The organism is Paraburkholderia sp. (assembly GCF_036488795.1).
Lineage (GTDB): Bacteria > Pseudomonadota > Gammaproteobacteria > Burkholderiales > Burkholderiaceae > Paraburkholderia.
Window position 1 is genome coordinate 1 of sequence record NZ_DASXHA010000063.1, and the last position, 57,671, is coordinate 57,671.

At 61.7% G+C, this 57,671-nt stretch carries 51 protein-coding genes (1 of these 51 running past the window's edge); 16 read left to right on the forward strand and 35 right to left on the reverse strand.

Annotated features, from left to right (window positions below; translation table 11 throughout):
• Positions 1–257 precede the first annotated feature (257 nt).
• Positions 258–683 carry a hypothetical protein gene (locus VGH41_RS08540; protein WP_331596941.1) on the reverse strand — a complete coding sequence of 142 codons (426 nt, stop codon included), beginning with the start codon at positions 681–683 and terminating at the stop codon, positions 258–260.
• 303 nt (positions 684–986) lie between these two features.
• Positions 987–1,436, reverse strand: a complete 450-nt coding sequence (locus VGH41_RS08545; RefSeq protein ID WP_331596942.1) for an ester cyclase — start codon at positions 1,434–1,436, stop codon at positions 987–989.
• A gap of 805 nt (positions 1,437–2,241) precedes the next feature.
• Here VGH41_RS08545 and VGH41_RS08550 point away from each other — a divergent pair.
• Positions 2,242–2,910, forward strand: coding sequence for a c-type cytochrome (locus VGH41_RS08550; protein WP_331596943.1), 669 nt, complete (start codon positions 2,242–2,244; stop codon positions 2,908–2,910).
• Positions 2,911–3,045: 135 nt separating this feature from the next.
• Here the strand turns inward: VGH41_RS08550 and VGH41_RS08555 are convergent, their stop codons facing one another.
• Positions 3,046–4,242, reverse strand: a complete 1,197-nt coding sequence (locus tag VGH41_RS08555; protein WP_331596944.1) for a cytochrome P450 — start codon at positions 4,240–4,242, stop codon at positions 3,046–3,048.
• Between the two features lie 267 nt (positions 4,243–4,509).
• Between VGH41_RS08555 and VGH41_RS08560 the strand changes: the two genes are divergently transcribed.
• Positions 4,510–6,183: an FAD-dependent oxidoreductase gene (locus tag VGH41_RS08560; protein ID WP_331596945.1), complete on the forward strand. Its 1,674-nt coding sequence runs from the start codon at positions 4,510–4,512 to the stop codon at positions 6,181–6,183.
• A 188-nt stretch (positions 6,184–6,371) separates the two neighbouring features.
• Entirely contained in the window at positions 6,372–6,632 is a 261-nt protein-coding gene (locus VGH41_RS08565) for a hypothetical protein (protein WP_331596946.1), read from the forward strand.
• Positions 6,633–6,938: 306 nt separating this feature from the next.
• Here the strand turns inward: VGH41_RS08565 and VGH41_RS08570 are convergent, their stop codons facing one another.
• Both VGH41_RS08570 and VGH41_RS08575 read right to left on the reverse strand, forming a co-directional pair.
• A complete protein-coding gene (locus VGH41_RS08570; protein ID WP_331596947.1) occupies positions 6,939–8,249 on the reverse strand; it encodes an MFS transporter in 1,311 nt (436 codons plus the stop codon).
• A 329-nt stretch (positions 8,250–8,578) separates the two neighbouring features.
• Positions 8,579–9,673, reverse strand: a complete 1,095-nt coding sequence (locus VGH41_RS08575) for a tartrate dehydrogenase (RefSeq protein ID WP_331596948.1) — start codon at positions 9,671–9,673, stop codon at positions 8,579–8,581.
• Positions 9,674–9,781: 108 nt separating this feature from the next.
• Here VGH41_RS08575 and VGH41_RS08580 point away from each other — a divergent pair, with 108 nt between their 5' ends.
• Positions 9,782–10,708, forward strand: a complete 927-nt coding sequence (locus VGH41_RS08580; RefSeq protein WP_331596949.1) for a LysR family transcriptional regulator — start codon at positions 9,782–9,784, stop codon at positions 10,706–10,708.
• Positions 10,709–11,064: 356 nt separating this feature from the next.
• Entirely contained in the window at positions 11,065–11,880 is an 816-nt protein-coding gene (locus VGH41_RS08585) for an alpha/beta hydrolase (protein WP_331596950.1), read from the forward strand.
• A 38-nt stretch (positions 11,881–11,918) separates the two neighbouring features.
• Here VGH41_RS08585 and VGH41_RS26600 read toward each other — a convergent pair whose 3' ends face one another.
• Both VGH41_RS26600 and copM read right to left on the reverse strand, forming a co-directional pair.
• Complete coding sequence (locus VGH41_RS26600) at positions 11,919–12,074, reverse strand: hypothetical protein (protein ID WP_414696625.1); 156 nt, start codon at positions 12,072–12,074, stop codon at positions 11,919–11,921.
• Positions 12,046–12,486: a CopM family metallochaperone gene (gene copM / locus VGH41_RS08590; RefSeq protein ID WP_331596951.1), complete on the reverse strand. Its 441-nt coding sequence runs from the start codon at positions 12,484–12,486 to the stop codon at positions 12,046–12,048. Before copM ends, VGH41_RS26600 begins: the two co-directional genes overlap by 29 nt.
• Before the next feature lie 272 nt (positions 12,487–12,758).
• Here copM and VGH41_RS08595 point away from each other — a divergent pair, with 272 nt between their 5' ends.
• Positions 12,759–14,069 (forward strand): MFS transporter, encoded by a 1,311-nt coding sequence (locus VGH41_RS08595; protein WP_331596952.1) that lies wholly within the window; start codon positions 12,759–12,761, stop codon positions 14,067–14,069.
• Here VGH41_RS08595 and VGH41_RS08600 read toward each other — a convergent pair whose 3' ends face one another.
• The gene (locus tag VGH41_RS08600) at positions 14,070–15,047 is read right to left on the reverse strand and encodes a helix-turn-helix domain-containing protein (RefSeq protein ID WP_331596953.1); all 978 of its coding nucleotides are present in this window, start codon (positions 15,045–15,047) and stop codon (positions 14,070–14,072) included.
• A gap of 347 nt (positions 15,048–15,394) precedes the next feature.
• Here VGH41_RS08600 and VGH41_RS08605 point away from each other — a divergent pair, with 347 nt between their 5' ends.
• Positions 15,395–15,688, forward strand: coding sequence for a hypothetical protein (locus VGH41_RS08605; protein WP_331596954.1), 294 nt, complete (start codon positions 15,395–15,397; stop codon positions 15,686–15,688).
• Between the two features lie 175 nt (positions 15,689–15,863).
• Here the strand turns inward: VGH41_RS08605 and VGH41_RS08610 are convergent, their stop codons facing one another.
• The 8 genes from VGH41_RS08610 to VGH41_RS08645 form a co-directional block, all read right to left on the reverse strand.
• The gene (locus tag VGH41_RS08610) at positions 15,864–16,997 is read right to left on the reverse strand and encodes a histidine kinase (protein WP_331596955.1); all 1,134 of its coding nucleotides are present in this window, start codon (positions 16,995–16,997) and stop codon (positions 15,864–15,866) included.
• A gap of 291 nt (positions 16,998–17,288) precedes the next feature.
• The gene (locus tag VGH41_RS08615) at positions 17,289–18,248 is read right to left on the reverse strand and encodes an ABC transporter permease (protein ID WP_331596956.1); all 960 of its coding nucleotides are present in this window, start codon (positions 18,246–18,248) and stop codon (positions 17,289–17,291) included.
• Positions 18,245–19,252, reverse strand: coding sequence for an ABC transporter permease (locus tag VGH41_RS08620; RefSeq protein ID WP_331596957.1), 1,008 nt, complete (start codon positions 19,250–19,252; stop codon positions 18,245–18,247). The genes VGH41_RS08615 and VGH41_RS08620 overlap by 4 nt, the downstream gene beginning before the upstream one ends.
• The gene (locus tag VGH41_RS08625) at positions 19,249–20,805 is read right to left on the reverse strand and encodes a sugar ABC transporter ATP-binding protein (protein WP_331596958.1); all 1,557 of its coding nucleotides are present in this window, start codon (positions 20,803–20,805) and stop codon (positions 19,249–19,251) included. Before VGH41_RS08625 ends, VGH41_RS08620 begins: the two co-directional genes overlap by 4 nt.
• A 10-nt stretch (positions 20,806–20,815) precedes the next feature.
• Positions 20,816–21,835, reverse strand: coding sequence for an ABC transporter substrate-binding protein (locus VGH41_RS08630; RefSeq protein ID WP_331596959.1), 1,020 nt, complete (start codon positions 21,833–21,835; stop codon positions 20,816–20,818).
• Positions 21,836–21,931: 96 nt separating this feature from the next.
• Positions 21,932–23,269, reverse strand: a complete 1,338-nt coding sequence (locus VGH41_RS08635; protein ID WP_331596960.1) for an amidohydrolase family protein — start codon at positions 23,267–23,269, stop codon at positions 21,932–21,934.
• Positions 23,270–23,380: 111 nt separating this feature from the next.
• Complete coding sequence (locus tag VGH41_RS08640) at positions 23,381–24,166, reverse strand: alpha/beta fold hydrolase (RefSeq protein ID WP_331596961.1); 786 nt, start codon at positions 24,164–24,166, stop codon at positions 23,381–23,383.
• Positions 24,167–25,045 (reverse strand): fumarylacetoacetate hydrolase family protein, encoded by an 879-nt coding sequence (locus VGH41_RS08645; RefSeq protein ID WP_331596962.1) that lies wholly within the window; start codon positions 25,043–25,045, stop codon positions 24,167–24,169. It abuts the gene before it with no gap.
• A gap of 137 nt (positions 25,046–25,182) precedes the next feature.
• On the opposite strand from VGH41_RS08645, the gene VGH41_RS08650 reads away from it, so the two are divergent.
• Positions 25,183–25,896, forward strand: a complete 714-nt coding sequence (locus VGH41_RS08650; RefSeq protein ID WP_331596963.1) for a FadR/GntR family transcriptional regulator — start codon at positions 25,183–25,185, stop codon at positions 25,894–25,896.
• A 68-nt stretch (positions 25,897–25,964) separates the two neighbouring features.
• Here VGH41_RS08650 and VGH41_RS08655 read toward each other — a convergent pair whose 3' ends face one another.
• From VGH41_RS08655 to VGH41_RS08710, 12 genes are all read right to left on the reverse strand, one after another.
• On the reverse strand, positions 25,965–26,252 hold the full coding sequence (locus VGH41_RS08655; protein ID WP_331596964.1) for a hypothetical protein: 288 nt from the start codon (positions 26,250–26,252) through the stop codon (positions 25,965–25,967).
• A gap of 70 nt (positions 26,253–26,322) precedes the next feature.
• A complete protein-coding gene (locus VGH41_RS08660) occupies positions 26,323–27,570 on the reverse strand; it encodes an MFS transporter (RefSeq protein WP_331596994.1) in 1,248 nt (415 codons plus the stop codon).
• A 167-nt stretch (positions 27,571–27,737) separates the two neighbouring features.
• Positions 27,738–28,664: a LysR family transcriptional regulator gene (locus VGH41_RS08665; RefSeq protein WP_331596966.1), complete on the reverse strand. Its 927-nt coding sequence runs from the start codon at positions 28,662–28,664 to the stop codon at positions 27,738–27,740.
• 6 nt (positions 28,665–28,670) lie between these two features.
• Complete coding sequence (locus tag VGH41_RS08670) at positions 28,671–29,651, reverse strand: LysR family transcriptional regulator (RefSeq protein WP_331596967.1); 981 nt, start codon at positions 29,649–29,651, stop codon at positions 28,671–28,673.
• A gap of 129 nt (positions 29,652–29,780) precedes the next feature.
• A complete protein-coding gene (locus tag VGH41_RS08675; protein WP_331596968.1) occupies positions 29,781–30,131 on the reverse strand; it encodes a response regulator in 351 nt (116 codons plus the stop codon).
• A 6-nt stretch (positions 30,132–30,137) separates the two neighbouring features.
• The gene (locus VGH41_RS08680) at positions 30,138–31,613 is read right to left on the reverse strand and encodes an ATPase domain-containing protein (protein WP_331596970.1); all 1,476 of its coding nucleotides are present in this window, start codon (positions 31,611–31,613) and stop codon (positions 30,138–30,140) included.
• A gap of 177 nt (positions 31,614–31,790) precedes the next feature.
• A complete protein-coding gene (locus tag VGH41_RS08685; protein ID WP_331596971.1) occupies positions 31,791–33,134 on the reverse strand; it encodes a TAXI family TRAP transporter solute-binding subunit in 1,344 nt (447 codons plus the stop codon).
• Positions 33,135–33,229: 95 nt separating this feature from the next.
• Positions 33,230–34,231, reverse strand: coding sequence for a transketolase family protein (locus VGH41_RS08690; protein WP_331596972.1), 1,002 nt, complete (start codon positions 34,229–34,231; stop codon positions 33,230–33,232).
• A complete protein-coding gene (locus VGH41_RS08695; RefSeq protein ID WP_331596973.1) occupies positions 34,228–35,073 on the reverse strand; it encodes a transketolase in 846 nt (281 codons plus the stop codon). Before VGH41_RS08695 ends, VGH41_RS08690 begins: the two co-directional genes overlap by 4 nt.
• A 37-nt stretch (positions 35,074–35,110) precedes the next feature.
• The gene (locus VGH41_RS08700; RefSeq protein ID WP_331596974.1) at positions 35,111–36,439 is read right to left on the reverse strand and encodes an MFS transporter; all 1,329 of its coding nucleotides are present in this window, start codon (positions 36,437–36,439) and stop codon (positions 35,111–35,113) included.
• A 126-nt stretch (positions 36,440–36,565) separates the two neighbouring features.
• Positions 36,566–37,315 (reverse strand): SDR family NAD(P)-dependent oxidoreductase, encoded by a 750-nt coding sequence (locus VGH41_RS08705; protein WP_331596975.1) that lies wholly within the window; start codon positions 37,313–37,315, stop codon positions 36,566–36,568.
• A 169-nt stretch (positions 37,316–37,484) separates the two neighbouring features.
• A complete protein-coding gene (locus VGH41_RS08710) occupies positions 37,485–38,384 on the reverse strand; it encodes a LysR substrate-binding domain-containing protein (protein WP_331596976.1) in 900 nt (299 codons plus the stop codon).
• 400 nt (positions 38,385–38,784) lie between these two features.
• On the opposite strand from VGH41_RS08710, the gene VGH41_RS08715 reads away from it, so the two are divergent.
• From VGH41_RS08715 to VGH41_RS08730, 4 genes are all read left to right on the forward strand, one after another.
• Entirely contained in the window at positions 38,785–40,341 is a 1,557-nt protein-coding gene (locus tag VGH41_RS08715; RefSeq protein ID WP_331596977.1) for a sugar ABC transporter ATP-binding protein, read from the forward strand.
• A 41-nt stretch (positions 40,342–40,382) separates the two neighbouring features.
• Positions 40,383–41,378 carry an ABC transporter permease gene (locus VGH41_RS08720; RefSeq protein ID WP_331596978.1) on the forward strand — a complete coding sequence of 332 codons (996 nt, stop codon included), beginning with the start codon at positions 40,383–40,385 and terminating at the stop codon, positions 41,376–41,378.
• A gap of 34 nt (positions 41,379–41,412) precedes the next feature.
• Positions 41,413–42,438 carry a substrate-binding domain-containing protein gene (locus VGH41_RS08725; RefSeq protein WP_331596979.1) on the forward strand — a complete coding sequence of 342 codons (1,026 nt, stop codon included), beginning with the start codon at positions 41,413–41,415 and terminating at the stop codon, positions 42,436–42,438.
• Positions 42,439–42,529: 91 nt separating this feature from the next.
• On the forward strand, positions 42,530–43,417 hold the full coding sequence (locus VGH41_RS08730) for an amidohydrolase (RefSeq protein ID WP_331596995.1): 888 nt from the start codon (positions 42,530–42,532) through the stop codon (positions 43,415–43,417).
• A gap of 98 nt (positions 43,418–43,515) precedes the next feature.
• Here the strand turns inward: VGH41_RS08730 and VGH41_RS08735 are convergent, their stop codons facing one another.
• Positions 43,516–44,046, reverse strand: coding sequence for a hypothetical protein (locus tag VGH41_RS08735; RefSeq protein ID WP_331596980.1), 531 nt, complete (start codon positions 44,044–44,046; stop codon positions 43,516–43,518).
• A gap of 289 nt (positions 44,047–44,335) precedes the next feature.
• Positions 44,336–45,073: a FadR/GntR family transcriptional regulator gene (locus tag VGH41_RS08740; RefSeq protein WP_331596981.1), complete on the reverse strand. Its 738-nt coding sequence runs from the start codon at positions 45,071–45,073 to the stop codon at positions 44,336–44,338.
• A gap of 130 nt (positions 45,074–45,203) precedes the next feature.
• On the opposite strand from VGH41_RS08740, the gene VGH41_RS08745 reads away from it, so the two are divergent.
• Together VGH41_RS08745 and VGH41_RS08750 are read left to right on the forward strand one after the other, a co-directional pair.
• Positions 45,204–46,733, forward strand: a complete 1,530-nt coding sequence (locus tag VGH41_RS08745; protein WP_331596983.1) for an altronate dehydratase family protein — start codon at positions 45,204–45,206, stop codon at positions 46,731–46,733.
• Between the two features lie 67 nt (positions 46,734–46,800).
• Complete coding sequence (locus VGH41_RS08750) at positions 46,801–48,498, forward strand: lactate permease LctP family transporter (protein WP_331596984.1); 1,698 nt, start codon at positions 46,801–46,803, stop codon at positions 48,496–48,498.
• A 90-nt stretch (positions 48,499–48,588) separates the two neighbouring features.
• Here VGH41_RS08750 and VGH41_RS08755 read toward each other — a convergent pair whose 3' ends face one another.
• The 5 genes from VGH41_RS08755 to VGH41_RS08775 form a co-directional block, all read right to left on the reverse strand.
• The gene (locus tag VGH41_RS08755; RefSeq protein WP_331596985.1) at positions 48,589–49,800 is read right to left on the reverse strand and encodes a mannitol dehydrogenase family protein; all 1,212 of its coding nucleotides are present in this window, start codon (positions 49,798–49,800) and stop codon (positions 48,589–48,591) included.
• A gap of 2 nt (positions 49,801–49,802) precedes the next feature.
• Positions 49,803–50,813, reverse strand: a complete 1,011-nt coding sequence (locus VGH41_RS08760) for a zinc-binding alcohol dehydrogenase family protein (RefSeq protein WP_331596986.1) — start codon at positions 50,811–50,813, stop codon at positions 49,803–49,805.
• Between the two features lie 106 nt (positions 50,814–50,919).
• Positions 50,920–51,864, reverse strand: coding sequence for an ABC transporter substrate-binding protein (locus tag VGH41_RS08765; RefSeq protein WP_331596987.1), 945 nt, complete (start codon positions 51,862–51,864; stop codon positions 50,920–50,922).
• Between the two features lie 83 nt (positions 51,865–51,947).
• Positions 51,948–52,964, reverse strand: a complete 1,017-nt coding sequence (locus VGH41_RS08770) for an ABC transporter permease (RefSeq protein ID WP_331596988.1) — start codon at positions 52,962–52,964, stop codon at positions 51,948–51,950.
• Positions 52,961–54,550, reverse strand: a complete 1,590-nt coding sequence (locus tag VGH41_RS08775; RefSeq protein ID WP_331596996.1) for a sugar ABC transporter ATP-binding protein — start codon at positions 54,548–54,550, stop codon at positions 52,961–52,963. The genes VGH41_RS08770 and VGH41_RS08775 overlap by 4 nt, the downstream gene beginning before the upstream one ends.
• A gap of 511 nt (positions 54,551–55,061) precedes the next feature.
• On the opposite strand from VGH41_RS08775, the gene VGH41_RS08780 reads away from it, so the two are divergent.
• The gene (locus tag VGH41_RS08780) at positions 55,062–55,745 is read left to right on the forward strand and encodes a FadR/GntR family transcriptional regulator (protein WP_414696626.1); all 684 of its coding nucleotides are present in this window, start codon (positions 55,062–55,064) and stop codon (positions 55,743–55,745) included.
• Between the two features lie 1,095 nt (positions 55,746–56,840).
• On the forward strand, positions 56,841–57,671 hold the 5' end (the start) of the coding sequence (gene mprF, locus VGH41_RS08785) for a bifunctional lysylphosphatidylglycerol flippase/synthetase MprF (RefSeq protein ID WP_331596989.1). It continues 1,794 nt past the right edge of the window; 831 of the gene's 2,625 nt are visible here — the first part of the coding sequence; the start codon lies at positions 56,841–56,843; the stop codon falls past the right edge of the window.

The window sequence follows — 57,671 nt, forward strand, 5'->3', positions numbered from 1 at the left end:
CCGACCGTGTATTGTGAAGAAGGGCGAGGCGCCGCGGTAGGGCGATCTGAGCCAACCGGACGGGGTGTCCCGCGACCCTAAACAGGAGGGGACCGCCACTTCGATCTTGTGTGGGGCAACGTTCCCACGCTTAACGCTCACTGAGCGGCCGCATCGAAGGTCAGTGACTCATGCCTCGATGCGGCCGAACAAGTTGTATTCGCTGCAGAGATTGAGCGGTATCGAGCGTGGGCGCCTGGCGATTCGTCAGAGTCGAATCAGGCGACGTTACTGGTCGGATTAGATGTGCCGTTCGAGGTCAGGTTGAAGGAGCCCGAATCGCTAAACGCCTCGCCGCTTCCCGCGTCGGTGAAGTTTGTAGATGTCGTGTACGACGCGGGACCTGTTAGTCCACCTGCGCCACCGTTAACCAGGTTCAGGAAGTTAAGCAAGCTATCGACGAACGCCTGCTTGCCGGCGTCCGGTGCGCTGGGGTCGCCAGGCGTGAAAAGCGCGTCATCGCCTGCAGGTTCAAGTTCGCAGTACTGAAACTGACCGGTCAAGGTTTCCGTAGCGGTAGACCCTGATGCTCCGTCGACCGGGACGGTAACGGAAAACGGCTGACCGTCCTTGAACGATGCTTCGGCTTCGTTGGCAAGGGCTTGAAGAGTGGGTCCGAGGGCGCTTGCTCCACTGATTTGCATCTGATACCCCTGGTCTGCATGAACGGACGGCGAGTTCCGCTTGGTTTATCGGCTTAAATTGTGAGCATGGCGCACGTTGTCCATGCTGACCCGATCGCCTTCAGATCTGGAACTGAATTCTAGCGATGTTTCGGATCCTGCATCGTTGCCGCTACGTCACCAGTCAGCCGCAGAGTTGCTCCGCTTGCACAAGTTAAAGCGCGCGTTGCCTCGCTCCGGTCAACGGGCCGGGTGCACCCGGCCCGTTGTAGCGTTAGATGCGTACAGCGTTGCCTGAAGACCGCGCAATCCCTACCCCTTCGATCATGCTGCGTGGATGAGTCCAAGTTGCTGCAGCGCGGTCACGCCGTCGTCCAGGCCGATTTCTTCAACTATCTTGCCGTCCTTGAGCCGTAGAACGGTCGTGCCCGTGAAGCGCATTTTCCGGCCGGTCGCAGCAGGCAACGATCCGCTCAGGAAATCGCTGAATGCCGGGCCGGTATGTGTGCCGCCACCTTCCCAGCGGCCAACTACATAATCTCCCTCTGCGATGAGATCGGCGGCGCCCCAGAAGTTGAGGTCCGGGAACGCTTTGCGGAAACCGGTCATGAATGCCTTGATGTCCTCGCGGCCACGACGCGGTTCGTGCAGCGAATATTGAAGAAGCATGTCGGGAGCAGCAAGTTCATCGACGATGTCGAGATTGCAGGTCTTGCCCCAGAAATCGGTGAACCAGCGGCCGACGACGGCCTTGTTGGCATCTACCTTGGACATGATGATTTCCTCTTAGGGAGTGGTTGAGAGAGGGAAACGCCACAGCTTCCCTCTGCCTGAACGATATTCGTGCAAGCAGCCAGGCGCCCCCCGTTTCTTGCGGTGATACTCGATCAGTCGACTGCGGCCCGCTGGATGCCCCGAGCTATCCAAACGTATAAGCACACTATGTTCATGTAGAACTGGAGCGACCGTTCGTAGCATGGTCTTCCGGGAATTGTCGGGCTATCTTGATCCCATGGACCTGGCGTTTTCATTTCGATTGCGGCCATGTCATACGTTTTGCCTTCGCAGCATCTTTATCCAGAGAGGGTCACGATGAGGACAAACGCAAGAGATTGGCTCGAGCCGCGTCGAGAGGATCCTCCGCCAGCGGAACGGTGGAGGATGCGTGCGAACATCATCGCCATCGACGTCACAGATCGACTCGAGGGCTGCTGACATGAGCACGCACGACAAATGGCACAACCGACCGTTGCAGGTCCGTGTATTGGATCGCTGCGACGAATGCGGCGAGTTGAAGGAAGACGTACGGAAGCAGGTAAGCCTGTGGCCGAATATTACCGCCGTCTGCTGCGCGCAGTGTTTCGCCGAAATGACCGCGGAATGCAGCGGATTTGCGCTCTGCCAGTAGGCAACCATGACCGGAACGAACTGAACTCTTCCGCATCGGCAGTGAAGGGCAGACGGCCCCGCCGATGGTCTCACCACCCCCCGTCTGAAATCTGCAATGCGGCGGCCACGCACGTCGGCGTCATGAGCGACGTTGGCACGCCGGTGTCCGCGCGAAATTGGAAAGATATTTATGATCGGCTTGTTTGATACCCGCAAGTCACGTGGCGGCTTGCGTTTGATTTCGCTCGTGGCGCTCCTGGGTCTCGCTGGTATCTGTCACGCGCAATCCCCAGCGAACGGCCAGGATCCTGGCGTCGATGCTCATTCATCGCTTATCACGACGTGTGTCGCATGTCACGGTGCACTGGGCGCAGGCACGGTAAGCGGCGGCCCCCGGCTTGCGGGCAAGGATCCCGACTATCTTGCGCATGCCCTTGCAATGTTCAAGGCAGGCACACGCACGAACGATTCGATGCAAGCGGTCGCGCGCAAGCTTTCCGATAGCGATATACACAAGTTGGCGGTGTTCTTTTCACTGCAGAATCCACCGCTTGCTGCGGGGGCTGCTGCGCCGTCGCAGAGCCTGGTGATCGCCGGAAAGCAACTTGCCGAGATGGGTGCAGGATCCGACGTCCCGGCCTGCTTTAGTTGTCACGCGGCGGGTGGTAAAGGCAACGGCGCGCGCTTTCCAGGCATCGCCGGCGAACCGGCGGCGTTTGTCGTCGCCCGGTTACATGAATTTCAGGCCCGCGCGAAGGATAAAGCGCCGGCGCCGGGATCGATGACGGCGGTCGCAGCGAAGCTGAGCGACACGCAAATTGAGGAGGCCGCAGCCTACCTCTCGGTAACCAGCCCTTGATAGGCCACGCAGAAGACCGGTGAAGAGAGGATGTTGATGGTCGAGGCGATATGCACGAAACCGGACGTGGGGCAACGCCGCGGCATACTTGCCGTGCGCTGCCGCCTTTGGTCCCTTAATGGCTCCTACAGCGTGTCACCATGTTGCCGCCAACGCTTCGACGCCGCGGAGATTGCCGCGCTGGTTCCAGTTCAGCGTGTCCAGATGGGGTAGTCGCAGTTCCGGGAGGCGTTCGAGCAGCACACGCAGCGAGGTTTCGAGTTCGATCAGCGCGAGCCGGTAGCCGAGACAGTGGTGAATGCCGCCGCCGAAGGTCTGCACGCGACCTTCGTCGCGCTCGACGCTCAGCCGGTCTGGGTCCGTGAACTTCGCCGGGTCGCGATTGGCCGCACCGAGCGACAGAAACAGCACCGTGCCACGCGGAATCTGCATGCCGGCCACCTCGACGTCTTCATGCGCAGAGCGCAGTGTCATCTGCACCGACCCGTCATAGCGCAGACATTCCAGCACCGCTTTCGGAATCAAACCAGGGTCGCGCCTTAGCAGTTCCAGTTGCTGCGGATGGCGGTGCAGTGCGATGAGCATGTTGCCAATCATGTTCGACGTGGTCTCGTGGCCGGCCAGAAACAACATGATCACATTGGACACGATTTCGTCGTCGCTCAGCTTCTCGCCGTTCTCTTCGACGGAGATCAGCATTGAAATCAGATCGTCGCCCGGCAGCGCGCGGCGCGCCGTGACGACACCGCCGAAGTACTCTTCGAGCGACACATAGGCCTGGCTGGTCTTCTGGAGTTCGTCGGCGCTCATCGGCGCGGGCTCGAACACTTTGGCGATCTGGCTTGCCGCGCCGCCGATCCGGTGCGCATGTTCGACAGGCAAGTCGAGCATTCCGCAGATGATCTCGACCGGCAGCGGAAAGGCGTACTCTGCGGTGAGATCCGCCGTGCCGCGGCTTTCGAACCCGTCGATCAGCCGGTGCGCGATGGTCTGCGCGACCTCCCGCATGCTTTCGATCTGGCGTGCGTTGAAGGCTTTCATCATCAGGATGCGCAAGCGCGTATGCGCGGGCGGATTGAGCAGTAGAAACATCCGGCTGAAGCCTCGGAACAACGGCATTTGCGCGCTCTCGTCACCATAGCGGACGCGTATGCTGGCCATAAAGTCCTTGCCGATCCGACGATCGTGCAGCAACGTGTCGACGATGTCGTAGTGGCCGGACATCAGCGCATTCGGCGCGACGCGCACGAGCGGGCCTTCGGCGCGAAGCGTCTCATAGGTGGGGTAAGGGTTCTCGAAAAACGACGGAGTGGCCAGATCGGCGAGTTTCATGAGTGAAGGCTCGTAGTAAGGTGCGTATTTCTGTAAGGGCTGTTTGGACATGGGGTAACACCCTGAGAACACCAAATTCGCCCGATTGTTCCATCGGGCCGCAAACTATCGATGCGGGTACTGCAGCGGCGCAGCCGGTCCGGGTTCGAACAGCCAGACCAGCGGCCGCGCCTTCGCGCCAGGCTGGTCGCAACCAGAGGTAACATAGGCACACTGGATGTAGTAGGTCCACCACAAGAATCGCGTCTTGACTGGATGGAGCCCGCCATGAGCAACGACTCTTCAGGCAAACCCAACGAACTGTTGTCAGGCGGCAGTCGCTACCATCAGGTGTATCCCACGCTGGACGAAACGCAGCTGGCGATCCTGGAGCGCTATGGCGAGCGACGCAAGTTCAAAGCCAACGACATCCTCTATTCCGAAGGCGATCGCCATACGGGAATGTTCGCCATTCTGTCCGGAACCATCGAGGCGACCCGGGCAACCGTTCAGGGCCCGCGGCAACTGGGCACGCATGGCGCCGGCAATTTCACCGGCGAGGTTGGCACGCTCGCCGGCCGGGCTGCGGTGGCCACGACTCGTGCCCTTTCGGATTGCGAGGCCATCGTCATCGATGAGGAATCCCTGCACGCGCTCGTGATTGCCGAAGCGGAATTGAGCGAGACCATCATGCGCGCCTATATCCTGCGCCGGGTCGCTTTCATCCAGGGTCAACAGGTCGGCTTGATGGTGATTGGCAGCACGTCCTCGGCGCCTACGCTACGTCTGCGCCACTTCCTGAGCCGCAACGGTCAACCCTCGGCCTACTTCGATATCGTCAAGCATACCGAAGCCAAAGAACTCCTGGAGCGCTATCGTGTAGCGGAAACGGACATCCCGGTGGTCATCACGTTGCAAGGTGTCGTGCTGATTCAACCTAGCCACAGGGCCGTCGCAGATGCAATCGGCCTGAGTCCGGACAGGCTCGATGGCGAGCACTTCGATCTCATCGTGGTCGGTGCCGGACCCGCGGGGCTCGCCGCAGCGGTGTACGCCGCATCGGAGGGGTTGAAGGTGGCGGTTCTGGATGCCAAGGCACCGGGCGGGCAGGCCGGCACGAGTTCGAAGATCGAGAATTACTTTGGTTTTCCGACCGGCATATCGGGGCAGGCGTTAGCCGGCCGCGGTCTGTCGCAATGCCGCAAGTTTGGCGCCGAGGTGGGCGTGCCGATCGAGGCGCTGACGATCGACTGTACGGATACCCAATCGTTTCATATCGGCCTTGATCATGACGAGTGCGTGTACGCTCGCGCTGTCGTCATTGCTACGGGCGCGCGCTATCGGAAGCCGGAGCTGCTGCGCCTCGAACATTTCGAGGGGCGCGGTATCTACTACAGTGCGACCTTCATGGAAGGCGGATTCTGCGCCAAAGAAGAGGTGATTGTGGTAGGCGGCGGAAATTCCGCTGGACAGGCTGCGGTATTCCTGGCGAGGTTCGCGCGTCATGTCCACGTCGTGGTTCGCGGCGACGGACTCAGCGCAAGCATGTCGACGTATCTGATCAGGCGGATCAACGCGGCCGCCAACATCACGCTTCACACGAGGACACGGATCGTCGAGTTGTGCGGCGAGTCGAGACTTGAGGCGATACGATGGGATCGGCAGGGGCACATCGAACACAAGTCCATTCCGCACGTTTTCCTGTTTCTTGGCGCCGAGCCCAATACCCGGTGGCTTGGCGACTGTGTCGCGCTGGACAAGGACGGATTTGTACTGACCGGTGCCGATACCGGCGACAAGTGGAAAGCGGATCGGCCACCGCATGATCTCGAAACGAGCCGTCCGGGCATCTTTTCCGCCGGTGACGTGCGCAGCGGTTCCGTCAAGAGAGTGGCGGCCGCCGTGGGAGAGGGCGCAGCCGCCATTCAGGCCGTTCACCAATATCTTGCTCGCCGCGAGTGACGTGTGTTGAGCGTTACCCATTGGCCTGCTATGCGGGCCGAACGCACGCATAGCCGGAGCTGTTGACGGTATCGAACCACTATTGCTTTGGCTGGGGCGCGTTGGCGTTGATCTGATTCTGGAGCCGCGCGGACAAGGAACTGGCCGCGCAATTCTGCATCATCAATGAAAACACGGGATCCGAGTTGATGTTCGCGCAACCGATGGAGATCGGCGGCGGACCATCCAGCATGCCCTGCGGTGTGTACACGTTGATCGCTTCGTTGCTCGGGGAGGGAATCGTCACGATCGTCGACGCTGCTGCGCTGGCTGGATCCTGCGATGCGGCGCCGGGCGTCGACGCCACGCCGTTCGTTGCATTCGATGATGGCGTGTACGCCAGAGGGTTGGCTGCGTTTAATGACGATAGGGTGGTCATGGCACGGTGCCTGGCTATTTTTGTTGAATGAGTGTGGTCATCCGTCCGATGACCGATTTGTCAGGCGGTATATCGACAGCAGAGTGAAGTTCTTTAAAGCTGATCCACGGATTAACGAAAAGTCGCGGCTAAAGATATTTAAAAGCCCTAAATTGATTCCCGGTACCCAAAAAAAATCTGTTTGTGTCCCGCAAGGAAACAGTTCCCTTGAACACCGCTTGTCATTACAAGGATGCCGTTGGTGAGCTGATGACCGCCGGGTCCCATGATCGATGCAATGTCGAGTGAAGGAGACCTGAATGGATCGGGTCGGCCAGTGGAGCTGACCTAATCTCCCTTAGTGCCCATGCTGCTCACTAACGGGGATTGGTGTCTGTTTCGATTGGCGAGCCAGCAACAGCGTGACCACCGCGGAAACTGCCAGCGTTGCGCCAACTACATACAGGCCTGCCGCATAGCCGCCCGTTTCGTTCTTGAACCATCCAATTGCGAACGGACCTACGAAGCCGCCAAGGTTGCCGACCGAGTTGATCATCGCAATACCCGCCGCCGCACCGGCACCCGACAGGAACATGCTGGGCATCGCCCACAAAGGCGCCTTGGCTGCACTGATGCCGATGTTGACGACCACGAGCGCCAGAATGATCATCAATGCGGTTGTCGCGCTACCTGCAAGGATGAAGCCGAGGCACGCCACCACGCAGGGAATCACGACGTGCCACGTGCGCTCTTCAGTGCGGTCTGAATGCCTGGCCCACACGATCATGGCGATCACGGCGAGGATGCTCGGTATGCCTGCCAGCAGCCCGGTTTCGAACGAGCCGAACCCATACTGGTGAATCATCAGAGGCGCCCATAATCCGAGCGTGTACAAGGCTGCCGATGTGCCAAAGTAGATGAGTGCAAGCGCAAGAACTCGCGGATCGCGCAAGGCGCTTAGTGCACCTTCTGTGTGACCGGAATGCAACTGCCTTGCCTCGGCTTCCATTTTCATCTTCGCGATCAGCCACTCGCGTTCCTCAGCCTGGAGCCACTGCGCCTTTGCCGGCGAGTCCGTCAGATACTTGAGCACAAAGAAGCCGAGAATGATCGCCGGCACCGCTTCGAGAATGTAGAGCATCTGCCAGTCGGCAAATCCGGCAATTGGGGGCAACTGCATGATTGCGCCCGAAAGCGGCGAGCCGATGGCAGTCGAGATCGGCGCCGCTGCCATGAACCACGCCGCTGCGACCGCACGTTGACGCGCCGGAAACCAAAGACTCAGATACAGAATGATGCCGGGGAAGAAGCCGGCCTCGGCGACGCCGAGCAGAAAGCGCAGCGCATAGAAACTGTTCGGACCGACGACGAAAGCCGACGCGAACGACACGAGCCCCCAGGTGACCATCACGCGAGCAATCCATCGGCGCGCACCGACTTTGTGAAGGATCAGGTTCGATGGCACTTCGCACAGAAAGTAGCCAATGAAGAACAGTCCGCCACCGAAACCGAAGGCGGTCGGCGACAGGCCGATCGCCTTGTTCATCGACAGCGCCGCGAATCCCACGTTGACGCGGTCAAGAAAACTCACGAAATACAGCAGCATCACGAACGGGATGATGCGCAGCATCAGCTTGCGCGAAACCCGGCGCTCTAGTTCGGTAATCATTGTCTCCTCCTTGGAGGCTTCAGCATTGCTCTATTCAGAAGCAGAGTTGAAGCACGGTGCGCGCCGCTGCCGTCTGGTGCGGCTTCCGCTTTTACTGGCTCGCCCGTGCTCTAAACGTCTTGATCTAAGCTCACTTGCAGCGTCCTGTTCAACTCGCGCGATGTGCAGCAGGCTCGAGATTCCGGTGCACCAAACGGAATGCCGGCCGGGATACCAAACGCCCTGTCCTTGTCCCGCGCCTTCGATTCGCCGCGCTCGGAACGAGCGGGACCACGGCCGCCGGATGGCGGACCGTGCCCGACTGACTCCCGCGGAGCCGCTAAGGGTGTTTAAGCTGCGTTGGCCGTGGGCGCTGCGGCTTTTTCGATGAACCCGCAAACGGCTGCCGTCACCTGAGCGGTGGTTGCCGTGCCGCCAAGATCACGTGTATGAAGCGACGTGTCCGCAGTCACCGCTTCGACGGCTTGCATCACGCGTTTTGCCGCGTCGAATTCGCCCAGATGTTCGAGCAGCATGACGACCGACCAGAAGGTGCCGACCGGATTGGCGAGACCCTTGCCCATGATGTCGAACGCGGAGCCGTGGATCGGTTCGAACATCGACGGAAAGCGGCGTTCGGGATCGATGTTGCCGGTGGGCGCGATGCCAAGGCTGCCCGCGAGTGCGGCAGCAAGGTCACTCAGAATGTCGGCGTGCAGGTTGGTGGCGACGATCGTATCGAGCGTGGCCGGACGGTTGATCATGCGGGCCGTCGATGCATCCACCAGCTCCTTGTCCCATTTGACCTCCGGGAACTCCTTGGAGACTTCGAGCGCGATCTCATCCCACATCACCATGGCATGACGCTGCGCGTTGCTCTTCGTAATGACGGTCAACAATTTACGTGGACGAGACTGGGCGAGACGGAACGCGAAACGCATGATGCGCTCGACGCCGGCGCGTGTCAGGATCGACACGTCCGTCGCCGCTTCGATCGGATGTCCCTGATGGACGCGCCCGCCTACGCCGGAATATTCGCCCTCCGAGTTTTCGCGGACGATGACCCAGTTCAGGTCTTCCGGCTTGCAGCGCTTGAGCGGCCCATCGATGCCCGGCAGGATGCGGGTCGGACGGACGTTCGCGTACTGATCGAAGCCCTGGCAGATTTTGAGGCGCAGGCCCCACAGCGTGATGTGATCGGGAATGTCCGGGTCGCCGGCCGAACCGAACAGGATCGCGTCCTTGTTGCGAATTGCATCGAGTCCGTCGGCGGGCATCATGACACCGTGTTCGCGGTAGTAGTCGCCACCCCACTCGAAGTTTTCAAATTCGAACGCAAACGACCGGGTGGTCTTCGCCAGTGCTTCCAGGACCTGCGCGCCAGCAGGTACGACTTCCTTGCCGATGCCGTCGCCGGGGATGGTGGCGATGCGATAGGTTTTCATGTCTCCGTCCTTCAGGTGTTGTGGGTGTAATGGACTTTACCCGTCCCGACTCGCAAAAACCGGTGCTAGACTCAAAGCGTCTTTAACTTGAATTCACAAGTGACAATCATGCGAGACGCCGTCGAACCGTCTGATCTCAGCTTCTTTTCAACACTTGCTGGGTCCGGCAGCCTGAGTGCTGCTGCGCGGGAACTGGGTCGCACGCCAGCGGCCGTCAGCAAGCATCTGACGCAGATGGAACGTCGCGCCGGTGTCCAACTCGTTAACCGGACGACGCGGCGGATGCTGCTCACGCCAGAGGGTGAGGTGTACCTCGAGCACGCGCGTCGAATCCTCGACGAGATAGACGAGCTGGCCGAATTGCTGGGCAGCGCGAAGACAAGTCCGAAGGGGTTGCTGCGCGTGAACGCAACGCTCGGCTTTGGGCGCAGCCATGTCGCTCCGGTGATCTCGCGCTTTGTCGCGAAGCATCCGCAGGTCTCGGTTCAGCTGCAGCTATCGGTTACGCCTCCGCCACTGACCGACGACGCTTTCGACGTCTGCATTCGCTTCGGGGAGCCGCCCGATACGCGGGTGATCGCGCGTCGTCTTGCGACCAATCGGCGGCTGCTATGTGCCGCGCCTTCGTACATCGCATCACGCGGCATGCCAATGACCGCCCATGATCTGGCGCGGCATAACTGCATCGGTATCCGCCAGGGTGATGAGGCCTACGGGGTGTGGCGCCTGACGTCGGGCAGAGGTGCATCCCGCAAAACGGAAGCCGTGCGTATCAACGGGACGCTAACGACGAATGACGGTGAAATCGCGGTGAAGTGGGCGCTCGAAGGTCACGGCGTCCTGATGCGGGCCGAGTGGGACATCCAGCAGTACCTCGTCGATGGTTCGTTGGTGCGGGTATTGCCCGAGCATGACACGCCCGACGCGGATATTTTTGCTGTCTATTCGCAGCGGCACCAGATGTCCAACCGGATCCGCGCGTTTGTCGATTTCATCGCAGACGCTCTTCGGGGCGAAGCTGGCGAAGTCACTTAGCCGAACCATACTTGCTTCGGTCAGCGGTTAGGCGATCAGCTCGTGGATCGCGTCGAGGCTGAAGGTTCGTGTTGTACAGGTGTATGACCGCTACACGCGGCAGCCCAAGCACGTGTTTGTCGCGGGCCGACTTTTGCTCGACTATCCGTTGGCTACGCAACGACACTTCAGCCGCTCCGCATCCCTCGTGAATTGCTGAAACTCCCGCCAGACAAGGCTTGCTGCAATGTGGCATGGACTCTGCTCTGCATAGCGTCCAGCCGTAGCATGACCCGCCCATGCATCGAACCCGGATGCCTCGCGCCGGATGTACGCCTGGACCCCGCGCGTCATTTTGTTCATCTATCGGTTACGACATGAATAGCAACTTCGCATCGGCAACCTCTTCGTCCGCAACCTCGGTGATCGCTCTGCATTGCTCCGGCTCGGGAGCAGCGCAATGGCGCAAGCTCGGCGAGGCGCTCGGCTCGCGCCACGCGTTGGTCGTGCCCGAGCACTACGGCTGCGACAGCACGGGACCGTGGAGCGGCGAGCGCGCCTTCACCCTCGCCGACGAGGCGGCAAGGACCGTTGGCATCATCGATGCCGCACACGGCAAGGTGCATCTCGTCGGTCACTCCTATGGCGGAGGCGTGGCGTTGCGTGCGGCCGTCGAACGGCCGGAGCGCATCGCGAGCCTGACGCTTTACGAGCCCTCGGCATTTCATCTGTTGAAGCTGATGGGCGCGCACGGAGCGCACGCGCTGGCGGAAATCATCGCAATCTCGAGGCGCACTGCCGAAGGCGTGAACTGTGGCGACTATCGGGGCGCGGCGGCTTCGTTCGTCGACTACTGGGGCGGCCGGGGCGCATGGGACGCAATGCGACCCTCGGTGCAGGCCGCGCTCACGCGCTGGGCGCCGAAAGCGCCGCTCGACTTCCGCGCGCTGCTCGATGAAGGCACGCCCGCGAGCGCGTACATGGGCCTGCGTGTCCCGGCGCTGATCATGCGCGGCCAGCACGCACCCGTCCCGACCCGCGCGATTGCCGAGCGGCTGCCGTTGCTGCTGCCCGCCGCACGTCTTGCCATCGTGGAAGGTGCGGGGCACATGGGGCCGCTCACGCACGCCGATGAAGTCAATGCGATCATCGTGCGGCATATCGGCGAGGCGGATGTGGCGGTCGCGGGGTGATCTCGAACTCCGACACTGCTTGTGCGCTATGGAACGTTTCAGCGATCCCGCTTCCGACAGCTCGGCTCTCTGTCTTCGTACACTTTCCGGGTAATCGCGCCGATTTCCAGATTCGCATCGACCGTTTGCGCAATCTCGACCAGATCATTCCGTCTGCGCAGCTCATCAATGAAGGACCGGAAGCTTCCCGCCATGTCTGGATTGCCATTGCTTCATGTAGGCAATCTCCCGCTTTTGCGCCTTGATGATGTCCTTTGCCAGCGCCCGCATTTGCGGATCCTTGCCGTACTTGAGTTCCACTTCGGCCTGATCCACCGCGCCCTGGTGATGCGGAATCATGTGTGCGACGAAGTCCGCGTCTGTATCGCCGGTATAGCCGGGTTCGCTCATATTCTTCATCATCTCCGCTTCATTTTGCTTGAACGCCTGAGTGGATGCGGATGGCATCCCGCCGCCTGAGGCCGGCATGGTCATTTGCCCGGCCGACATGTTCATCGTGTCAGGTGAGCTCGCGGCGGGTTGCTGGGCGTTTGCGTCGAGTGCCACGCCGGACAATGCCATTCCGACGCTTAGGGAAAAGAGGGCGAGTAAAGCTTGGGTTTTCATTTCAACATCCTTAACGGTTGGATCACTAAACCATGTCGTGAATAAGAGCGTGCAATCGTTTCAAGTCCGACCCGCCAATCGTGTACCTTCCCATCCCTGGAAGGTCAAGTGCCTCGATGAATGGTAGAGCGCGCTTCTTTCACCAACCACTTCGCCATCTTCTGTTGCCTCAACCCGGGCCTGCCTTGGCTCACCATAAAGTCCACGTATTTCAGGCCGTTAACGCAAGGATCATGACGATTAATCCGCAATGAAGTCTCCCTGCCATAACTATGTTTCGTGCCGTTGAAAAGCCGACTTCTTCGTCCGATGCCGGCCTCGTCCGCATCATCGCGGCAATCGTAATCGGCAATGGATTCGTCGCGTACGACTTCACCGTCTATAGCTTCTCGGCAGCGCTGATCGGCAAACTATTTTTTCCGGCGACCAATTCGGCTTCGTCGCTGTTGCTGTCGCTGGCCACGTTCGGCGCGGGCTTCGTCATGCGACCGCTTGGCGCCATCCTGATCGGACATATCGCCGATAGCCGCGGTCGCAGGGCGGGCATGACGGTCTCGCTCGCGCTGATGACCATCGGCACGTGGATGATCGCCTGTCTGCCTGGCTACGCGACGATCGGGCCGGCAGCCACCGTCCTCATCGTGCTCGCGCGTCTGATTCAGGGGCTCGCGAGCGGTGGGGAGATCGGCCCGGCCACGGCGTCGCTGATGGAATCTGTCGCGTACCGGCACCGCTGTTTCATGGCCAGTTGGCGCGGCGCGAGTCAGGGTGCGGCGGCGTTTGCGGCCGCGCTGATCGGAGCGGGCACCACCGCGCTCCTGTCACCCGCCGCGCTGCACGCCTGGGGATGGCGCGTTCCATTCGTGTTCGGCGGTCTGATCGGACCGGTGGGCTGGTATTTGCGCCGCCGGATGACCGAAGCGGCCATGCCGGTGGCGGCTCGCGAGCGCCTGTCCGGGCGTCTGTTTGCGGAACACACCCGGCCCCTCATCCTTGGCATATTGATGATGGCCGCACCCTCGGTGAGCATCTATGTCACTGTGTTCTATATGCCGTCGTACCTGGTCGGCACGCTGCATCGGGCGGCGGCGATGAGTCTGCTCATTGCCAGCCTTTCGGGGTTGCTGATCGTGCTGGTCACGCCGCTGGTGGGCCGTATCGCTGATCGGCAGGCCAGCCGCAAGACGACGCAATATGTGTCGCTGTCAGTGGCGATCGCGGGCGCGGTGCCGGCATTCTGGGCGCTCACCCGCGGCGTGGGCGACGTCGCCACGCTCGTCATCATCATGGCCTACGTGGCATTCGCTGTGAATAACGCAGGGGCAGGTTCCGTGCTGATCATGGAGGCGTTTCCACGGCATCGGCGCGCGGCGGGGCTTTCGGTGATTTACAGCTTCGGCGTGGTGATCTTTGGCGGCTTCGCGCCGCTTATCGTCACCTGGCTGATTGCCCGCACCGGCAATTCGCTGATGCCCGCGTGGTATCTGCTGGCCGCCAATCTGCTTTCGCTCGCTGCGCTGCGTCTGTTTCCAGAACGACGGGCCGACGCGCAATCCGCGACTGCCGCGCGCGAGCCGCGCTGATTACCTCAGCGCATCGCGCTCGAGCAACGCGAGGGCGCGGGCGCGCATGTCGAGTGGACTGATGTCAAAAGCGCGACGAAACGCGCGCGTGAAATCCGACCCGCTCTTGAAGCCAAGGCCGTAGGCGATTTCCGTGATTTGACGCTGCGGAAAATGCGCCAGCTCGTCCGCTGCCTCCAGCAGCCGGCGATTGCGAATGTAGGTGCCCAGGCCTCCCTCGTGCTGAAACCAGCGGTAGATCGTGGCGCGCTTGAGCTGCAGCGCGTCGACCACACTGGCAGGCGTGAGTTCGGCCTGATGCAGGTTGGCATCGACGAAGCGCCGCACCTTTGCCATCACGGCCGCCTGGACGGCGGCGCGAGCGCTGCCCGTCAGGCTTGCCTGCTGATGGAATGCGGCAAGCAGCAGCTGGGCGCCCGTATCGAGCGCGGCGGCGGCATCGTGGGGCGCGCGCGTCGCCAGATTCTCGCGGGTGGCCAGCAGATGATCGAGCGCGAGTCGCGCAAGCGGCGAGTCGAACGGCATGATCCGGCCGTGAATCGACTCGCCATCCGGCAGAATCGCATCGACGGTCGTGCGCGGCACGAACAGGCTCAAAACGCGGCAGGCCGGCCGTTCGACGCGAAACGGCTGGTTCAGATCGAGGGCGACCAGCCCCCGGATCGAGCCGGGCGCGCTGCGCTTCCTGTGCATGCCGGTGATGTGCCCGGTTTCGCCTTCCACGAAAAGATGAAAGACGTAATCGCGGCGCGCGTCGGTCGACACGCGCGCCACTGAGCGCTCCAGCACCATCGCGTCCGTGCGGACGTCGGTAAACACCGCTGTGCCAACTGCAAACAGATCGATATTCGCGCCGAAGCCTTCGGCCAGCTGTGTGCTGGAAGGCGGCACGTCGACGACGTGCCCAACCCGTGTCCGCCAGGCGAGGACCTGCTGCTGCGCAGCCAGCGCGCGCGTGCTGAAGCTGCTCGTCAGCATGGACGGACCCGGTTCAGCGATTCCGAAAGGTTGATGAAAGGACGAGCGATGGTTCATAGTCCGGACAATGGGTGCTGCAATGCACACTCAATTTTACGGTCAGCCCACGGCGGAAAAGAGCGGGCATGGCGGATAGAAACTGAGACGCATGGTAAAGCCTTCCAAAAAAGCTGGGATATCCTTTGTGCAAAGGAAACCCTCAGTTTTGCCTTGTGATGACGCTGACTATCTCTGTGTTTACGGCACATTGCGTGCAAACCACAGGCCAGCCGTCGACGAGGTCGCCAGCGCATCATGGGTATCGCGCGCCAGGCCATTCTAAGGGGCTATGACCAGAGAGCCCAAACATGACTGTCGTAGACACACAATCCACGCCCCCAGCTGCGGGGCTGACGCCCGCGAGTCTGGTGAACACCGAACTCGACCAGCTTGAACGCATGGTTCAGTACATCACACGCCGCGGCGAGGCGCACGATCCATCGCTGCTCGATCAGGCCTATTGCGAAAAGCGCCTGCGCGCGCTGGTGCAAACCTACGATCTGGCGGCGACCCAACGACAGCGCGTTATTTCCCTGCTCGACCGGCTCGAGCGGGAAGCGGTGTTCCGACTGAGACGCCGCACGTCGCCGTGTTCCGGCTGATTGCCCGACGGGCCGTCAGAGCGAACCTGGACTCAATGTCCACGGAAGCGGCGAGGCGCCGGGCAGTACATACCACGACGACACTGCGGACGGGCGCAGGTCGGATGTGACATTCCAGATGAACCTGAGAGAAGCCCGTAGCGAGCGCGACCCGGGCCGGGTCGCGCTCGTGTTGTCATAACTCCCAGCTCGCGGACACGAGTGTGCCGCTGGTTTCGGAGGAGTGAACCGAAAGAAAGCCTCCGTGCGCTTCCACGCGATGCTGCATGCCGATCAGGCCAAGACCCGTCGAGCCGATTTCGTGCGAAGACAGCGGCAGCGCGTCGTAACCGGAGCCGTTGTCCTGCACGGTCAGCAGCAGACTGCCGTCGACCTCCCGCAGCGCAAGCCGGATTTCGGTCGCGGCGGCGTGCTTGAGGCTGTTATTGAGTGCTTCCTGTGCGACCCGGAAAATGTCCGCCTTGAGATGCTCGGGTACATCGTGGTCGTCGACGTCGGACTGAAACTTCACGCTGAGGTTTTCCGCACTCAGATCCATGCGCCTGCACAGTGTGCTCAGTGCGGCGGGTAAGCCCAGCCGTTCAAGTGCAAGAGGACGCAACTCCCCGCAGATCTGCCGCATCTCGGCAATCGTCTCGCGGATCTGCAGCACGGTCGCATCCAGCTTCTGCGCGGCGTCGTCCGCCTGGCCGCGGCGCAGACGCATGCGAGCGTCCTCGACCATGAGCTTGATCAGTGTCAGCGCCTGTCCGAGTCCGTCGTGAAGATCGGCGGCAAGGCGTTGGCGTTCGCGTTGCTGGCCGATCATCAGAAACATCCGCCGGCTGCGCGCGTCTGATTCGGATCCCTGAGCATCGTTGGCAGCGGGTTGATCGGAATCGATAGGCTCTTCGAACAGCGTCAGTTGTGCGGAGTCTTCCTCAGGATGCGCGGCAATGGCCTGCTGATGCAGCATCAGCCGCGTCGGCCTGCCCGTGCGTCCGGTCAGCAGGGTGCTAAACGAGTGAAACTCCTGGGAAGCTCTGGCCGACAGAAGATTGGCGAGGGACGCGCGCTCGCTGTCGGGTGCCATATCCAACAGATAGAGGCCCACCAGGTCGCTGCTGGAATAGCCTAACAGCGCTGCCGCGCTGCGGTTCGCTGACAGGAACATGCCGTCCGAAGACAGGATGGCGAGTGGTGCGCCGCGTGCGTCGGTGACGTCACTGGTTTGCGGTCGACCCAGCCGGGCCGCGATGCCTAACCTGCGCATTGCTTCGACCAGGTCGCGTAATTTTAGCTGTCGCCCCTCAGGCTGATTTTCATACATGGAGTCTCCAGGCCAGTTCGCTTAAGCATGCCTTAAGGTTTTACAAAATTGTAGGCTCAGAGACCGTATCCGCCAACAGGACATTTACGCAGGTGTGCGCAAGAACACCTGCGCAGAAGGTGGCGGGGCGCCGATCAGATGAGAACTGCGCCGCCACGCTGGCGATGTTTTATCGAATCACATTCGATGTCGCAATGATTCGTCTGAAGAGACGCGAGCGGTTCGCACTGCTGATCGCGCCAAAACTGGCGCGGAAGACGTGTGCGAATGGCGTAGTGGCCGTGTCCGCGGTCAAGCCGCCTTGATCCGGCCGCCGCTCAATGACCAGCCGTTCACGACCAGAAACGCCAGCAATGTGGCGCCGAAAATGCACTGACGGCCCGCTTCGCCGATCTGCAACGCTGTGAGGAGGCTCGTCAACACGGTGAGAAACACCGCGGCAATGGCCACAGCGATGTAATCGCCACGGCCGCCGCCCAGCGACACGCCGCCAATTACCGCCACGACAACACTCGTCAGCACGTAGCTGGTCCCGAGTCCGAGAAAGGCCTGTCCGACGTAGCCCACCAGCAGTAAACCGGTGAGCGCCGCGATCATGCCGCTTGCCGTGTACGCCGCCATTCGCACAACGCGAACCCGTGTGCCGGTCAGCAACGCGGCGGTGGAATTTGCGCCGGTCGCCATCAGACGGCGGCCCCAGGCGGAGTGATCGAGAAACCACCACATCATTGTGGCCGCGAGCAGCCAGAGCAACGCGACCGTCGGCACGCCCGCCACGCTGCGGCCCGCGAGCGCGACGAGTGCCGGACTCGCGGCAGTGTTGACGTGCATGACCGACGACCACACGATCAGCCCGCCGTCGACGAGACTCGCCATGGCCAGCGTCATCACGAGCGGCGGGACCCTCAAGAATGTGATACCGACACCGTTTAACCCGCCAACCAGCGCGCCGCACAGTGCCGCCGCGATGACAGCGCACAGCAGACCCGCGGGCTCTGTGCCGATCAACGCCGCGCCAAAGATTCCGCCCAGGGTCGCCGCCGCGCCCACCGACAGATCGAGTCCCTGGTTGCCCGCCATCATGACGAGCGTCTGCGAAATGCCGAATAGCCCGAGGAAGGTGGCGATCTTCAACTGGTTGCCTAACTGGCCGAGGTTAGTGAAGCCCGGCACGGCCAACTGGCCGCCGATCATCACCAGCACCACGAGTGCCAGCAACATCAGACGGCGTGAACCCGGATTGGTTTTCATACGGGTCTCCTCGCGCTCACAAACGTGAAACCGAGCGCGATCACAATGACCGCGCCCTTAAACACTTCCTGATAGTTGCTTGGGATGCCGGCGAAATAGATCACGTTGCCGATCAACACGAGGACAAGTGCGCCGCACACTGCGCCAAGCATCGAGCCACGTCCCCCAGCAAGCGAGATGCCACCTATCACGACGGCCGCTACCGAGTTCAGTGTGTACGGCAGGCCGAGCCGGGCATCGCCGGAAGAGGTTTGCGCGGAAATGCAGACCGCCGCGCCGAACACGAAGAGCCACGCCAGAACATAGGCGAGCAGTTTGATCAAACGCGTATCGATGCCGGACTTGAACACCGCATCCGCGCTACTGCCGGTGGCGATCAGGCGGCGCCCGAAGCGATGCCGCTGCAGCACCGCCCAGATCAGCACGGCCACAAGCGGTGGGACGGCGGCGAGGGGCAGTACGCCGATGCGCATCGCAAACCAGTCGCCTAGCGCTTGCGGCACGGCACCGCCCGGTTGCGGCATCAATAGTAATGCGCCGCCGAACCAGATTGCGCCCGTGGCGAAAGTCGCAATCAGCGCGCTTTGTTTGAAGTAGCCAACCAGCAAGCCGTTGCACACGCCAGCGGCCAGCGCGGCCGCGAGTGCCGCGAGACACGTGAGACCGGTGCCCCAGCCGGTCAGCGCGGGCACGGCTGCCAATACGCAGTTGACGAGCGAAATGCCCGCGCCCACCGAGAGATCCAGTTCGCCCACCAGTACGACCACGGCCTGCGCCATGCAGACGAGGATCACCGGGGCGGCATTTTGCAAATTGCTCGACAGCGAGTCGGCGCTAAAGAAATCCGGTTGCAAAAACGCATTGCAAGCCACCACGGCGAGCAGCATGAAGACGCTCGGCAATGCGGTGGCGGCGCGTGACCAGATGCTGTTCATGCCGCTGCGCAGTCCAGCGGCCAAGCCTTTGCGCGGATGCTGCAGTCGTTCCGTCAGATCGGCCTTCATGCGGCGCTCCTGCCGAACAACGCGCTCGTCACGCGTGCTTCATTCATGTCACTTCCTTCCAGTTGGGCGACCACGCGGCCCTCGTACATGACGATCAGGCGATCGCAGACGGCGAGCAATTCGTCGGTATCGGATGCATAGACGAGCACGGCAGCGCCTGAATCGGCGAGCGCGCCGATCGCCTCATAGATTTCCTTACGCGCAATCACGTCGACGCCCTTGGTCGGATCGCTCAGTAGCAGCACTTTTACGTGGCGTTCGAGCCAGCGGCCAATCACGATTTTCTGCTGATTGCCGCCGGAGAGTGCGCTGGCCGGTTGCCGCACGTCCGAGGTCTTGATGCGCAAACGCTTCACGACGTCGTCGACAAAACGCCGCATCGAAGGGCGATGCAGGCGCCATGCCTGACGCTCGAAATTTGCCGCGACTTGCGCGAGATTGAATTCGACGGAATGATCGAGCCACAATCCCTGACGATGGCGGTCGTTGGGGACGAGGCACACGCCGGCCTCGATCATCTGACGCGGGTGGCGCGGCATAAGCGGCAGACCGTCTAGCATCATTTCACCCGCATCCGGCTTGCGGTAGCCGGCGAGGGCGTCGAGCAATTGCTCCTGCCCATGCCCTTGCAGACCCGCGACGCCCAGGATCTCACCGCGCCGCAGATCGAAGTCGACGCCGCGCAAGCGTGCGCCGGCATGCAGTCCGCGTACGCTCAAGGCGGCGCCGTTGTTTGCGGCGTCTGCAGCAGGTGCGCTAGCCTTAGCGTTAGTCAGCCGCTGTGAGCGTCGCCCGGCATCGTCATGCACGTGAGCCGCGGCCGCGCCGCCCGCTGCGCCGCCCATCCATGCCAGCACGCGCGGCTCGTCGAGCTGGCCACCCACCTGCAGTTCGCCGGCGTGGCGTCCGTTGCACAACACCAGGACGCGATCGCACAACGCTTCGATCTCCGCCATCCGGTGCGAAATAAATACGATTGCGGTGCCGCGCGCCGCCAGAGCGCGAATTACGCGCATCAGACTGTCGACTTCGGCGGCGGCAAGCGCGGCCGTCGGCTCGTCGAAGATCAAGACGCGCGGTTCCAGCGCGAGTGCCTTGGCAATTTCGACGAGTTGCTGATCCGCGGCATTCAGGCTGCCTGCCGCGGCATCGAGATCCCAGCCGGTGCGCAAGCTCGATAGCAATTCGCCGGCCCGCCGACGTGCACCGGCCCGATCGAGAAAGCGCCCCGTCGTGCAGACTTCGGCGCCGAGAAACACGTTCTCCCACACCGGCAAATCCGGCGCGAGCCCCGGATGCTGATGGGCGATCGCAATACCCGCAGCGCGTGCGGCACGCGGTGAACCCATGGCGAGTGCGGCGCCGTCCAGTGTCAGCGTGCCGTGTTGAGGCCGGTTGTCGCCGGCGAGGATGCTCGACAGCGTGGATTTGCCCGAGCCGTTGGCACCGAGCAGGCCCAGCACTTCGCCGGCGTTCAGCGTGAGGCTGACGTCATCCAGCGCGATCACACCGCCATAGCGCCTCGTGATTCCTTGAGCGGTCAGCAACGGCATACTCGCTCCGTCATGGTGTGAAGAGCGCGTCGAGCTCCGGCTCGCTCAGCCATTGCCCGAGGAAGTAGCTGTCGGGCTTGCCGCTCATCGAAGCCAGTGTCGCATCCAGCGTATCGGACGTAACGGTCTTCGTGATCGGGAAGTAGTAGGTGTTCTCAGGCAGCGGCTTCAGCTTGTGACCTTGCGCGAGGCGAGCGGCGATGCCTAGCGCTGTGCGGCTGATATCCGGTGGGTTCACCTGAACGAACACCTGCATGGGGTTGCCCGCGTCGCGCTGCTTCTTCCATTCTTCGAGGAAGCCCTTTTGCGCTTCACCAGTCATGATGGCCACGCGGCGGTTGGCATTCTCAAACGCGCGCAATACGCCGAGTGCCATGGCGTCTTCCGTGAAGACGGCGTCGATTTGCGGTTGCGCTGCGATCACCGTGGCCATTACCGCTTGCGCCTTGGCTTCGTCCCACTCGCCGTAGCCCGACCAGACCACCTTGATGCCCGGATACTTCGCGAAGGTGTCGAGTGCCGCTTTCTTGCGTGCCTCCGCAGCAGGATGACCCGGGATGCCGTCGAGCACGACCACGTTGCCTTTGCCGTGCAGCTGCTGCGCAATCCATTCGGCGTACCGTTGACCCCATTTGTAGTGATCGACGGTCACGTTCACCGCATATTTGTTCGAGACCGCCTGATCGAACGAGACCACCGGAATCTTGTTGCGCTCGGCTTCGGAGATGACACCGTTGAGCGCCGTCGCCGAGTTGGCGTCGACCATGATCGCGCCCACCTTCTGGCGGATCATGTTGCGCATGTCCTGAATCTGCTGACCTGTATTCGCGCCCGATTGCTGAACCACCAGGTCGCCGACCATGCCCTTTGCCTTATAGCCTTGAAACTGCTCCTTGGCACCGTCGATCATCTGATTGCGCCACTCGGTGCCGAAGTAGCCGTTCGACAGTCCGATATCCGGCGCGGCGGCAAAGGCCGACGCGCACACGAGGCTCGCCGCCAGCGCGGCGAGCAGGGTGCCCGTTTTCATAGTGTCTCCAAGGTCGACAGGAGTGAGTGCATTGCACGCACTCCTGTCCCATGCAAGATGCTTGCATGATGTTGTTTTAGATAGGCCGCGCGCGGCTCAATGCGTCGTGCTGTGGACAGCGCGTTCGACGCCTGCATCAGCCGGTAGTTTGGTGCCGGTATGGACCTCGCCGCGAGGTGGTAGCAGGTCATGCGAAGTCTTGAAGATTTCGCCGTCCTTCATCACCAGGGTGATTTTCTTCGGATCCTGCAGAACCGCGAGGTCATTGAGCGGATTGCCGTCCACTAGCAGAATGTCTGCCAGATAGCCTTCTCGAATCTGCCCGAGTTCGTCGGGCCGCATCATCAGCTCGGCGCCCAGTTTGGTGGCCGAGAGCAAGACCTCCATCGGTGTCATACCGATGTACTTCACGAAGTATTCGAGGTCGCGCGCATTCGTGCCGTGCGGCATCCACGCAAAACCATAATCGCCGCCCGGCAGGATGCGGATGCCGCGTTTATGCATTTTCTGCAGCGTTTCAGCGGCGGTTTCGAGTTCGCGCTTGTAACCCATCTTCGTTGCGGCGGCTTCGCTGATGCCCCACGGTTCCGCGTGATACAGCGTACTGATCAACCAGCCAATGCCTGGCGCAACGAAGTGTTTCTCCTTGTTGGCCTCGAGCATGTCGAGCGCTTCTTCATCGGCGAAGCTCGCATGAAAGACGAGCTCCAGCCCGTGCCGTACGCACTGCTTGACCGATTCGCTCGACCGCGCATGCGCTGCGACGCGCTTGCCGGCACGTTTGGCTTCAGCGGCCAGCATCGCGATTTCTTCTTCGGAGAACGGTGAGGATTCGGCGGAAATCCCGGCAATATATTCGCCGGACAGATTGATCTTCAGATGATCGACACCGTACTTGATGAACATCCGCGTCACGGCGCGCATTTCTTCGGGCCCGCTCACCACGGCGCCGAAGTTCAGCTCCTTGAACGGCATATGCGGCAGCGTGTTGTCTGCGAGGCCGCCCAGAATGGTGATTTCCTGACTACCCGCCAGATAGCGAGGCCCTGGAAATTCACCGGCATTGACGGCATTGCGCAACACCACATCCAGGCGCGGCTTGGCCGCTGCCGCACCCAATGCAGAGGTCCAGCCCATTTCAAGGTAGCGTTTTGCGACCCGCACACACCACAGCATGTGTTCTTCAGGCGGCATGAACTGGATGGCCGACAGCGAAGGCTGGTCGTTCCACGAAAAATGCGTATGCGCCTCGGTCATGCCGGGCATCAGGAACGCGCCTTTGCCGTCGATACATTGCGCCTGCGGCGCGCTGATCGGCGCACCTTCCCGCCCGACACGCACAATCCGTTGTCCTTCTACGAGGACTTCGCCTTTGTAGGGCTGCGCGCCACTGCCGTCGAAAATCGTCACGTTGGTGAATATGATCGAGCTCATCTGTCTCCTCCAGATGGGCGGATTGCGACTGCGCGCATCTCGCCCTCAGGGTTTCGCTTCGCTAAAGCCGCATTGGTGACGCGGCCTGTCTAGTTCCGCTGATACAGCGCATCAGTGCAATGACTTATAAAACGACTGCAATTCCGTTTTCGCTTCGACGGGCTTTTCAAAGGTCGTCCAGTGTCCGCAGCCGCTCAGCACGACCACTTTGGCACCGGCAATGCGCTCGCCCATCGCCTTGACCGCATCGGGTTTGCCGACCCCGTCTTCGTCGCCGGTGACGAGCAAGGTCGGGACCTTGATCCTGTCGACTTCAGCGGCTTGCGCGCCGGCCAGCGCCTCGCAGCTCTGCGCGTAGCCTTCGGGCGACTGGCGCATCACGCTCTCGCGCACCAGTGCAATGGCGACGGGCCGCTGTGCTTTGGTCTCGGCGCTGGTGGCGCCTTTGACGATGGCGTCGGCAATCTCTTGCAGACCCGCGATGCCCTTTTCGCGCGCCATCAGCGCACGTTGGCGGATGCCGTCGCGGCCTGCATCGGGCGGTGCCAGCAGCGGACCGAACAGGGCGAGGCTCTTCACAAGATCAGGATGACGAACCGTTAGATGCTGTGCAACGATCGTGCCCATGGAGTGCGCAACCACGTCCGCACGTTCGATGTTCATTGCGCGCAACGCCGACGCGATTGCGTCCACGTAGACATCAATGGACAGCTTCTGCGACGGCAATGGCGAACGCGCGCTGCCAGGCAGGTCGATGCGGATCACCTGCCTGCCTTCGAATGCCGCGAGCACAGGCGTCCAGTTGTTCGACGAGCCGCCCAGACCATGAATGCACACGACGGGCGCGCCGTCGCCTTCTGTTTCGATGATGAGACCTTGGACTTCAGTTGTTGCCATTTACGCCACCTCGTTTTCAAGGACGCCGATGCGCGGAATCTCGATCCGCACCACGTCGCCGCTTTGCAGGAACCTGGGAGGATTGAAACCGATGCCGACGCCGGCCGGAGTGCCCGTCGCGATCACGTCGCCCGGCTGCAACTCGATGCCGGCCGAAATGGTTTCGATCAGGGTGGGGATATCGAAAATCAGCCGCTGCGAGTTCGATTCCTGACGGAGCTCGCCATTGACCCAGCAGCGCACCTCGATATTGGCGGCGTCGAGTTCGTCGACGGTGACCAGGTAGGGACCCATCGGACAAAAGCCGTCGAGCGACTTGCCGAGGAACCACTGCCGATGCAGCTTTTGCAGATCGCGCGCAGTCACGTCGTTGATGATCGTGTAGCCGAATACGTGCCTGAGTGCGTCGGTCCTGGAGATGCCCCGGCCGGCCTTGCCGATCACCACGGCGATTTCCGCTTCGTAATCGAGTTGCTGCGTCACATTGGCATGACGGGGAATCTTCGCGCCTGGGCCGATCACCGCGGACGCGGGCTTGGTGAAAACGACCGGCGCTTCGGGAATGTGCTCACCCGCCTGCGCGCTCTTGTCGAACCCCGACTTGCTGAATTCTTCGGCGTGGTCGTGATAATTCTTGCCGACACAGAAGATATTGCGGCGGGGCTGGTCGATCGGTGCGAGGACCGTCGCGTTCGCCAGTGGTTTGCCGGTACCGCGCGGGCGTAGTGCGGCGCTGATCGTTGGGTAATTATGTACCAATTGGATCATGTCACCGGTAAAACCTTCGCTCAGCTGTGCCACGGGCCAGTATTGACCGGCCTCGACGTCAACTAGCGCAACGGTTTTAACCCCCTCCACCTGCAAATTTGCCAATTTCATGTCGAACCCTTAATCTAAGTCCAGTTGGTGAGAATTTCTGCCACTGTAGGACCAAATGCGACCAGAACCAATCAGGGTTAACCAAACAAAGATACCAATTGGTATCGAAACAGCAGGTGTTCGAGGAAGGAAATGACATGGGTGACGTGGACAGAGCCAGGCTTCCAGTGAGAGCGGAAGGCGCACGGGCGCTCGCCAGTTATCTCGAAGACGGGATCCGCAGCGGGGCTTTGCGAGAGGGCGTGAAATTACCCGCGGAGCGCGAGTTGAGCGAGGAATTCGGCGCGTCGCGCGGCGCAGTGCGGCGCGTGCTGGCGGATCTCAAAGAACGTGGCCTGATTACCCAGGCGGTGGGTAGCGGCACCTTCGTGCTGCCAGGCTGGGGCACGCCCGAGCCTATGACGACGCAAGCGCAAAAGCGCGAGGTCGTGCAGACCAGTCCCGCCGAACTTATGGAAGCGCGTCTGCTAATCGAGCCTCTCATGCCCGGGCTGATTGTCCGGTACGCGACCGCTGCGGATTTCGCACGCATGGTCGAATGTCTGGAGCACTCGGAGGCCGCGCAGAGTATTGAAGAGTTCGAGCGATGGGACGGCGAATTGCACAAGACGTTCGCGCTGGCGACGCACAACAGTTTCTTTTTACGCGTGCTCGAATTGACCAACGAAGTACGCGAGCAGGGCGAGTGGGGGCGTCTGAAGCGCAAATCGTTGACGCCGGAGCGCCGCGGCGAATATGAGGCCCAGCATCGGGCGATCGTCGATGCATTGCGCGACCGCGATGCCGAACTGGCGTGCGAGTTGCTCACCGGCCACCTGCAGCAGATCCGCCACAATCTCTTTGCGGGCTAGGTTACGTAGCGGGGAGGACGCCCGGAGGTTCAGACTTCAGCGGACAGAGATCGGGCCGCTCGTGCTCGTTACAGATCGTGCCCGACGGTGTGCCAGAACTGATCCGGGCTCGGGCGTGTATTGATGGCGTTGACGATATCGTTGAGAAACCACGGCAGGATCAGGCGCGTATTCGGATCGCTTACGCCAATGGTCAGCCGTGGCGTTTCCTCTGGCGTCGCCGACTGCTGTGTCGTGTTGGCAACGCCGGTGGCCGGCGCTGCGGGTTGCGTAATCTGAGGGCTGGCATTCGACGCGACCGGCAGGCAGACGGCCGCAATCAACAAGAGGGGCGCGGCAACACGAAAGGCGTTCATCAGGTCATCTCCAGACGGCGGTCAGGATTCGCCTGGCCGGGACTTTCATTGTAGCGCCGCGGCCTGAATCTCATGCAGCCCGCACCGGCTGACGGCGCGCCCACTGACTGAGCACCGCGCATGCGATCAGCAGCGAACCGGTGACGAAGAACACCGAATGCAGCCCGAGATGCACGCCGATCACGCCGCCGAGCAGCGGCCCGGCAACCTGGCCGGAGAACTGCGCCGACTGCAGATAACCCAGCATCTTTCCCGATTCGTGGTCAGTGGCGGCGTGTCGAACCAGCTTCGCAATCGACGGCAGCAGGCCGGCCAATGTCATGCCCATCAAGCCGCGCAGGATTGCCAGCTGCCACCACTGCGACACGAAGGCCTGCGGCACCATCAAGAGTCCTGTCAGCACCAGGCATCCGATGATCACGTTCCAGCTACCGATGCGATCCGCCAGTGCGCCGAGGCGCGCCGCGGTCAGCATGCTGCCGAACGCGGAGCACGCCATCACGATGCCGGCGGTGCGGGCAAGGTGGTCGGTGGGCACGTTCAGATGTGCGATGTAGACGGTGATGATCGGCTCGATCGACATGTTGGCCAGCAGCACCATCATCGCCGTCAACAGCAGCGTCACGGTGACCGCGCGGTTGGTTTTTTCCGGCGCGGCGGAGGAGGCCGTGGTGCGCGCTTTGCTATCGGCGCCGGCGTCGAAGTCTTCGCGAACGAAAACCACGGTCAACAGCGCCGCGACCGCGATCATGGCGCCTCCTGCGAAGAAGGTGCTGCGAATGCTGATCAACGACGGCAGCAAGCCGCCGACGAGCGGACCGGCGAGACTTCCGGCCAGCGAGCCGGTGGAGAGGATGCCGAGTGCCCATCCCGCCTTGTCACGCGGCGCCTGCGTGCCGATCATCACGATCGAGGCCGACGCGTACCCGCCAATCAACCCCGCCATCAGACGCAGCACGACGAGCTCGGTAACGTTGTGAGCCATACCGATCAACGACATCACAATCGCCATGCCGATGGCCGCGCGCACGAGCATGGGTTTGCGGCCGTAACGATCGGCGAGCCGACCCCAGACCGGCGCCGTCACCGCAGTGCCGAGAAAGGTTGCACCGAACGCCACGCCAGACCACTGCACCACGGCGGCCTGCGAGGTCACCCCAAGCTGCTGCACATAGAGCGGCAGGAACGGCAGCAGCATGCTGAGGCTCACCAGCGTCGTGAACGAGCCGAACACGCAGATGAACAGGTTGCGCCGCCAGTAGAGCGCATTTCGCTCGGCGTAGCTGACCGGGCTCTTCAAGCCGGCCGCACCGGACATCCGGCTGGGCAACCCGTTGATCAATTCCGTGCTCATTGCCATGCTCCATTCGTCTGACACCGCAGCCCAGGATGGTTGCGTAGTCAGTATTCACGGAAGCAAGTTTAGAGACGAACGGGCGGCGAGAGAATCGCTACCGCGCGGCAGACATTCTTCCGCGCGGCGAGCTAATCTGCGTCGGTAATGACTTTGAGGGCACTGAAACGTTCGCGCAGGCGCGGCAGCGCGAAGTCGAAGAAAGCGCGCACCCTGGGCACCGCAAGTCGGCCCTGCGGCGTGAGCAGGTGAACGGGGAGCGGCGCCGGCTCATAGCGGGTCAGTACGATCCGCAACGACTTGTCGCGCACCTGTTCAGCGACGTGATACGAGAAGAGCCGCGTGACGCCATGCGCTTCCACGGCGGAGGCCACCGCGCCCTCCACGCTGTTGACGGTCAGGCGGGGCGTGAAGTGCACCGTCTGCGGAACGGCCGAATTGTTCGACGATGGAAAACTCCACGAATCGAGCCCGAAGTGCGTCATCGAAATGATCTGATGTTTGGCGAGGTCGGCGGGTTCGTTCAGGTGCGGATGTTTGGCAAGATAGCGCGGCGCAGCGGCGATCACGCGCCGCACTTCGCCGACCGGCGACGCGACCAGCGTCGAATCGGGCAAATGCGCGATCCGCAGCGCGATGTCGATGCCTTCGTCGATCAGACTGGCAGGACGGTCCAGCAGATAGAGACGCGCGGTGACATCGGGATAGGTGTTGACGAACTCGTCGAGGAGCGGCCGCAGAAAGTCTTGCCCCGCCGCGACGGGCGCTGTCAGCGTCAGCGTGCCGCGCGGCGCCGCGCGTTCGCCGGCAATCATCAGATCGGCTTCTTCGAGATCGGTGAGGATGCGGCGGCAGGATGCGGCGTAACGTTCGCCGGCCTCGCTCAGTTTGATGGTGCGCGTCGTACGATGCAGCAGCGCAATGCCCACATGGGCTTCCAGAAACGCAATGGCCCGGCTTACGGCGGCGGCCGATCGGCCGAGGCGCCGGCCCGCGCCGACAAGGCTGCCCTCGTCGAGCGTGGCGACGAAGACTTTCATCGCGTCGATACGGTCCATCGCCGTTCAGCCGGAAAGTGCAGAGGGAGCGATGCTGCCGCGCCGCGCGTGTCCGAGCGTATCGACGAGAAAATCGACGAAGTGGCGTACCCGTAAGGAGATATGCCGTTTGTGCGGATACAGCAGGACGAACGGTCTCGATGCGCCGCCCAGGTCCGGTAACACCTCCACGAGTCCACCCGTGGCGAGATCGCGTTCGACCACGAAGCGATAGGTCTGGAACAGTCCCGCGCCGTTGCGCGCGAGCGTCACGCCGCCTAGCACATCGCCCGCGCTCGAATAGCCGCCTTGGGTGAAATGCTCTTCCATCTGATCTCCTGTCTTGAATAGCCAGGGAATTTTGCGTCCGCTGCTCGGCAGGTCGAACTGAATGCATTCGTGGCGCGTGAGGTCTTCCAGGCTTGCCGGCGTTCCAGCCCGCGACAGATAGGCGGGACTGGCCACGACGACGAGTTCCGCGTCTTCCAGCTTGCGGGCGACCAGATTCGAATCGTCCGGCGCGCGGCCGCGGATGGCCAGATCGAAGCCTTCTTCCGCGAAGTCGATGTTGCGGTTGCTGATGTGCACTTCCACCTGTACCTGCGGATGCTGCTGGCGAAAAGCCGGCAGGATAGGCAGCACCCGATAGTGTGCGTAGGGCGTCGGCATGCTGATGCGCAACACGCCGGCGGCGACGGACTGCTGGCCGGTCGCTTCACGCTCCGCATCGACCAGTTGACCCAGTGCCTCGTGGCACCGCTCATAGTAGGTGCGGCCCGCGTCGGTCAGCCGGATGCGGCGGGTCGTCCTGACGAATAGCCGCACCTCCATGCGCTCTTCGAGACGCGAGACCGAACGGCTGACGGCCGCGGGCGTGACGCCGGCGGCGGTGGCGGCGTCCGTGAAACTCGACAGTTCGGCGGCCAGACAGAACAACTCGATGCTGCCGAGCATCAGATCGTCAAACTGCCGCTTGCTGTTTCGTTCGATGATTCGCGGAGTATTCATTACCCGAGGTATCAGTTGAATTCGATGGGAGTGGTTTTGTCGACGCGAGCCGCATAAGTATAGACAGTTACTTGCGAACCGGCCGGCACGGGATGGCTTTTGCGCCCACAGAGCCAGTGGATGATCCGCTTATGCCAGCAGTCTCTGGATAACCGGAAGCAGTGTGTCAAGCGACAGAGGTTTGCGCAGATATTCGATTGCCGGATTCGGTTGCAGCGGAATATCCACCGCTGCACTGCACAGAATGATCGGGATGTCTCGCAGGTCAGGGTCCTGAAAGAGCGCCGCGCACAACTGCGGACCGCTCATGACGGGCATCATGCAGTCGCTCAGGATGAGGTCCGGTTTGGACTTCTGGATCAGTTGAAGCGCGACGGCACCGTTCGGAGCAGTGACGACGGCGTAGCCGACCTGTTCGAGCAACAGGTTCCAGACTGTCAGAAGGTCGAACTCGTCGTCCACGACCATGATGGTTTTCATGGCGCGTCAGTTGTCCAACCGGCCGATCAGCCCTGCGGCAAATCCACGCCCGCCGAGCACAGCCGCCGCACCCGGGAAGGCCGCAATGATATCGAGGCCCTTCTCCGTAATGACGAGCTCTCGAAGCGAGGAGTCGTGAGCGCTTTCCCGCTGCTTGACCACGGAGATCATCCGATGCAGACCCGTGTCGGTTTCGGCATATCGCAGCAGGACCAGATTTTCGGTCATTGCGGATAGACGCATCCCGCGCGTGTGAACCGGATCGGGATACAGCGGAATTTCCTCGGTGAGGATCGTCGTCACGCCCGCATCGCGGAACTGGTGCGTCAATGCATTCAGAAATAGCCCAAAGCGGCCTGTGCGGATTGCCGATTCGCGAAAGCCGTCAATGCCGTCGAGCACCAGCCGCGTCGCGCCCGCCTGTTTGACGGTAGCCAATGCAATGGCGGCCAGCTCGTCGATCGCCAGTTCAATCGCAGGCTGCCACTGGATGGTCAGGCGGCCGTCATCGCGGGCCGCTTGCAACGCGATAGAGATGGACTCCGCCTTGCCGATCAGTCGCTCCGGTGACTCGTAAAAACCGAGGTACACGCACTTTTCGCCACGTTGAATGCCTGCCGCGAGGAACTGCAGCCCCAGCAGCGTCTTGCCGATACCCGACGGCCCGATCAAGGTCGTGGTCGAGCCTTTGATGAAGCCGCCGCCGAGCAGTTCGTCGAAGCGGGCCACCCCCGATGAGAGACGGGTCTTGAGATCGGCCGGACCGGGCTGGCTCGCGCAACGCGCTTCGAGGCGCGGAAACATGACGTGGCCGCTATCCGTAATACGGAAAAAATGCTTGCCCAGCAGATGATCGCGGGCGCGCATCTTGTGCACTTCGATTTCCCGTGTACGCCGCATGCCATCGCTGTAACGGTTGAGTTCGATCAGACCGTCGACGAGCGTGTGTTCCGGATGAGGTTCGTTGCCCGACAGCGGAGCGAGCAGCAATGTCGTGCAATTCATCGCGGCCACGAGTGCATTCAGCTCGTGGATGAATTTGGAGAGCGCGAGGTCGGTTTCGCTGAATTCGCGTGCACTGCGAAAGCCGTCGATGATCAGCAAGCGAGGGCGATGCTGGTGGAGACTCGAGGCAACCTGCTTCAGGAAACCGTCCAGTCCGTCCTGCATCAGCGCATGGTAGCCGGAGACGAACAGCATCTTCTCGGCGACGGCCTTTGCGTCGAAAAAGCTGAGGGCGCTGAGATGGCCAAGAAGCTTGTCATGCGATTCGGCGATCAAGGTCATGTACAGCACGTTCTCGCCCTGACTGACGCGATGAAAGCCGATCTGGCTCGACAGAATGGTCTTGCCGGCGCCGGCCATGCCTTCAATCAGATAAAGCGCGCCGCTAACGAGGCCGCCACCCAGAATGGTGTCGAGGCCAGGCACGCCAGTTTCGACATTGGGCCGGTCTGATGCTGGAAATGCGGGGCTTGTCATTGTTGAATCGTATGCAAGGGTTCAAACAGGCGTAGTGTCGACCGAGGCCCGGTGCGACGCAATAGCCCTGTCAAGCAGCAATCCGTGTGCCCGAGGCGCGATCGTCGTGCTGGCCAGCGCGGCATCGCATGGCACGCCTCGAATTCTATCGCCCTGGAAAGATCAGCGCTTTCGCGGCTAGGGGTCGACCTTCGCCGCCGCCTGGGCAATCCGGTTGCGGACAATGCCGATCGCATGCTTGAGCGCGTAGACGTCCTGGAAGTAACGTTGTGGCATGCGGATCTGGTTGGCATGTGCATCGATGTACTCGATTTCATCGCGCCATTGTGTAATTTGCTCTGGAGTGGGGTGACTGGTTCTCCATATTTCATCTTCCAGAGTCTTGATCGCGCGATACCAGACCACCAGGCGCTTTTTGATCCGCGTCTCCGCCATGCGCGGCAACGCCTGCAAGAGGCCCAGCAAGATGGCCATGAAGGGCAGCAGGATCAGCAGACGTCTTTCGATGAAACTGGCCAGCCAGAACGGCAGGTAACGCTGCAGGAAAGGACGGCCGGAGCGGAAGTAGCGCACGCTTTCTTCGGAAACCGGAAATTCCCCGGTGTTGAGATTGGGAAACGCACCACGCGAAGTGAAATAGTCTTCGCCGCCGTGGACGGTTTTGGCCGCGTCCAGAAGCAGATACACCAATGCGGGATGCAGCGTGTCTTTGGATACGAGCAAGGCGGTCGCAGCCAGAAGCGTCACGTCGGTCTGCGGCAGATCGTTGACGATGCTGGTCGCGGCGCGCGGAAAAATCACTTTCGACAGCGACGGGAATTTCTGCACCAGCGCGTCGGCCTGCGCGAAACTCATCAGCTTCAGATCGCTGTTGAGCAGTGTCGTCTGCATCGCGGCATCGGGCCTTCCGATAAAAAAAGCGGCATCCAGCTGACCGCTTTCGAGAGCCTGATAGGCCCTGGCCGCCTCCATTTCGACGAGCGTCGTATTGTCGCGGGTGATGCCGCTATAGCCGAGCAACACCTGCGCGACGTTGAGCAGGCCGCTGCCGGGAATACCAATGGAAACCCGTTTGCCGCGCAGCTGGGCCAGGCGGTTGATGGTGTCGTCGCCGCGATAGAACACCCAGATCGGCTCGTACGAGACGGCGGCAATCGTCTGCAACTGGTCGCTTTCTTGCGGACTGGTGGTGCCCGACTGGATGAAGCCAACTTCGTACGGGCTATCGGGATCTTTGAGCCGCTGATAGTTTTCGACCGACCCGGACGAGCTGCGTATATCCAGCGTGATGCCATCGCGCTTCAGGATCGGTGCATAGCGGTCCGCGAAGCCGCGATAGATGCCTTTGTCCGCGCCTGTCGTGATGACGATGGTGTGCCGGAAAGCCGGCTCGAGGACGGCTGCGAGTCCCCAGCCTAGCGCAGCCACCACCAGCACCACGCCGACAATGAGAAGCCGCCGGCGCGCCGGCGTGATGGGCGGTTTCTGATTGCGATGAAGCGCTGGATCATGCCTGGCCATTGTTTGCCCCTCGCGGGTGGTGACAAACAGCAAGCATGGATAATGCAGCCCCGGGGGCCCCTTGTCGAGGCCGCCCCGCGGTTATGCGGCCTGACTCAGGATAACCACCCCTTGATCGACGCCGCCATAGTGGCGCTCGAAATGCCATAGCGGTCATGAAGCGTCGGCAGCGCGCCGGCAGCGAGGAACGCGTCGGGCAGTCCCACTTGCCGGAACGGGCACGACACGCCTGCGCGCATCAGCTCCGCGGCCACCGCTTCTCCCAGCCCACCGATCACCGTGTGATTTTCCGCTACGACCACGAGCCGTCCCGAGCGTTTCGCTTCACGCAAAATCGTCTGTGTGTCGAGCGGCTTGATGGTCGGCACATGGAGCACGCCCACGCCGATCCGGTCGCTCTCGAGTGCCTTGGCCACTTCGAGTGCACGCATGGTCATCAGACCGGACGAGATGATCAGCACTTCTGCGCCGTTGCGCAGCATCTTCGCCTTGCCGAGTTCGAAGGTGTAGTCGTATTCGTCGAGCACGGCCGGCACGTTGCCGCGCAGCAGGCGTGCATAGACGGGTCCGTTGTGCGCCGCGATGGCCGGCACCATCTGCTCGATGTCGAGCGCGTCGCACGGGTCGATGACGGTCATGTTCGGCATGGCACGCATCAAGGCGAGATCTTCGGCGGCCTGGTGGCTGGGACCATAGCCGGTCGTCAGACCCGGCAGGGCGCAGACGATTTTCACATCGAGGTTGTCTTCGGCGATGGTCTGATGGATGAAGTCATACGCGCGGCGCGTGGCAAAAACCGCGTACGTGGTGACAAAAGGTTGCGCGCCTTCGTGGGCCATTCCCGAGGCCGCGCCCATCAGCAATTGCTCCGCCATCCCCATCTGGTAGAAGCGTTCGGGAAACGCCTTGGCGAAGATGTGCAGGTCCGTATATTTGCTGAGATCCGCGGTCATGCCTACGACGCTTTGCTTTTGCCGCGCCAGTTCCACCAGCGCGTGACCGAAGGGCGCGGAGCGCGTAATCTGCCCTTCGCCGGCGATCGAAGCGATCATGGCCGAGGTCTTCAGGCGCGGTTTGCTCAAGGTTGCGCTGCTCATGCTTGTCTCCCTGCTTCGAGTGCTTCAAGCGCCAGTTGCCATTCGTGCGCATCGACGCGGATAAAGTGGTTCTTCTCGCGCTGTTCGAGGAACGGCACACCGCGGCCCATGCGCGTGTCGGCGATGATCATGCGCGGTTGCGCGACCGGATGCTTGCGGGCCGCATCGAACGCGGCTGCTACGGCGGCAATATCGTTGCCGTCGACCCGCTGCGTGAACCAGCCGAACGCCTGCATTTTTTCGACGAGCGGCTCGAAAGCCATGATTTGCGTCGACGGGCCGTCGGCCTGCTGATTGTTCACGTCGACCACCGCGATCAGGTTGTCGAGCTTCCAGTGACTCGCGGACATGAGGCCTTCCCAGATCGCGCCCTCGTCCAGTTCGCCATCGGAGAACAGCGTGTACACGAAGGCACGCGAACCTTTGCGCCTGAGTCCGAGGCAGCGGCCCACGGCAATCGTCAAACCCTGGCCGAGCGAGCCACCGGACATCTCCATACCCGGGGTGTAACTGGCCATGCCCGACATGGGCAGCCGGCTATCGTCGCTGCCGTACGTTTCGAGCTCTTCGGCAGGCAGGATGCCTGCTTCGAGCAATGCGGCGTACAGCGCGATAGCATAGTGCCCATTGGAAAGCAGGAAGCGGTCGCGGTCTTCCCATTCGGGGTCTTCCGGGCGATACCGCATTGCACCGAAGTAGGCGACGGCCAGTACGTCGGCAATGTCGAGCGCTTGCCCGATATAGCCTTGTCCCTGGACTTCGCCCATCAACAGCGCGTTTCTGCGGATACGGTAAGCATGCTCGGCAACGGTTGCCGTGGGCACGCTGGCTGGACTGTTCATGTTGTCTCCTGTGATCAGTCGGAATGATGGAAAGAATTCAGCGGTTCACCGATTTCGCGGGTACCAGAAAGACGAGTGCTGCGCCCAGCGTGACGGCCGCCGAGATGAAGATCAGCCCGGCCGTCGATTTGCCGGTGAGATCGTTGAGCCAGCCCACGATCGCCGGAGAGAAGAAGCCGGCGAGGTTGGCCACGCAGTTCACGGCCGCTATGCCCGCAGCGGCGGACATCCCGCCAAGCAAAGCGGTCGGCAACGACCAGAACTGTGAAGAGGACGCGAGGATGCCCGCTGCAGCCACGCTCAGACAGACGATGGAGGCCGGCACGCTGCCGAGCGTCGGCAACACCGCGAAGCCCGCTGCGGCTATCAGCATGGGAATGGCAAGATGCAGACGGCGCTCGCGATGACGGTCCGCACTCATGCCGATTAACGGCAGCGCGATGATGGCGCACAGGTAAGGAATCGCGGTGAATACGCCTACCCACAGCGGATCGGCGACACCGGATTTGCGGATGATCGTCGGCAACCAGAAGGTCAGGCCATACTGGCCGAGCACCACGCAGAAGTAGATCGCGGCCATTAGCCACAAGCGGCGGTCGCCGATAAACGACTTGACCGAGAGGTGCGCGATCTTGTGCGCGTTGTCGCCGGCAACGTTACGGGCGAGCAATGTCTTTTCCGCTTGCGTCAGCCACTTCGCTTTTGCAATGCTGTCGTCGAGATACAGCAGGATCGCGATACCCAGTACGAGTGAGGGCAGCGCTTCAAGCAGGAACAGCCACTTCCAGCCCGCGAGGTTCAGCTCGCCTTGCAGAGAGTGCATGATCCAGCCCGACAGCGGACCGCCGATCATGCCGGCCAACGGAATCGCCATGAAAAACAGCGACAGCGCTTTGGCCCGGCGCGCAGCGGGGAACCAGTAGGTCAGATAGAGGATCACGCCGGGCGCAAAGCCGGCCTCCGCAACGCCGAGCAGAAAACGCAGCACGTAGAAGGCAGTAGGCGACTTGACGAAGACGAAGCACGCGGAGATCACGGCCCACGTCAGCATGATTCGCGCGAGCCATTTGCGCGCGCCGACGCGGTGCAGAACCAGGTTGCTTGGTACTTCGAAGAGAAAATAGCCGAGAAAGAAAATGCCCGCACCCATGCCGTAGACGGTTTCGCTAAAGCGCAGGTCGTTCAACATCTGCAGCTTCGCAAAGCCCACGTTGACCCGATCGAGATAGGCGCCCAGATAGCACAGCATCAGAAAAGGGATGAGACGGCGGCTCACTTTCGCGTAGGTTCTCGATTCGAAGCTGGTCGCGTCGGTGTGCGGCAAGACGTCGCCGACGCCGGGCGAAGCGGTGTACTTCGATTTCATGTCTGTCTCCTGTCGATGGGAGCGAGTGCAAAGCACCGACTCCCATCCCATGCACCTTGTTGCGCCCATGACCCCGGGTTTGCCCAGGTGCCTGGAATGCAGCGTCCCTGGCGGCGGACACTGTCATCAATGAATGAGCATGCCGCCGTTCACATCGAGCGTGATGCCCGTGAGGTAGGTCGACAGGTCGCTGACCAGGAAGAGACATGCATTCGCGACGTCGGCCGCGTCGCCGAGCCGGCCAAGAGGAATGCCTTTGACAATGTCGACGCGCATGTCCGCGGTGAGTTTGTCGCCAGTGATGTCGGTCTGGATCAGACCGGGTGTGATGGAGTTGATGCGAATGCTGTCGGGGCCGAACTCGCGGGCCATGGCGCGCGCCAGACCGAGTACGCCGGCTTTCGCGGCGCTGTAGTGCGGACCGCCGAAAATGCCGCCGCCACGTTGCGCCGATACCGACGACATGCACACGATGCTGCCGCCTTTCTGCTCTCTCATGACCGGCAGGACCGCTTGCGACATATAGAGCGTGCCGCGCAGATTGACGTCGACGATGGCGTTAAAGCCCTCGGCGCTGATGTCCAGGGTACGCACCGGCTGGGTAATGCCGGCATTGTTGATGAGGCCGTCGATGCGGCCATAGCGCTCGAGCGTCGCCTTCGCGGCTGACAGGCAGGCGGCCTTGTCGGTGACGTCGCAGGCGAGGCCCAGATGCGCGTCGCCGAGATCGGCAGCGGCGCGCTTTGCGTCTTCTTCACGCAGATCGAGGATCACGATGCGCGCCCCCTGGGCGGCCAGCGCTTTGGCAGTCGCCTTGCCGATTCCGCGTGGCGAAGCCGCGCCCGTGACGATTACGACCTTGTTCTCGAGCAGCATGGTTGTCTCCTGAGTGTTGATGTGATGAACCAAGTGTCTACTGCAAGATGGGTCGCATCAACGACGTACAGCTCAACTATGCTTGAGAAATTTTCAGGTGACGTGCTGCAGGCGACGCGAAGGTCCGCGTGCTGGAATACCCTGGTGCGAACGACAGTCCCGATGCGGGTTACCGGGCGGGACGTTCCATGCGGGCAATCTCCCGCTCAATCCACGCAATGAAGCGCGTCACGCGCGGCAACTCGGCGTTTTGCGGCGGATAGACGAGATGATGCGCGCCCACTTCGACCGCGTGCGTACTGTCGAAGACGGGCACGAGCGCGCCTTGCTTGATGCGAACGGAGGCGAGCATCAGGCTTTCGAGCGCAATGCCGAGGCCCAGCGCCGCCGTCTCCAGCGACATGTAGGAACGGTCGAACGAAAAGTCGAAAGTCTTATGGGCCGCGGATACGCCGGTACGACCGAACCATTGCTTCCACTGCACGAGCGGCGTCTCCGAATAGATGAGACGGTGCTTCAACAGATCTTCGGGGGTTGCTACCGGATGGCTTTCCAGATATCCGGGCGACGCGAGCGGCGCGATGAATTCGTCGCGCAACGTCCTCACTTCCAGATCGCGCCAGTTGGCATAGCCGTGGCGCAAGTCGATGTCGTAATAGCCGCTCGTAAACGATACGTCCTCATACGAGCAGGCCAGATTCAACTGGATATCGCCATTGGCTTCCTGAAACGACGCGAGACGCGGCAATAGCCACATCAGCCCGAAGCTGGGACTCGAATGCACCCGCAGGATTTCGACGTCGGCCCGGCTTGAGGCCCGCTCGGTTGCGCGGCTGAGGTCCGCGAGCGAGCCCGTCACGTCGGACAGATAACGCTCGCCTGTGGGCGTCAGCACGAGCCCGCGCCCTGAACGATAGAACAGGGGCTGCCCGATGATCGATTCGAGGTTGCTGATCTGATGGCTGACCGCCGACGCGGTGAGCCCCAATTCTTCAGACGCACGATTGACGCTCTTCGTTCTGGCCACGCTCTCAAAAGCGATGATGGCTTTCACCGGTGGGATGCGCATAGTGAATTTATTTCAGATGCAGTTGAATGAAACCGCCTTGTTCGCACGCCATCTGCACTGCCATTCTGTCACCAGGCCGTACCACCTGAGAGCCCCGAAGCACCCCATGCTGACCCCGGCAATTTCAAAGGCAGCGAGGTGACCAGCCATAAACATACATTGCGCAGTGCAACAACTGCGTAGGAGACAGTCATGAATTATCCGACTTTCCAGTCGAAAGCGCGATGCGCCGAGCTTCAACTCAAACATTCTCGCCCGATGCGCCCGGCAATCTCGTAAGCGGCATGCCCGCGTGGTTCGGCATCACGCGTATCACTCGTTACCACTGCGCTGACAACACCCGGTCGCAAGACAACAGAAGTGTGCAGCGGCAAGCGGCAATCGCGCAAGGAGACAACCCATGGCTGAGCAACGGTATCTGTTGACGGCACGTTCGATCGTCAAAAGTTTCGGACCCACGAGCGTGCTGAAGGGATTCGATCTTTCGATCGCCCCCGGTGAAGTGCACGCCTTTCTGGGCGGCAACGGCGCAGGCAAATCGACGCTGATCAAGATCATCTCCGGCCAGTTCGAGCGCGATGGCGGCACACTTGAATTCGACGGACAAGACACCGAGGCATCCGCGAGTGGGCATGTGGCAGCGGGGACGATCGCGGTCGTCAATCAGGAGCTCGCGCTTCTGCCGCATCTGTCGGTTGCCGAGAACATTGCCATGCCGCGGCTGCGGCGTGGCACCGCCCGATACAGCGAACGCGCGTCGATGGATATCGCGATCGAAGCGCTGTCGCTGATCGATCCGCACTTCGCACGTGTATCGGCCGGGAGGCTGGTCGGCGAGTTGACGCTGCATGAGCGGCAACTGGTCGAGATTGCCCGCGCGCTGGGGTCGGGCGCAAGGCTGCTGTTGCTGGACGAGCCGACCGCGAATCTGACTGCAGCGGAAACCACGCGGCTCTTTTCGGTGATACGCCGCTTGATTGCCGATACCGGACTCGCAGTGCTGTTCGTCTCGCACCGGATGCGCGAGATTCGCCAGATTGCCGACGTCTGCACGATCATCCGCGACGGCCGGACTGCTGTCGACCGCATTGCGCTCGATGCGATCACGGACCGCGAGATCGTCGAATGCATGGGGCAAAGCGTGGTTGTCGACGAAGCGGCGGCAAGCGTCGCGGAGTCGGCGGAACTGGGATATGCAAGCGAGGCCGTGGAGCAGCACGGCGTGGGCCACGCACAGGCTATCCATGTGAAGACGCAGGGCGGCGCACTTCGCATTGAACGGGACGGCGTAGCCATCGAGGTTCCGGCGGGCGCGATCATCGGCCTGGCCGGCGCGCCGGTTGGCCCCTCTTCGCTGATCGACGCATTGACCGGCATCGCACCTGCAGGTGTATGGGCCATCACGCGCGACGGCGCACGCGTGAGCTATGCGCATCCCTCGGCCGGCGCGCGCGATGGTGTCGGCTTCGTCTCGGGCGACCGCTCGAACAAAGGCATTCTCGCGACGCTGCCGATTATCGACAATCTTGTCGCGGCAGCACGCGTCGTCAACCGGCGCAGTGTAGTGGGACGCAGGGAGATTGCACAGAGCACGCAACTGCTCGACGCGCTGAAGATCCGCGCGGGCTCGCTGTGGGATTTACCGGCGACCTTGAGCGGCGGCACGCAGCAAAAGCTGCTGATTGCCCGCTGGCTGTTGCTGCGGCCCAGGCTGCTGGTACTCGAAGAACCGACCCGCGGCGTCGACATCCGAACCAAGCGAGAAATCTATGCGTTGATTCGCAAGATGGCGCAGCAGGGCACCACCATCGTCTGGTGGTCGACCGAATACATCGAGCTGGTCGAGCTGTGCGACACGGTGCTCGCGTTCGATCTGGACGGCAAGCCGACCGAGGTACTACGGCATGCCGAGGTCAACGAAACGCAACTCGCCGCCGCAACGGGCATGGCTGCCTGAGGCCGGTTCGCGACACAACGATATTTACCTTGGAGACAGACATGAAATCAGTCACTCACCCAATCGAGGAGAGGCACGTGCGGCACGGCGGTGCGGGCCGCCGCCTGTTGTCGGCGTATCGCACCGAGATTGCCATCGCGATCGCGATCATCGTGATCGAACTCGCGGTCGGCATGGTCGTGCCGGCCGCGCTGTCCGGCGGCAATATCTCCAACGTCACGCAGGCGGCGGCCCCGCTTGTCATCATGGCGTTTGGTGTGCTGCTGGTGATCATCACGGGTGGCATCGATCTGTCGGTCGGGTCGGTGTTCTCGCTGACGGGTATGGTCACCGGTCTTGCGATGGCGCACGGCTACGGCGCGATATTCAGTAGTTTCGCGGGTCTTTCAGTAGGTATCCTGATCGGTGCCATTAACGGTGCGCTCGTCACCTTCGTCGGACTCGCTCCATTCGTGGTGACGTTGAGCACCTACGCGATTGCGGGCAGCCTCTCGTTCATCGTCACAGATGGACACTCTCTGCCTATCTCCAATCCCGACTACTGGCTGCTGAATTCGGGAACGCTGGTTCCCGGCCTGCCGAACTATGCGCTGTGGTGCGTGCTGCTGCTCGTCGCGATCGAGTTCTCTTTGCGCAAGATCGTGGCAGGACGATGGCTGTATGCAATCGGCAGCAGCAGTTCGTCGGCGCGTGTGATCGGCATTCCGGTCAATCGGGTCCGGCTGTGCGCTTATCTGCTGTCGGGGTTGTTCGCTTCGTTCGCCAGCATCGTCAGCGTGTCATACATCAGCAACGCGGAAGCCACAGCCGGCTCGAGCCTGATGCTGCAGGCAATCGCGGCCGTGGTGATTGGCGGCGCGAGTCTGTTCGGTGGCACGGGTTCAGCGGTTGGCGCACTGCTCGGTGCGCTGATGATCACCATTATTCAGAACGGCGCGAATCTCATTGGCGTCAACAGTTTCTGGCAAGGCACTGTCACGGGTGTCGTGATTCTCATTGCGGTCCTGGTGGACCGCGTTACCAAAGCCCGGCGTTAAGCACGGGTTCGCTCAAGCTAGCAGTAAGGAGACAATGATGGACAAGCGCGCGTCAAAATCAGGAAGCGGGTTCTCGGGCCGGCCGTTTGCACAGGTGATCGCAGCGTCGGTACTGGCGCTCGCTGCGGCGCTTGCGTCGCAGATGTCGGTTGCGGCCGGCAAGCAGACAGTGGCGTATATCGCGCCCTCGCTCGATATTTCGTACTGGCAGTGGGTTGCGTATGGCGTGAAGCAACGGGCGCAGGAACTCGGCATGGACTACGTCGAATTTACTTCCGAGAATTCGCCGGCCAAGCAGATGGACAACGTTCGCACCGCGCTCACGCGTGGCGTCAGCGCAATCGTGATGGGGCCCGTCAGCTCGACCAGCACGCCGCCCGTGCTGCGACTACTGAAGGAGAAGTCGGTTCCGGTCGCGTTCGCGGGCATCGGGCCGCAGGCCGGTCAGACGGACTATACGTCGGCAGTGACCGCAAACAACTACGACACCGGTAAGGCCGAGGGTGCGTACGTCTGCAAACTGGCGAAAGAGCGCGGCAGCAACAAGGTCGCGATGCTGTCGTTGCCGCAGGACCGCGAGAACGCGCAGAAGTACATGAAGGGCGCACAGGAGTCGTTCAAGGCGGATGGATGCAACCTCGTGCAGGTCCTGGAGACGCACGGACTGACCGTCAACGAGGCGGTCCAGCAGGCGAACGACGTGCTCACGGCTCACCCGGACGTCAAGGCGATTTACGGCATGTACGACGAAGCCGCAACCGGCGCTGCAAAAGCTCTGCAGACGCGCGGCAGCGTGGGCAAGGTGGCGGTGGTCACGGCCGACGGCAGCCCGACGACGATCAAGTTGCTGCGCGACGGCACGATTCAGGGCATCTTCTTGCAGGAGGCCGTGGGGCAGGGCATCGACGCCACCACCCAGGTCTTCAATGCGCTGAATCATAAGCCGACCATGCAGGAACTCGCGCTCAAGGAACCGCTTGTCACTAAGGAGACCATCGATCAACCCGATGCACAAGCGACCGTCAAGCGCGTCTATCCGCCCTCAGCGGGTAAGTACTAGAAACCGGAGTTGATCTGGGGCGCGGCCGCTCGTTTGCTGCGAGCGGCGCGCACTCACCGAATTGAGCCTGTGAGGAGACACTGTGGACAATCTGCCTGTTATCGACCCGCATCATCACCTGTTCGACCTGAAAACCGGCAACTATCCGTGGCTGCAGGGACCGATGCTCAAACGCGTATTCGGCGACTACTCTGCGATCCGCAAAGACTATCTGATCGACGACTTTCTCGCGGACATCGAGAATCAGAATGTGGTCAAAACGGTTCACTTGCAGGTCGAATACGATCACAACAATCCGGTCGCTGAGACGAAGTGGCTGCAAGGCGTTGCGGACGTGCATGGTTATCCGCACGGCATCGTCGCTTTCGCTGACCTTGCCTCGGCGGACGTGCAAGCCGTGATCGAAGCGCACTGCGAGTACAAGAACGTGCGTGGCATCCGCCAGTGCCTGAATTTCCATCGTGATCCGGTGAAGACGTTTATCGACAGTCCGCATCTGATGAGCGATCCGCAATGGCGTCGCGGATATGCGTTGCTTAAGCGGTACGACCTGTCGTTCGACTTGCAGCTGTACTACACGCAGATGGAAGAGGCGCTCGCGCTGGCACGTGCCTTTCCGGACACACCGATGGTGCTGAATCACACTGGCATGCCGGTTGACCGTGCACCCGAAGAGATCGACGCGTGGAAAAAGAGCACGACCCTGCTGGCTTCGGCCGACAACGTGTTCTGCAAGATCTCGGGGCTAGGGATGGGCGACTGGAAGTGGACGGTTGATAGCATCCGCCCGTTCGTCCTGCACGCAATCGAAGCATTCGGCGTCGGCCGTTGCATGTTCGCGAGCAACTTTCCGGTCGACAAGCTGTTTAGCAGCTATGACGACGTTTTCAACGCGTTCAAGGAAATCACACGAGGGTTCTCGCCGCAGGAACGCGCCGCGCTGTTTCATGACAACGCGCAACGGGTGTACAGGCTGTGACATGAGCGGCCGCCTCAATCGCCTGGCCGGTCAGATACAGCAACGCGGCGTAGCGCTGGCAGAGCCTGCCCAGCACTACGCCGCGTCGAATGTCGAACTTACGACTTCTTTTGATCCTTCGAGGGCGCCTTTGCCACGGGAGCCGGCTTGCCTTGAGGCAGCGCATGCGCCGCCGGCATCGCGTGGTTCTGCGCCATTGCATTCGGATGACCTGGACCACCGGCGTGATCCATCGGTCCATGCGCCGCTATGGTGTGGTCTGGCAAGTGACCATCGTGATGCATCATGACCGTATGAAGCTCGTCTCTGCGATGGAAGACGTCTTGCCGGTGATCGCCATGCGCATAAAAATGCCGATGCCGCTTGCCGTCCGGTCCGACTACCCAGATATACGTGTTGCCGCCCACTATCACGACGTCGCTATCGACCACGGCCGAGATGTACACATCATTGGGCATCGGCTGATAAGCCTCTTCGACAATCACAGGTGGCGGCGGTGGCGGCGGCGGGGGGCTGAGTGCGCCCGCGAGTACTTCGTTCACCTTGTTCGGGTCGACCACGAGCTGGCCCTGCTCGTTAGTCGCACACCCCGCAAGAATGGTCGCGCAAGCGACCGATGCGAGGGACATTCTCAATGTTATTTTCAACTCTAATCCCGGTAATTGATTGTTATAAACAACTCGCTTTTTAACGGCTGCGCGTGCAGCGTTCTTGACGGTCGCCGGGACGATTCTTGCACCAGGTGTGTTACGGTCTGTTACGGTAAGGAATTCGACAGCAGCGTGAACCAGGCGTGGCTCTGTTATTCAACACATCGAAGCCGTAGGAGGTTCTGGCCACCCGCTATAGGGACGGGTTCCTGAATCATCAGGAATCCTCGGCATTATCCGGGGCCATGTGCAGAACTGGATGTGCCTGTCAGTCGCCCGACGTTTGATGAAACCCCGGATCGAACTGTTTGCCGACAAACGCGATATGCGCGAACATCGCCTGTTGCGCGGCATCGGGGTTGCGGTCTCGCACCGCGAGATAAATGGACTCGTGCTGGCCTAGCCGCAGGGTGGACTGAATCACGGCGTTCGAGTTATTGACGGTCGCGTCGAACGTGTTCGCAGCGATATGATCGCGCAGCATCGTGATGACGCTGGCGTAAAACTGGTCGAGCATCCGGTTGTGCGCGGCAGCCGTAAGTGCTGAATGAAACTCGCCGTCGACTACGGCTTCTGCATCCACGTCGTGAGCGACGACCGCATTGCGCATTTTCAGCAAGATCGCCTCGAGCTTGTCCAGCTCTTGCGGTGTCGAACGCTGCGCAGCGAAGCGCGCAGCCGCACATTCGAACACCAGGCGGAATTCGAGCGTTTCTGATCTGAGCGGCGGGTTTTCCGCCACCAGTTGCAGCCACGGCGCGCTCAGCCTTGCGGGCTGTCTCTGCACCACGTACACGCCGCTGCCGGGCTTCGTTTCGAGCATGCCTCTACTGACGAGCCGCTGGATCGCCTCGCGCACGGTTGAGCGCGACACGCCCATCAATTCCGCTAAGGTTCGCTCCGCAGGAAGCCGCGTCGAAGTGCCCCAACTGCCTTCGAGCACTTTTTCTTCTAGCTGTCGAACGGTCTTGTCGAGCGCGCTAGGCGAAAGACTGTGAAATGCCATTCCGGTGCTTCCAGAAAGTGGTCTGACCGATTTGCCTCGCCTCCTGATCGAAATCACTATGTGCCACAGCTAGAAGGCGGACGGCCGGTCTTGGCCGATGCTTACGAGCCCCACATTTCAAGAGGAAAACATGGCGGATTCTACCTCACTGGTCATCACGCTGCATGGAGACGATGACGTTGCGATCGCGCGTGGCGCAATCGCGGCCGGCACGGTACTGCAAGAACTGGGCGGCCTCGTCGTCGCTGACGACATCCCCGCTGCGCACAAAGTTGCCTTACGCGCGCTGAAAGCCGGCGATCCGGTGCGTCGCTATGGTCAGATCATCGGATTTGCGACGCAAGCCATCGAACCGGGCGCGCATGTTCACACACAAAATGTCTCGATGGGCGATTTCGCCCGCGACTACGCCTTCGGTACCAACGTCAAACCGGTGGCATCCGCACCGCAAGCGCTGACGTTCCAGGGCTTTCGTCGCGCTGACGGTCGCGTGGCCACGCGCAACTACATTGGCGTGGTCAGCACCGTCAACTGTTCCGCGACGGTGACCAAGCTGGTCACGCAGCATTTCTCGGCGCCTGGCGCGCTGGACGCGTGGCCGAATGTCGACGGCATCGTGCCGATCACCCACAGCTTCGGTTGCTGCATCGACCATAACGGCGAAGGCATCCAGCAGTTGCGCCGCACGATTGGCGGCTACGTGCGGCATCCGAACTTCGCCGGCGTGCTGGTCATCGGGCTGGGCTGCGAGGCGAACCAGATGGGCGCCATGTTCGTCGCCGAAGGCGTCGAGACGGGCGAGATGGTCGTACCGCTCGTCATTCAGGAGCAGGGCGGCACGCAGAAGACGGTCGATGCGGCGATTGCTGCCGTGAAAAAAATGCTGCCGGTGGCGAACCTTGCAGAGCGTGAGCCGCTGCCGGTGTCGCACCTGAATATCGCCTTGCAGTGCGGCGGCTCGGATGGCTATTCGGGCATTACGGCCAACCCGGCGCTGGGCGCTGCGGTTGATCTGCTGGTCCAGCACGGCGGCACCGCGATCCTCAGTGAGACGCCGGAAATCTACGGCGCCGAACACTTGCTTACACGCCGCGCTGTCACACCGGAAGTGGGGCAGAAGATCGTCGAGCGCATTCACTGGTGGGAAGGTTACGCGGAACGCGAGAAGGGCAGCATCGACAACAATCCGACCCCGGGCAACAAGGCCGGCGGCCTGACGACGATCCTCGAAAAATCGCTCGGCGCGGTGGCCAAGAGCGGCTCGACGCCGCTGGTGGACGTGTATCGCTATGCGGAGCCGGTGACCGCGAAGGGCCTCGTGTTCATGGATGCACCTGGCTACGACCCGATGGGCGCCACCGGACAGATCGCCAGCGGCGCGAATCTCGTGCTGTTCACGACTGGCCGCGGCTCGTGCTTCGGCGCCAAGCCTGCGCCTTCGATCAAGCTCGCCACCAACACGAAGATGTACACGCGCATGGAAGATGACATGGACATCAACTGCGGCGACATCATGGACGGCGGCGCCACGGTCGAACAAAAGGGCCGCGAGATTTTCGAAATGATCATCGACGTTGCATCGGGAGCCAGGAGCAAGAGCGAAGCGCTCGGCGTAGGCAACGAAGAATTCGTACCCTGGATGATCGGCGCGCAAATGTAAATGTAAAGAACCCCACGAGCGCGGCCCCAATGGCCGCGCTGATTAATAAAGAAAGGAGACTGGGTACATGGAAGTCTGGCATCAGAACTATTTGCCGTTCGATAGCATTGGCCTCTCCGCGCTCGCGGCGAGCGGGCCGATCATTCTGTTTTTCGTCTGTCTGGCGTTGCTCAGAGTGAAAGGGCATGTTGCCGCGGCGTTGACGCTGGCGCTCTCGCTGGTGATCGCGGTGGCGATCTTTCACATGCCTGTCGCGATGGCGCTCGCCTCGGCGTTCTATGGCTTTTTCTACGGCATGTGGCCGATCGCGTGGATTATCGTCGCGACGGTTTTCGTCTACAAGGTCGCGGTCCGCTCGGGACAGTTCGACATCATCCGCAGTTCGATTACGGGCCTCACTGACGACCGCCGCTTGCAGATGCTGCTGATCGGCTTTTCGTTCGGCGCGTTTCTCGAAGGCGCCGCGGGCTTCGGTGCGCCGGTGGCGATTACCGCCGCGCTGCTCGTCGGGCTCGGCTTCAATCCGCTTTACGCCGCGGGCTTATGCCTGATCGCCGACACCGCGCCGGTTGCCTTCGGTGCACTTGGGATTCCGGTGATCGTGGCGGGCCAGGTGTCGGGCCTCGATCCGTTTTCGGTGGGCGCCATGGCTGGCCGGCAGTTGCCGTTCATGTCGATCTTCCTGCCGTTCTGGCTCGTCTTCATCATGGACGGCAAGAAGGGACTGCGCGAGACATGGCCTGCTGCGCTGGTGGCGGGCGGCAGCTTCGCGCTGACGCAATATCTGACGTCGAACTTTCTTGGACCGGAACTGCCGGACGTCGCATCGTCGATTGTGAGTCTCGTCGCGCTCGGTGTGTTCCTGAAGATGTGGCAGCCCAAAATGGCCTTCGCGCCTTCAGTCAGCGGCGGCGGCACGGCTGCTTTCAGCGCGGGACCGGTTGGGATGGCGGGTGGCTTTGGTGGTGCGAAATCGCCGAGTCCTTATCCGATGAACACGATCGTGAGGGCCTGGTCGCCGTTCTTGTTCCTCACCGCGACGATTACGGTATGGGGTCTGGGTGGCTTCAAGGCGCTGTTCGGAGCCAAGGGCCTGCTGGCCCCAACGACGCTGTCGTTTCACATGCCTTTCATCGACAAGCTGATCATCCGGGGCGCGCCGGTGGTCGCGACACCGACGCCGCTCGACGTCGTGTTCAAGCTCGATCTGCTCGCAGCGACCGGCACCGGCATTTTCCTCGCGGCGCTGATTGCCATCGTGTTCCTGCGGATGCCCGCAAAAACGGCGCTCAGCACGTTTGCTGAAACGCTTCGGGAACTGCGTCGCCCGATCTTGTCGATCGGTCTCGTGCTCGCGTTTGCGTTCGTCGAAAACTATTCGGGCATGTCCGTGACGATGGCCTTGCTGCTCGCCAAGACGGGCGCGGCGTATCCGCTGTTCGCGCCGCTGCTCGGCTGGCTCGGCGTGTTCCTGACGGGCTCGGACACCTCGTCGAACGCGTTGTTTGCCGCGTTGCAGGCGACCACCGCGCATCAGATCGGCGTGTCGGACATTCTGCTGGTGGCCGCCAATTCCACCGGCGGCGTGGCGGGCAAGATGATTTCGCCCCAGTCGATCGCAGTCGCATGCGCAGCAGTCGGATTAATCGGACGAGAATCCGATCTGTTCCGCTTCACGCTGAAGCACAGCATTGGACTGGCCGTGATCGCCGGCATCATCACCTTCAGTCAAGCCTATTGGCTGACCGGAATGCTGGTGAAATAGGCGCTTTCAGTGCTCAGACGGCGGCCCGCAGCGGTTCAGATGCGGGCCGCCTGTTTCGAGCCGCCTGTTTCGAGCGGCGGGTAGCCGAAATTAGCGGTGAGTGGTGGCCGGTGCCTGATTGTGGGCGAGCGCCGCCTTTAGACGCGGCAACTCGAATCGCACGCCGCTGCCTGATTCGAGCGTCGCCGCCAGTTCCAGCAACGGCACGATGCGCCGCTGCTTCTTTTGCGCGTGATTCTGCGCGATATCGGCAATTCGATGCCGCAAAAATGGATTCATGAAGCGATCCCGCACCTCCACCAGATAAGCGAGCGCATCGTCGCGCTTGCCGAGTGCGTCGAACACCGGCTGCACTTCCTGGGTCCACACTGCTTCCAGTTCGGCGCGCAACGTGGGATCGTTCATCGCCTGATAGACCGTCTCATCCGGCCTGCGCGCATCGCGCAACCAGCACTCGGCAAGAAACGTGTGTCCGAGGTTCAGCAAGAACAGTTTGAGTCGTTCGAAATGCGCTAGGTTATCGGTCAGCACGATCGAAGGATGCGTGCATGGCATCGTCAGGCGCGGATGTCGTTCTATCGCCCATAGCGCGTACGGCTCGGCGACTGCGCCGACCGGTTTGATCGACTCGGAGACGATCCGGTCCACCAGAGAATTGGCCCACACGCAATGATCAGTCAGATAGCGCACGAATTCATCGGGCAAGCGCTGTTGCGACGCGAGTCCCGCCACGATTGCCCGCAGCACCTCGCCATTCTTCTCGATCAATTCGCACGGAAACAAGGACAGCGGTGCATCGGGCTGGGCTTGCCAGCGCGCGTATAGCAGTGAGAGCAGCTTGGCGGGAAAACTGTGCGGCACGCAGACGGGGTCGGCGGGATCGCTGAGTTTGTCGCGCTCGTCGAGCAGATAGCCGCGATCTCCCGTATTCGACACGATGATCTGTACGGGGCCGCAAACGGCCTCGCGAACTCGCGCCCAATCGGTGCGTGCCTGTACGGCCTGGCGGATGGCGCGGCCGGTGAGTGCTTCGTCGATCACTTCACCCGCACGCAGTCCGCGTATCCGCACCGGATACCCGCTGCCGTTTGCGAGGGCGGCGATACGCTCGGCGTTATCCGCGCTTTCGGTGGTCTGCACGACGGCAATGCCACCCAGTGCTTCGCCCGACTCGAGCGCCTGCGAGACGAACAGATCGACATGCGCCTGCAGGAAGCGGCTCGTGCCGAATTGAAGGATCGGCTGTGTTAAGGGTCCGGAGGGTGAGGAAGGCCTGCTTGACGCCGCTTGCGACACACCCATGCTCAACACTCCACGATTGCTTTGACGACACCGCCCGACGGATCGAGCAGCGACGCGAAGCGCTCCGGCACATCGGCGAGCGCGAGACGGTGCGTGTTGAGCGCGCGATCCGGAATGAGTCCGGCGCGCATTGCCTTGACGACCGTGTCGAAGTCCTCGGCGGTCGCATTGCGGCTGCCCAGCAGCGTTGCTTCGCGCTTATGGAACTCGGGATCGGCAAAGCTGATGGTATTCGGCACGATCGACACCAATACGTACTTGCCGCCGTGTGCGATGAACTCGAAGCCGCGCTCCATGGCTTTCGGGTTGCCGGTTGCATCGAATACGACGTCGAAGAAGTCGCCATCCGTGAGTGCCGAAAGCTGCGCCTTGTCGTTCTCGCCGATCTGGACGGCCGCGTCCACGCCGAGCTGCTTCACACAAAAGTCGAGCCGGTCGGCGCGCGTGTCGAGCACCGTCACGTTGGCACCGCGCAGCTTCGAAAAGGTCAGCGCCGCCATGCCGATCGGCCCCGCGCCGACCACCAGCACACGTTCGCCTTCTTTCACGTCGCCGCGCCTGACCGCATGCGCGCCGATGGCGAGGAATTCGACCATTGCCGCCTGATCGAGCGTAATGCCTTCGGCCTTGTGGACGAACTGCGCGGGTACGCTCAGATATTCGGTGAACGCACCGTCGCGATGAACGCCCAGCACCTGGATGTTCATGCAGCAATTGGTCTTGCCGCGGCGGCACGCAATGCATTTACCGCACGACAGATAGGGCATCACGTAGACCGGATCGCCGGCGGCGAGGCCGCTGTCGGCCGGCGCTTCCTCGACGATGCCGGACAACTCGTGGCCCATCACCCGCGGATACGCGAGATACGGCTGATTGCCCGTGAAAATATGCAAGTCTGTCCCGCACACGCCGACCCGCTTCACGCGCAGCAGCACTTCGTTTTTCTCGGGGACGGGGCGGCTTCGTTCATGAGCGCGCAGCGTGCCGGGGGTCTCGCATATCACCGTGAGCATAACAATCCTTGGTTCGGCGCCGCGGTGAGCGGCGGGTGAATCTGTTCAATCACAGGCGACCCCGGCGGCTTGCATCAAGCGTGTGCAACCAGGGCCGCCGCATCCATCAATACAACACGTTCTTTGCTTCGGGCTTGTCGACGTTGTCCTTCGTGACCATCACCACGCCCGTGTCGAGCGACTTGGGCACCGGCTTTTTCTCGATCAGGCTGACCACCGTTTTGACGCCGAGCTCACCCATCTGATACGAGCCTTGCACCGCAGTGGCGGAAAGCGTGCCGTCCTTGACGAAGCCCTGAATATCTTCGTTGCCGTCAAAGCCGATTGCCACCACCTTGCCGGCCTTGCCCGATTGCTCCAGCGCGCGGCCCATACCTACAGCGGTCGGCTCATTCGCGCCGAAGATGCCCTTGAGGTCCGGGTTGGAGGTCAGCGTGTCGGTGGTCTGATTCAGTGCGGTCGCCATTTGCGAGTTCGAATAGAACGGGCCGACAACCTGCAACTGCGAATGCGCCTTCAGATACTCACGGAAGCCGCCCACGCGGCCCACTTCCGAACCCGCGCCTGCCACGTAAGACATGACGGCAATCTTGCCGGTCGTCCCGACCCGCGCGATCAATGCCTGCGCGCACAGTTCGCCGGCCTTCTTGTTATCCGTGGAGAGGAACGACTGGTAGTACTGCTTGCCCGAGTCGCTGAGCGCGGAGTCGATGATCACGACCGGAATATGGGCTTCCCATGCCTTCTTGACGGCAGGCACGAGCGCGTCCGGATCCGACGGCGCGAGGACGATGCCGGCCACCTTGCGGTTCACGGCGTTCTCGACCATGTTCACTTCGTCGGCAATAGCCGTTTCCGCGGCGGGACCCTGGAAGGTCATTGTGTAACCCTTGAGGTCGCCCATCGCCGAGTTCGCGCCTTTCTGGACATTCTGCCAGTAGTTCGAGCTCGAGGTTTTCACGATCACGGCGATTTCACCGCCGGCGGCATGGGCGAGGCCGGTTGTCAGCGCGAGGGCGGCAGCAACGAGGCTCAGTTGGAACGTGCGCATGTCTCTACTCCTATGGTGGTTTTGTTGTCGTACATGGACTTCTCGCCGCTGCAGACGGTGTTGACCCGAAGCGTCGATGGATGTCACCGGCGATTGCGAAGCTGGTCGATCCAGACAGTGCCCAGAATGACCAGGCCGATGATGATTTGCTGAATGAAGCTCGATACTCCATTCATGTTCAGGCCATTGCGCAGGATTCCGATCACGAACGCGCCGATTGCCGTGCCCGAGATCGTGCCAACGCCGCCCATCAGCGACGTGCCGCCGATCACCGCGCTGGCGATCGCGTCGAGTTCGTACATCACGCCTTCATTCGGCTGCGCCGTCAGCAAACGCGACATCAATACGCAGCCGGTGACCCCTGCGAGCGCGCCGGACAGCACGTACGTGAACATCGTCACGCGCGCCACGTTGACACCCGACAGACGCGCGGCTTCCGCATTCGAGCCGACCGCGTAGATGTGGCGGCCAAGCGTGGTGCGGCTCAGCATGATCGACACCGCCACGGCGATCACGATCATCAGCAGCACGGGATAGGGAATGCCGGGGAACGTCACGTTCGGAAAGCCGTCCGCGCCGATGGTCTCGATCCGGAACAGCGAGCCGTTGCCGAGCACGCCGAATGCTTCCCCGAGTCCAGAGACGGGGCGCGCACCGGTGATCTGCAGCGCGAGACCTCGCGCGACGAGCATCATGCCGAGCGTGGCGATAAACGGCGGCAGGCGCATGCGCGTGACGCACAAGCCGTTGACGGCACCGCACAGGCCACCGACGACGATGCCGAGCAGCATGCCGATCGTCACCGGCACGCCGGCCTTGACCGCCAGCGCCGCGACCACGCCGGACAGCGCGAGCACCGAGCCGACCGACAGGTCGATGCCGCCCGTGATGATCACGCAGGTCGCGGCGACGCCGAGGTACGCGATCGAGGTGACTTGCAGCGCGACGGTCATCGCGTTGTCGACGGTATGGAAGGCGTCGCTCGTAAACGAGAACACCACGATCATCACGATCAGGCTGCCGAACGCGGCAAACTTCTGGATCAGGTCCTTGCGCCGTTCGTTGACGAGCGAAGGCGCGGGGCGCACGACGGTGCTCATTGTGCGGCTCCCGGTGTGCCTGACGAGATGGCTGAAGTCGTGGACATACCTGATGTCCCCACGCGGCCCGAGGCGTAATGCATGATTTCTTCCTGACTGGTTTGACGGGTTTCGAGGACGGTGACGAGCTCGCCCTCGTGGAACACGGCGACGCGGTCGGTCATGCCGAGAATCTCCGGCAATTCCGAACTGATCATCACCACGCCGATGCCTTGCGCGGCGAGCTGGTCGAGCAGCTCATAGATGGCGAACTTGGCGCCGACGTCGATGCCGCGCGTGGGTTCGTCGAAGAACAGCACGCGCGAGTCGCGGAACAGCCATTTGCTGATCACGACCTTCTGCTGATTGCCGCCCGAAAGGTTGCGGGCAATCTGCTTCACATTTGGCGTGCGGATACCCAGTGTGTCGATATAACGCTTCGCAACCGCCGTTTCGTCCGCGAAACGGATGAAGCCGAAGCGGTTCGACACCGCGTCCATATGCGCGAGCGTGATGTTGCTCGACACCGGCATATTGAGCGCGAGCCCGTGTGCCTTGCGGTCTTCGGACAGATACGCGATGCCGTGTTTGATCGCATCGATGGGCGAGTGGATCGACAATGTCTCGTTGCCGAGCGACACCGTGCCGCCATCGAGCGGATCGGCGCCGAAAATGGCGCGCGCCACTTCGGTGCGGCCCGCGCCCATCAAGCCTGCGAAGCCGAGAATCTCGCCACGCCGCAACTCGAAGCTGACTGGACCGAATACGCCGGTGCGGGTCAGTTGTTCGACCGACAGCAGTACGTCGTCAGTCGGAACTGAAGTGCGGACCGGAAACTTTTCTTCGAGCGAACGGCCCACCATGCGTGCGACGACCTGATCGATGGTGGTGTCGCGGAACACGTCGGTCGAGACATAGCGGCCGTCACGCATTACCGTGACGCGATCGACGATGGCCGTCATTTCATCGAGCCGATGCGAGATATAGATGATGCCGACACCCTCGCGCTTCAGCTCCAGAATGATCTTGAAGAGCGCGCTGGTCTCGGACTCCGTGAGTGACGAGGTCGGCTCGTCCATGATCAGCACTTCGGCGTCGAGCGAGAGTGCCTTGGCGATCTCCACCATCTGACGCTGTGCAACGGAGAGCGTGCGAACTAGCGTGCCCGGCTCGATGTCGACGCCAAGGCGGTCGAGGCAGCGCTGTGCGTCGGCGCGCAGACGGGCGCGATCGACAAAAAAACCGCGACGCGGCTCACGTGCAAGGAAGATGTTCTCCGCGACCGACAGATGCGGCACCAGGTTCAGTTCCTGGTGAATGATCGCGATGCCTACCGCTTGCGCTTCCAGCGACGAAGCGAAGTGGCGCTCGCTGCCCTTGTAGATGATCGAGCCGTCGTCAGGACGGTACTGGCCGCTGATGATTTTCATCAGCGTCGACTTGCCCGCGCCGTTTTCACCGCAGACCGCGTGGACTTCGCCGCGTCTCAGGTCGAAGCTGACGCCGTCGAGCGCGAGCACGCCGGGAAAGCGCTTCGTCACATTGGCAAGACGCAGAAGCTCGGCTGAGGTGTCCGGCGTAGCGGCACCGCGCCGTGCGTGGGCGATGACGTCTGCGTCGACGTCACTCGCGGGCCGGGACGCCGACCGCTCGTTCTGGACGGCTTCGGAGTCCGTTCGTGCCGAAATGGGCGGGCACGCGGCGGGCTGGCTTGAGGATTCCAGCAAGTCTGTCTCCAATGTGTGACGCCGCTGTCGCGCGGCGTCGTTCCGTTCATGGCGGATCCGACCTGTCGCCGTCTTTCCGTGAGGTCTGAATGGACGGGCAGGGTGTGCATCGATCTTAGGAAAGCCAGCAGGATTGGTCAAGCCAATTGACTGCGTTTTTGGATCGATGGCCGTATGCTAGCTTCGTCAGACGGATAGGGTAAATCGGGTATTCCCTTGTATTGGCTTGAAAATAGGTCGTTGCGATACCATCCGATGGGGCCATCACCTATAATTTTGTTCCAGGCATTCCCACTAAGTGGCCCGACCAATTCAGGCGAGCGCGGCCAGCGGGAGTGCGCCTGGCGCACCTGCGGAAAACTTCTGGAGATCGAATTTGACAGGCATGCAAATGAAGCAGCCCGAGACGCGGCGCCTTTACCAGCAGACTGCCGACCGGATTCGCGAACTGATTCAGGCGGGCGGATTTGCGCAGGGAACGCGCTTGCCGCCGGAGCGCGATCTGGCGCAGCAGCTTGGCGTCTCGCGACCGTCGCTGCGGGAGGCGTTGATTGCGCTGGAGATTGCCGGCTCGGTTGAAATTCGCCAGGGGTCCGGCGTGTATGTGTTGCGCGCGCCGGAGCGTTCATCCGCGGGGATTGCCGCGATGGGCGAGAGCCCGTCTGAGTTGATGCAGGCGCGCGCGGTGCTGGAGGGATCGGTGATCGTGCTGGCGGCGGCGCAGATTACGCCGCAAGGTCTGGCTCAGTTGCGCGAGACGCTGGATGCGATGCGTGCGCAGGTCAAGGCGGGGCGCTCGGCGCTCGACCATGACCGGGCGTTTCATCTGTGCATTGCGGAGATGAGTGGCAACTCCGTGCTGGTAAGGATGGTGGCGGAACTGTTCGATGAACGGCATAGCCCGATTTCGTCACGGTTGAGCGGGCGCGCGGAAACGGGGCAGACATGGGTGACTGCGCTGGGAGAGCATGAAGCGATTTATCGAGCGTTGGAGGAGCGCGATCCGTTGGCCGCGCAGTCGGCAATACGGAGCCATTTGATGGCTTCGGAGGCGCGATGGATTGAAGTTGGGTGACTGTTCTTGTTGTTTGCCTACGGCGTTGGCGGGTTTTTGCTTTGCTTTTTGGTTTATTAGTGTTTTGGTTGTTTGGCTGTGGCGTTGGGCTTTACTTTTATTCTTGGTGGTCTGTTAGTTCGCGCCTATGTCTGCTTGCCTACGGCGTTGGCCTTTCCTTGCATTCTTAGTGGTCTGTTAGGTTCGCGCCTATGTCTGTTTGCCTACGGCGTTGGCCTCTCCTTGCATTCTTAGTGGTCTATTAGCTTCGCCCCTGTGCGGGGCGGCACTCACTTTCTTTGCCGCCGCAAAGAAAGTAAGCAAAGAAAGCGGGCTCACACCGCCAGCCAGTAGGTGTCCATCTCTGTCGTATACCGGAAACGGCCCAACACGAGACGCGCCCTCGCGCAGTTGCCTTCGTGACACAGCACTCATCCGCTCCAGCGTCCGCTACGCGTTCGCCGTCGGGCACAACTCCTTCTGCAAAACCTGGTGGGCCACCGCATCTTGCGGAGTCGCAGGCGTAGGCCCCTACAGCTTTCGCATGCTGGACCACGTGTCCCGCATCCGCTTTCCTGTGCAGACCAGTCCGCGACGCACGCAATGCGGAGTGGGGTGGATGAGCGCCTTGTCACCGGCGATGGTTGTGCGAGGGACGATCTCGTCTCGGACCCATGCCGCGTGAGCGGTGAAAGCGACACCTACTGGCTGGCGGTTGGAAGCCCGCTTTCTTTGCTTACTTTCTTTGCGGCGGCAAAGAAAGTGAGTGCTGCCCCGCACAGGGGCGAGGCTAATAGACCACTAAGAATACAAGGAAAGGCCAACGCCGTAGGCAAACAACCAAACAGCGCCACAGGCAAACAACCAAAGCGCCGCAGGCAAACAGCAAAGGACCAACCCCAATAAACCAAAAGCAAACCCCGACCCCGTAGGGCCCCAGTGCATTAAAAAGAATATTTTTGAATGCCAATTGACAGTTCCGGTCAACCAAACCCTCACTTTTAACGTTACTCGAACTCCACATAGTGGAATTACAGCCCATTCGGCCAGAATTCCATATAAAGCTATAAGACCAAGTAGTGCTCGCAGCGCTCGCAATGCAGTACCTCAGGACCTATGCCTCGCCGTTATAACGACCGTTTTCACAATATTGCTGAAATCAAGCTCGCCAACCTCAAGGTTCCTCAGCTAATAAGCAACCCCGCATCCAGGCTCTTCCAGCGCCGCAATCTCTCCCCGCTTCTCACGGCGGGGATCGCCGTCGTGCTGCTCTGGGTGCTGCAACGTCTCTCCCGAACCGTCGACTACCATTCGGTCATCCGTCATCTGCGGCATCTGAGCGCCGCCGAATGGTCCGCCGCACTGGCCGCGACCGCGCTCAGCTATGCCGCGCTCGTCGCACGCGATGCCGTAGGCCTGCGTCATATCGCGGCGAAAGTGCCCCGTTCGTTGATCGGCGTGGGCGGCGCGGTCGGGTCGGCACTCGGCAACGCGGCAGGCTTCGGCGCATTGACTGGAGGTGCGGTACGTTGTCGCGTCTACGGCGCGGCCGGCGTGACGCCCGTGCAGGTCGGCCGCCTCACGGTCTTCACTAGCGTGTCGCTTGCGTTGGCACTCGTGCTGATGACGGCGCTCGGTATGGTATGCAGCGCCGGACCGCTTTCGGCGATGCTCGGCGTGGCGCCTGCGACCGTGCGCATCGGCGGCGCGACGACGCTGGTGGCGTTGGCCGCGCTCGTCGCTTGCTGCGGGAGGCAAACGAGGTCGCTGCAAACCCGCTGGCGCTGGCTCTCGTTCGACGTGCCGGCACGGCGCGATTTCGTCGAGCAGATGGCGCTCGCCGTGGTTGATGTCGTCGGCGCCGGGCTCGCATTGTGGGCGCTCTTGCCGCATCCGCAGATCGGCTTTGCGAGCTTCATCACCGTCTATGCCGCGGCGCTGCTGCTC

Excerpts from the sequence above, each read along its gene's own strand:
- VGH41_RS08540 (WP_331596941.1), bottom strand. The coding sequence starts at position 683 with ATGCAAATCAGTGGAGCAAGCGCCCTCGGACCCACTCTTCAAGCCCTT.
- VGH41_RS08545 (WP_331596942.1), bottom strand. The coding sequence starts at position 1,436 with ATGTCCAAGGTAGATGCCAACAAGGCCGTCGTCGGCCGCTGGTTCACC.
- VGH41_RS08550 (WP_331596943.1), top strand. The coding sequence starts at position 2,242 with ATGATCGGCTTGTTTGATACCCGCAAGTCACGTGGCGGCTTGCGTTTG.
- VGH41_RS08555 (WP_331596944.1), bottom strand. The coding sequence starts at position 4,242 with ATGAAACTCGCCGATCTGGCCACTCCGTCGTTTTTCGAGAACCCTTAC.
- VGH41_RS08560 (WP_331596945.1), top strand. The coding sequence starts at position 4,510 with ATGAGCAACGACTCTTCAGGCAAACCCAACGAACTGTTGTCAGGCGGC.
- VGH41_RS08565 (WP_331596946.1), top strand. The coding sequence starts at position 6,372 with ATGTTCGCGCAACCGATGGAGATCGGCGGCGGACCATCCAGCATGCCC.
- VGH41_RS08570 (WP_331596947.1), bottom strand. The coding sequence starts at position 8,249 with ATGATTACCGAACTAGAGCGCCGGGTTTCGCGCAAGCTGATGCTGCGC.
- VGH41_RS08575 (WP_331596948.1), bottom strand. The coding sequence starts at position 9,673 with ATGAAAACCTATCGCATCGCCACCATCCCCGGCGACGGCATCGGCAAG.
- VGH41_RS08580 (WP_331596949.1), top strand. The coding sequence starts at position 9,782 with ATGCGAGACGCCGTCGAACCGTCTGATCTCAGCTTCTTTTCAACACTT.
- VGH41_RS08585 (WP_331596950.1), top strand. The coding sequence starts at position 11,065 with ATGAATAGCAACTTCGCATCGGCAACCTCTTCGTCCGCAACCTCGGTG.
- VGH41_RS26600 (WP_414696625.1), bottom strand. The coding sequence starts at position 12,074 with ATGGCGGGAAGCTTCCGGTCCTTCATTGATGAGCTGCGCAGACGGAAT.
- copM (WP_331596951.1), bottom strand. The coding sequence starts at position 12,486 with ATGAAAACCCAAGCTTTACTCGCCCTCTTTTCCCTAAGCGTCGGAATG.
- VGH41_RS08595 (WP_331596952.1), top strand. The coding sequence starts at position 12,759 with ATGTTTCGTGCCGTTGAAAAGCCGACTTCTTCGTCCGATGCCGGCCTC.
- VGH41_RS08600 (WP_331596953.1), bottom strand. The coding sequence starts at position 15,047 with ATGCTGACGAGCAGCTTCAGCACGCGCGCGCTGGCTGCGCAGCAGCAG.
- VGH41_RS08605 (WP_331596954.1), top strand. The coding sequence starts at position 15,395 with ATGACTGTCGTAGACACACAATCCACGCCCCCAGCTGCGGGGCTGACG.
- VGH41_RS08610 (WP_331596955.1), bottom strand. The coding sequence starts at position 16,997 with ATGTATGAAAATCAGCCTGAGGGGCGACAGCTAAAATTACGCGACCTG.
- VGH41_RS08615 (WP_331596956.1), bottom strand. The coding sequence starts at position 18,248 with ATGAAAACCAATCCGGGTTCACGCCGTCTGATGTTGCTGGCACTCGTG.
- VGH41_RS08620 (WP_331596957.1), bottom strand. The coding sequence starts at position 19,252 with ATGAAGGCCGATCTGACGGAACGACTGCAGCATCCGCGCAAAGGCTTG.
- VGH41_RS08625 (WP_331596958.1), bottom strand. The coding sequence starts at position 20,805 with ATGCCGTTGCTGACCGCTCAAGGAATCACGAGGCGCTATGGCGGTGTG.
- VGH41_RS08630 (WP_331596959.1), bottom strand. The coding sequence starts at position 21,835 with ATGAAAACGGGCACCCTGCTCGCCGCGCTGGCGGCGAGCCTCGTGTGC.
- VGH41_RS08635 (WP_331596960.1), bottom strand. The coding sequence starts at position 23,269 with ATGAGCTCGATCATATTCACCAACGTGACGATTTTCGACGGCAGTGGC.
- VGH41_RS08640 (WP_331596961.1), bottom strand. The coding sequence starts at position 24,166 with ATGGCAACAACTGAAGTCCAAGGTCTCATCATCGAAACAGAAGGCGAC.
- VGH41_RS08645 (WP_331596962.1), bottom strand. The coding sequence starts at position 25,045 with ATGAAATTGGCAAATTTGCAGGTGGAGGGGGTTAAAACCGTTGCGCTA.
- VGH41_RS08650 (WP_331596963.1), top strand. The coding sequence starts at position 25,183 with ATGGGTGACGTGGACAGAGCCAGGCTTCCAGTGAGAGCGGAAGGCGCA.
- VGH41_RS08655 (WP_331596964.1), bottom strand. The coding sequence starts at position 26,252 with ATGAACGCCTTTCGTGTTGCCGCGCCCCTCTTGTTGATTGCGGCCGTC.
- VGH41_RS08660 (WP_331596994.1), bottom strand. The coding sequence starts at position 27,570 with ATGTCCGGTGCGGCCGGCTTGAAGAGCCCGGTCAGCTACGCCGAGCGA.
- VGH41_RS08665 (WP_331596966.1), bottom strand. The coding sequence starts at position 28,664 with ATGGACCGTATCGACGCGATGAAAGTCTTCGTCGCCACGCTCGACGAG.
- VGH41_RS08670 (WP_331596967.1), bottom strand. The coding sequence starts at position 29,651 with ATGAATACTCCGCGAATCATCGAACGAAACAGCAAGCGGCAGTTTGAC.
- VGH41_RS08675 (WP_331596968.1), bottom strand. The coding sequence starts at position 30,131 with ATGAAAACCATCATGGTCGTGGACGACGAGTTCGACCTTCTGACAGTC.
- VGH41_RS08680 (WP_331596970.1), bottom strand. The coding sequence starts at position 31,613 with ATGACAAGCCCCGCATTTCCAGCATCAGACCGGCCCAATGTCGAAACT.
- VGH41_RS08685 (WP_331596971.1), bottom strand. The coding sequence starts at position 33,134 with ATGGCCAGGCATGATCCAGCGCTTCATCGCAATCAGAAACCGCCCATC.
- VGH41_RS08690 (WP_331596972.1), bottom strand. The coding sequence starts at position 34,231 with ATGAGCAGCGCAACCTTGAGCAAACCGCGCCTGAAGACCTCGGCCATG.
- VGH41_RS08695 (WP_331596973.1), bottom strand. The coding sequence starts at position 35,073 with ATGAACAGTCCAGCCAGCGTGCCCACGGCAACCGTTGCCGAGCATGCT.
- VGH41_RS08700 (WP_331596974.1), bottom strand. The coding sequence starts at position 36,439 with ATGAAATCGAAGTACACCGCTTCGCCCGGCGTCGGCGACGTCTTGCCG.
- VGH41_RS08705 (WP_331596975.1), bottom strand. The coding sequence starts at position 37,315 with ATGCTGCTCGAGAACAAGGTCGTAATCGTCACGGGCGCGGCTTCGCCA.
- VGH41_RS08710 (WP_331596976.1), bottom strand. The coding sequence starts at position 38,384 with ATGCGCATCCCACCGGTGAAAGCCATCATCGCTTTTGAGAGCGTGGCC.
- VGH41_RS08715 (WP_331596977.1), top strand. The coding sequence starts at position 38,785 with ATGGCTGAGCAACGGTATCTGTTGACGGCACGTTCGATCGTCAAAAGT.
- VGH41_RS08720 (WP_331596978.1), top strand. The coding sequence starts at position 40,383 with ATGAAATCAGTCACTCACCCAATCGAGGAGAGGCACGTGCGGCACGGC.
- VGH41_RS08725 (WP_331596979.1), top strand. The coding sequence starts at position 41,413 with ATGATGGACAAGCGCGCGTCAAAATCAGGAAGCGGGTTCTCGGGCCGG.
- VGH41_RS08735 (WP_331596980.1), bottom strand. The coding sequence starts at position 44,046 with ATGTCCCTCGCATCGGTCGCTTGCGCGACCATTCTTGCGGGGTGTGCG.
- VGH41_RS08740 (WP_331596981.1), bottom strand. The coding sequence starts at position 45,073 with ATGGCATTTCACAGTCTTTCGCCTAGCGCGCTCGACAAGACCGTTCGA.
- VGH41_RS08745 (WP_331596983.1), top strand. The coding sequence starts at position 45,204 with ATGGCGGATTCTACCTCACTGGTCATCACGCTGCATGGAGACGATGAC.
- VGH41_RS08750 (WP_331596984.1), top strand. The coding sequence starts at position 46,801 with ATGGAAGTCTGGCATCAGAACTATTTGCCGTTCGATAGCATTGGCCTC.
- VGH41_RS08755 (WP_331596985.1), bottom strand. The coding sequence starts at position 49,800 with ATGGGTGTGTCGCAAGCGGCGTCAAGCAGGCCTTCCTCACCCTCCGGA.
- VGH41_RS08760 (WP_331596986.1), bottom strand. The coding sequence starts at position 50,813 with ATGCTCACGGTGATATGCGAGACCCCCGGCACGCTGCGCGCTCATGAA.
- VGH41_RS08765 (WP_331596987.1), bottom strand. The coding sequence starts at position 51,864 with ATGCGCACGTTCCAACTGAGCCTCGTTGCTGCCGCCCTCGCGCTGACA.
- VGH41_RS08770 (WP_331596988.1), bottom strand. The coding sequence starts at position 52,964 with ATGAGCACCGTCGTGCGCCCCGCGCCTTCGCTCGTCAACGAACGGCGC.
- VGH41_RS08780 (WP_414696626.1), top strand. The coding sequence starts at position 55,062 with ATGAAGCAGCCCGAGACGCGGCGCCTTTACCAGCAGACTGCCGACCGG.